This window comes from Streptosporangium sp. G11 (genome assembly GCF_051192615.1).
Taxonomy (GTDB): domain Bacteria; phylum Actinomycetota; class Actinomycetes; order Streptosporangiales; family Streptosporangiaceae; genus Streptosporangium.
On the sequence record NZ_JBPJUQ010000070.1, the window covers coordinates 1 to 41195 of the forward strand.

Here is a 41195-nt window from a genome sequence, read left to right on the forward strand (position 1 = left end):
GGGCATCCGCTGGGGCGGACGCCCTATCAAGGCCGCAGCCTGACAAACCCGGTGAACCTATGCGGTCACGGCACTAGGTGGCCCACTCGTCACGGTTCGCCCATCGGTGGGCGCCCTGGCGGACGGCGGTGTGGACGGCGCGGGCGATGCGGGCGCCCCAGGTGGAGCGGGGACCGCCGAAGAGCTCCTCGGGGCCGCCGGGGATACGGTCGGGGGCGGCCACGCAGACAGCGTCGGAGGCGGTGCCGGTGCAGGGGAAGCCGGCCTCCAGCAGCGCCTGGGTCTTGGCCTCGGTCACCGTCATGACCGCGTTGACCAGGGCGGCGTCGCTCATGGCGACCGGTACGGCGACGGCGATGTTGATCGTTCCCGGCAGGAACATGGGGGCCAGCTCGGGGTCGGCGGCGCCCTCGGGGGCGGCGGCCCAGGTGGGAACGCGCAGGCCGACGGTCGCCACGACCTCCGCTCCCCCGTCGCGGGCCCGGGTGAAGTGGTCGACCGACGCCGCGGTGAGCATGCCGACCCCGGGGCCGGCCGGGGCCAGCTCCAGCAAGTGGTCCACCGGGTCCATCCGCGAGTATCCGGCGACCACCTGCGCGTTGAGCATCCAGGCCGCCGGGCCGATGCCGCCGCCGACCATGGCCGAGGAGATCGCCCGCCACCCGGGCCCGAACTCCCACAGCAGCGAGGCCAGCCGGGCGCCGTCCTCGTCGCGGTGGCTCAGCCTCAGTGCGGCTCCGTGTGACCCTCGGATCCGCTCGGGGACGTCCGGCCGGACCTCGATTCCGCTCACGAACGCTCCAGACGAATCCAGGTCCCGCTCAGGGACGCTCCAGGTGGACCTCGGGCCTGCCGCCGGGACCGGTCGCGACGCGGACGCGGGCGTCGAAGTGCTCACCGATCAGCTCCCCGGTCAGCACCTCGCCCGGGGTGCCGGAGGCGGCCACCCGGCCGCCCGAGAGCAGCATCATCGAGTCAGCGTACTGACCCGCGAGGCTCAGGTCGTGGAGGGTCGTGACGACGGTCAGCCCGTCGGCCAGCCGGAGACGGTCCACGAGTTCCAGCACCTGCTGCTGGTGTCCCAGGTCGAGGGCCGTGGTGGGCTCGTCGAGCAGGAGCACCAGGGCCTGCTGGGCCAGCGCCCTGGCGAGCACGACGCGCTGGCGCTCGCCGCCGGACAGGTTGGCGAGCGGGCGGGCGGCGAGGGAGGACAGGTCCAGCCGTTCCAGCACCGACGCGGTCACCTCGCGGTCGTGGCGGCCCTCACGGCCCAGGTAGGGGATGTACGGGGTGCGGCCGAGCAGGGCGTAGTCGAACACGGTCATGTCGACCGGCAGCGCCGGGGACTGCGGGGCGTAGGCCAGCAGCCTGGCCCGTTCCCTGGGCCTGAGCCGCCTGAGCGGCGTGTCGTCGACGAGCACCTCGCCCCCGAAGGGCAGCACTCCCGCCAGTGCCCGTAGCAGCGTGGACTTGCCCGCGCCGTTGGCGCCGATGACGGCCAGCCAGTCGCCGTCCCGTACGTCGAGCCCGACGCCGGACAGCACCGCGCGCCGGTCCAGCACGACCGACAGGTCCCTCACCACGAGGTGGCTCACCGGTCTCCCCTCCGCTTCTCGCCTTCGCGCGACGCGCGGGTCACGGTCGCACGCCCACCGCATGCACGGATCACGGTCGCACGCCCACCGCCCGGGCGGGCCGTCACGTTCACCCCGCGGCTCGCGCGCGGCGTCATGTCTCCACCCGGCGGGTCACGCGCAGCACGGCCACGAAGAACGGCGCGCCGACGAAGGCGGTCACCACCCCGATGGGCAGCTCGGCGGGGGCGAGCACGGTCCTGGCGATCAGGTCGGCGAGGACCAGGAAGGCGGCCCCGCCGATCAGCGAGATCGGCAGCACGATCCGGTACGACGCCCCGGCCAGGCGTCGGACCACGTGCGGAACGACGATGCCGACGAAACCGATCAGCCCGCTGACCGCGACGGCCGCCGCGGTGGCCAGGGAGGCGGCGAGCAGCACGAGGAGACGGACACGGGCGGCGTTCAGGCCGAGGGTGACCGCCTCGTCGTCGCCGACCGAGAGCACGTCGAGGAGCCTGCCGTGGAGCAGCATGACCACCACCGAGACGGCGGCGTACGGGGCGACGAGCGTGACCTGGCCCCAGCCGCCGCCGACGTCGCCGAGGATCCAGGCGTAGATGCGCTGGAGCTCCTCCACCCTGAGCTGCTGCAGGAACGTCTGGACGGCGGTGAGGAAGGACGTGACCGCGACGCCCGCGAGGACCAGCGTGGCGGTGCCGCCGCCCCGGCCCGCCACGCTGCCCAGCGCGTACGCGAGCAGCACGCCGCCGACGGCCCCGGCGAAGGCCGCGGCGGGAATGCCTATCGCTTCGACGTCGCCGCCGGTGAAGACGATCGCCGCCGTGGTCGTCAGACCGGCGCCCGCGGCGGCTCCCAGCAGGTAGGGGTCCACGAGCGGGTTGCGGAAGACGCCCTGGTAACCGGCTCCGGCGACGGCCAGCAGGCCGCCGACGATGGCGGCGAGCAGGACCCGGGGCAACCGCAGCTCGGTCAGCAGGCCCAGCTCGACCGGGGCCAGCCCCGAGTCCACCGAGACGAACGGCAGCCAGTCGAGCAACTGGAGCATCACGCTGGTCGGCGCGACGTCCGCCGCGCCGACCAGCAGTCCGGCGAGCATGCTCGCCAGGAGCACGCCCACGGCCGAGAGCGTCACCGCAGGGCTCAGCCTGGCCGCCTGCCTGCTCTGGGCACCGGCCTCCCGGGCCGCACCGGTGCCCGTGTCCGCGTCCGTGTCCGTGTTCGTGCCGGTGCCGACACCGGTGCCGGGGGGTGAGGACCCCGAGGTCGCGTCACCCGGACTCCCCGGATGTCCAGGGCGGATGCCTCGTCCTTCAGGGCGGGTCGGAAGCATGTCTCGTTTCTTCCTGGCGCCGGTCAGCCTGCCGCCGCCTTCTGGACGGCGTCGCCGACCTGCTTGGCGAGGTCGACGACGCGCGGCCCCCAGCGAGAGGCGACGTCGTCGTCGAGGAGGACGACCCGGTCGTTCTTGACGGCCGAGAGCTTGGACCAGCCGGGACGCTTGGCCAGGGTGTCCCTGGACTGCGCGCAGCACTTGGTGTCGGCCAGGAAGACGAGGTCGGGGTCGGCCTGTGCGACGAACTCGGCGGAGAGCTTGGGGTAGCCACCGGCCGCGTCGGGAGCCTTGTCGGCGATGTTGGTCATGCCGAACAGCCCGTAGATCTGGCCGATGAAGGTGGTGGAGGTGGCCGAATAAGGGGTGATGTCCAGCTCGTGGTAGTAGGTGAGCTTCGCGTCCTTCGGCGCGGCGGCGGCGACCTCGTCGAGCTGCTTTCTCATCCCGGCGACGAGCTCGGTGGCCCTGTCGCCGTTACCGGTGGCGGCGCCGAGGTCGGTGATCTGGTCGTAGGCCTCCTCGAGCTTGGTCGCGGGGGGCTCCAGCAGCACGGGGACGCCGACCTTGCCCAGCGCGGCCACGACGCTGTCGGCGTCGTTGGCGACCACGACCAGGTCGGGTTTGTTGGCGATGATCGCTTCCACGTTCGGCTTGAAGCCGGACAGCTCGCTCTTCGGCGCCTCGGCGGGATGGGTGGACTGGTCGTCCACCGCCACGACCTGCGGCCCGGCGCCGATCGCGAACAGGCTCTCGGTGGCGGTGGGCGACAGTGAGACGATCCGCTCGGGCCTCTTGGCGACGGCGACGGGGCCGTTGCCCGCCTCGACGGTGACGGGGAATCCCGCCGCCGAGGGGGTGGCCGCGGCGCTCGCGGAGGTGGCGGGGGGTGAGGTGGGAGAGCTCTGGCCGCATCCGGCCAGGGTCAGCGCGGCGAGCAGGGCACCGGCGAGGGCGCTGTGTACGGGCCTCACATGAGGTCCTTTCAGTTGCCGGAACCGAGGGACCCAGGAGGGACGGGTCACCCTTTTCCACGAGGGTTGGCGTCGACGCGGCGGAGGCGACCTGGCTCGACCCCTTGGGGCCATGACAGTTGCGGGACAGCGCCGGGCTCACACCGGACTTCGCTCACGCTGCGCGTCAGAGGAACGGTATCAATCCCCCCTGACGTCCCCAAAGGGTCCCCGGTTCCAAGGCCCCCGGCCCGCGCCCTCCGGCGAACCGCCCCAGCCGGAGCCGCCGCCACGACGAGCCTCGCCCGGTACAAGTCGCACCCGGCACAAGTCGCACCCGGTACGAGTCGCCTCACCCGACCGAATCGCGCCATCGGGACGACCCGCGCCACCGGCGGGCGCTCCTCGACCGAGCCGCCCCTCAGCCGAACCACTCCCCGGCCGAGCCGCCCCTCGACCAAGGCGCTCCCCGGCCGAATCACCTCTCAGTCGAATTGCTCCTCGGCCGCGGCGATGATCTCCTGCAGGCGCAGGCCGTGCGCGGCGTCCAGGGGGTGGCCGCCGCCGCGCCGTACGGTCAGCGCGAACTCGTCGAGCATGAGGGAGAAGACGTCGGAGCCCAGCCGGGTGCCGTCGATGGACTCCCGGCCGAGGCGCCCGTAGATCTCGACCTCGGAGGGCGGGTTCTCACCCGGCACGCTCATGCACAGTGACGCCTCGCTGACCGCGCCGGTCTCGTGCTCGAGCAGCAGGCCGACCCAGCCCAGCGGGTTGCCGTGCGCCCGGACCCCGACGACCCTGCCGAGCGCCGCGTCCAGCATGTCGATCATGTGCGGGCCGACGTCGAGGATCGCGCCGCGCTCCAGCCGCCAGGAGGTGGCGAAGGCCCCGCCGAGCATCGCCCCGGATATGCTGGCCGCCCGGCCGCCGAACGGCTCGATGGCCGACACCCTGGCCAGGAAGGCACGGGTGGCGGGCGAGTAACGCCAGGTGAGGACCATCTGCGAGGCCACGCCCGCCTCGGCGACCGCCTCGGCCAGCCGCCGGGCCCCGTCCAGGTCCGCGGCGAGCGGTTTCTCCAGCAGCAGCGCCTTGCCCGCCCTGGCCGCGCGTACCCCCAGCTCGGCCTGCACGGCGGGCGGCACCGAGAACGCGACCGCCTCACAGTTGTCGAAGAGCTCCTCGATCCGCTCGAAGACCGGGGCACCGAACCTGGCCGCCGCTTCGGGACGGCGGGCCCACACGCCCGCCAGACGCGTGTTCGGACCGGCCGCCAGCATCGGCGCGTGCACCATCTCGGCCCACGGCCCGGCGCCCACCAGACCCACAGATAACGTCACCGATCCAGTTTCGCACGCTCTCCCCACTGTGATCGCGTGCCCTGGCGGGATGCCGAGGGGAGGGGCTCGCGGGGCTCCGACCCGCGGGAACGCCTCCGCGGGGCTCCCGGGGCCTCCTTCGAACGCTCCCCGAAACCCCCGAAAAACTCTCCGGGCACCCTCCGGAGGCGGGAGGGTGACGGGTGGCGGCGCCCTCCGTACCGGCATGATGGTGGTCACCATGAACCAGATGATTCTGCTGCGGCACGGCGAGACCGAGTGGAGCAGGGACGGCCGGCACACCGGGCTCACCGACCTGCCACTGACCGCCAAGGGCGAGGATCAGGCGCGGGCGCTGGCCCCGCTGATCGCGGGCCGGACGTTCGACCTGGTCCTGGTGAGTCCGGCCGGGCGCGCGAGAGACACCGCCAAGCTGGCCGGGATCAGGGACTACGAGATCGAGCCCGACCTGTGGGAATGGGACTACGGCGGCTACGAGGGCGTCACCACCGCCACGATCCGCGAGAGCCGTCCCGGCTGGTATCTGTGGCGCGACGGTGTCGTCCCCGGCGACGCCGGCCATCCCGGCGAGAGCGCGGAGCAGGTCGGCGCCCGCGCCGACCGGGTGATCGCCCGTGCCGGGAAGGTGGAGGGCGACGTGGTGGTGGTCGCCCACGGGCATTTCCTGCGGGTGCTGTGCGCCCGCTGGCTCAAGATGTCCCCGCGGGACGGGCGTCTCTTCCGTCTGGACACGGGGACCTACTCCCGGCTCGGCTTCGAGCACGGCGAGCCGGTGGTCCTCACCTGGAACGCCCCCGTCTGACCCCGGAAGGGCTCAGGCAGAGAAGAGGCGGGAGCCGGGGAGGGCCGCGAGGAACTCCCCGGCCCTCGCGCTCCGGCCGGGCGCGATCACGCCGTACGAGGTGGAGGTCTCGCTCAGGCGGCGGCCGCGGCGGGCTGGGGGCCCCGGCCGGTCAGCCATTCGAGGACCTTGCGATGACCGTGGCAGGCGTCCTCGAAGTGACCCCAGCGCCAGTAGCGCGGCTGGTCGCGCACTCCGGTGACCCATGTGCGGTAGGACACCGGAGTGGGCGCACCCTCCCCCGTCGCCGAGGCGACACCGTAAGTGCGGATCACGACGCGCCCGCCTGGTGCGAACAGCACGTCGTCGGCCACCGGATACAAGGTCATCTGGTCGAGCACGGTTTGAGCCCCCAATCACTGTGATCTCAAACTCTTCCGTGCTGATCCACTCCCCCGGTTACATCACGGGCGCACCACGGTTAACCTGGCGTCCCTGATGTAAAAACGGTGTTACACCGTTAAACCGTCGAACTCCCCATCCTTCACCCCGAGTACCAGGGCACGAATCTCATCCCGCGTGTAGATCAGGGCGGGCCCCTCGGGGAAACGCGAGTTGCGGACCGCGATGCTGCCATCCGACAGCTCGGCCAGTTCGACGCAGTTACCCGTCGAGTTGCTGTGGCGGCTCTTGCGCCAGCTGGCCCCGGCAAGGTCAGTGGCGGGCATGCCGTTGTAGGTCTGCTTCATTTACATCTCTCTGAGAAGGTCGCCGAGGATCTCGGCGGTGCCCCCGGGCGTGGTGCTTTCCACGCACAACTGCTCCATGGCCGTGAGGTATGGATCGATGTCCTCACGTTTGTCCAGGTAGAGGGCACCCCAGAGCTGCTCGACATAGACGACGTCCGACAGGTCGGACTCGGGAAACCGCAAGATGCTGAACGCACCACCCTCGGCCGCGTGCATACCGAATCGGAAGGGCATCACCTGAAGGGTGATGTTGGGAAGCGTGGACACTTCCAGCAGGTGCTGCAGCTGCTCACGCATGATCTCCTTGCCTCCGATGGGACGCCTCAGGGCCGCCTCGTCGATGACCGCCCACAACCGGGGGCCGTCCTTCTTCGTCAGGCGATCCTGCCGCTGCATGCGCATATGCACACGACGCTCGATCTCCGCCTCCGGCACGTCCGGGTAGCCCAACCGGATCACTGTGCGCGCGTAGGCGGACGTCTGCAGCAGGCCGGGAATGAACTGCACCTCGTAGGTGCGGATCATGTTCGTCGCCTCCTCCAGCCCCACGTAGGTGGTGAACCAGTGCGGCAACAGGTCGCCGTACTTGTGCCACCAGCCCGGGGTGTTCGCCTCGCGGACCATCTCCAGCAGGCCGCGCCGTTCTGCGTCGTCGAGCACGCCGTACAGGGTGAGCAGGTCTTCCACGTCACGCGTCTTGAAACCGACGCGGCCGAGTTCCATGCGGCTGATCTTGGACTCCGAGGCACGGATGTGAAATCCCGCGGCCTCACGGGCAAGCCCCTTCTCCTCACGCAGTCGGCGCAGGCTCGCGCCGAGCATGATTCGCCGAACGGTGGAACCGGTACCGGGCGGATCCATGGACACGTGGTGCTCCTCGCTCGCTTTCCTGATCGACAGTCTGTCACTTCATGGCCAAAGAATCCTTGGCCAAGACCAAGATCCCCTTTCGTCCAGAATCACCCAATCAGGGGTAACGGTAGCGGTTGCACAGACCTTATGCACGTGCATTCGCTCTTGCACCTGCACGGGAGTTTGCAGCATGATGACGGCTGTGCAGTCCGCCCAAACCGCGCCCCCCCGAGCGTCAACGTCATGGACGGCGCTCGACTGGTGGCCCCCCGCCGGCTGGTGGCCCGATTCCGCGCGCGATCTTCTCCCTGGATCCCCCGCAGCCATGGCCAGCGCCACCTTCGTCCTCCCACCACACGCCGAGTCCGTCCACTCCGCCCGCAGCTTCGCGACGGGCACCCTCACCGGCTGGAACCTCGGTGAGCTGAGCGAGAACATGGAGCTGGTGGTCTCCGAGCTGGCGACCAACGCCTTCAGGCACGGCCTGAGACTCGCCGAGTCACGGGCCAGGGAGCCGATCCGGCTCTCCCTGCTCCGGCGGGGCGGGCTCGTCGCCTGCACGCTCAACGATCCGGGGGCGGGTTTCCCCGCGCTCCGCGATCCCTCCCCCCTCGACATCGGCGGCCTCGGACTGCACATCGTCGAGTCGCTGAGTCTCCGCTGGGGCTGGGCGCCACTGGCCCCGTACGGCAAGATCGTGTGGGCCGTCCTCAGGACGGGCCTTCAGGAGGAGCCGGACCCCCTCGACCACCCGTAGCCCTCTTCCCTGGCGATCCCGACTTCCCGGGTGACCCCGCGGACGCCCTCGGGCGTACCCGTCCCCTCGGGCCCGAGGTTTTCCAAGGGCTCCAACGACCTTCTCCGCTCTCCAGGACCTCTACCGAACCCTCCCGGACGGCGCCGCCCCTTCCCCTTAGAGGCGCCGACCGGTCCCGGGGCCGCCACTCCTTCCGCCTCGCGGCCCCGGGACCGGTCAGAACCGGACGGTGAGCTCTATAACGCATCGCATTCTGCGCGGTAGATGCCGTCAGAGATGCCCTCTGCATTACCGTGGATGTTTATGGCTCACGGAGAGTCCCCGCGCGAGATTCCTGAGAGAGCTGCGAGATGGACGATCACCTGCTCGGCTGGTTGAAAACCCTCGACGAAGAACGGCTCGCCCGAGTTCTGGCCAACCGGCTGGACGCCATCGCCCCACCGTGGCCGCGCCGCCTCGACACCCTGGCGCAGCGGCTGGGCAACGGGTTCGCGGTGATGGAGGTCATGCGCGGCCTGCCGCTGCCCTCTTTGGAGGTCGCGCAGGCGTCACTGGCCCTCGGCGAGCAGGCCGGGCCGAAGACGGTGGCCCGGTTCATGGGCGTGCCCGAGGCCGAGGTGGCGCCCTGGCTCGACCTGCTGTTCGACCACGCGCTGGCGTGGCCCGACGGCGAGGGCCGCATCCGCGTGGCCGAGGGGGTCGCCCGGTGGTGGGCGGCGCCCTGCGGGCTCGGTGAGCCGCTCCCCCACTACCTGAACTCCTGGACGGTCAGCGCCGACGCGCTGCGCGGGCTGGCCAGGACCCTCGGCCTGCCGCACGGCCCCAAGCGGCGTACGGTCACCCGGGTCGCCGAGATCCTCGCCGACCCGGCGCGGGTGACCGCGCTGCTGGAGAAGGCCCCGGAGGGCGCGAGACGGCTGCTGGAGGAGTTCGCCTGGGACGGCCCGGTCCGCGACGTGGACGGCGGCAGGTTCGTGGTGCCCGGCGCCCCCGAGAAGTGGGCGGCCGACCACGGGCTGCTCTTCCGTCCCAGCTGGAACGTGGCCGAGATGCCCCGCGAGGTGGCGCTCGCGCTGCGCGGTCCCGACTACCACCCTCCCTTCACCCCCGTCCCGCCCGACCTCGCCACCATCCCCGTCGACCCCGAGGCCGTCGACCACCTGATGACGCTGGCCGCCCCGCACGTGGTGGAGCGCTGCGCCGCCATGCTGGAGAACACCGCGAAATTCCCGCTGCCGCTGCTCAAGGCGGGCGGGGTCGGGGTGCGCGAGGTCCGGCGGGTGGCCAAGGACACCGGTTGCGACGAGGACGAGACCCGGCTGCTGCTCGAAGTCTGCGCGGTGGCCCGGCTGCTGGCCTGGGACGAGTCGGCGGGCGGGCTGGTGCCCACCGAGAAGTTCGACCGCTGGCGGCTGGACGACGCCGCCGCCAGGCTCAGGGTGCTGCTGTCGGCGTGGTGGCGGATGGAACGCTCGTCGCTGCGGAAGGTCGACGGCAAGTACGGCACGGTGCTCGGAGACGACCCGGCGGGAGCCATGGTCGCCCGCGCCCGGCGGGCACTGCTCGGCGTGCTGGCCCGCCTGCCCGCCAGCACGGCGTGCACCGACCGGGCGGGGCTGGTCAGGTCCGCGCACTGGCACGCCCCGCTGCTGGACCAGTCGCTGCTGGCCGAGTGCGCCCCCGCCGTGCTGGAGGAGGCCCGCATGCTCGGGCTGGTCGCCCTCGACACGATCACCGACCTCGGCCGGGCGATGGCCGGGCTGGACGCCTCCCCCGGCGACGAGATCGACGACTCGACCCCCATCGTGGAGAACGACCCCGTGCTGGTCGAGTGCTCCACCAGGGCGCTGGCCAGCGTGCGGCGGAGCGCGCTCTTCGGCGCCGACCTCACCGCCGTGGTGACCGGCCCGCCCGCCGGCGAGCTCGCCGAACTGCTCGACCGGGCCGCCGAACGCGAGTCACGGGGCGCGGCCTCGGTGTGGCGCTTCACCCCGGCCAGCGTGCGCCGGGCCATGGACTCCGGCTACACCGCGGAGGGCCTGCTGGCGGACCTCGCCGAGGTGGGCACGGTGCCGCAGCCTCTCGACTACCTGATACACGACGTGGCCAGGCGGCACGGCGAGGTCACGGTGACCACGGTCGCCTGCATCGTGCAGGCCTCCGACCCGGTATTGCTGGCCGAGATCGCCGGCCACCGGCGGCTGGGCAGGCTGGGCCTGCGGCTGCTCGCCCCGACCGTGCTGGCCAGTTCGATGCCCGCCGACAAGACCCTGGCGGCGCTGAGGGAGAACGGCTACGCGCCGGTGCCGATCGAGGACACCGGCGAGATCACCATCCGCAGGGCCCGCGTCGAGGAGCCGCAGAACGGGCGGCTGATCCTGCTTCCCGGGGGCCGGGTGGCCGAGTTGGAGCAGCCTTCCTACCCGCTGGTGGAGCCGCCTCCCGACCCTCGCGAGCACGCCCAGCGCCTGCTCGTCGCCGAGGGCGAGGCCTCCCAGTCCGTCGGCAGGACGTGGGCGGTCATCGGCCGCATGGCCTCCCGCCTGCCGACCGCGCAGCAGTCGCTGCTCGGCTTCGTCGTCGACCGCGGCGTACGGGCGGCGATCACGCTGACCGACGGCCTGACCGCCACCATCAGCCACGGCGAGCTGCGCAGCGGTGTGCTCGACGCGTGGTGCGAGGAGGCGGGCGACTATCTGGAGTTTCCGCTGGCCGACATCGTCGAGGTCCGCGGCACCTACGCCTGAGCCTGGTCCCGACCCGTCCAACCGCCCGTACCCTGCGCTTGATCCCGACCTGTACGACCGCCCGCACCTGCGCCAGGTCCCGGCCCTACGACCGCCCGCGCCTACGCCTGGTCCCGGCCGTACGACCGCCCACTCTCCCGGAGCCCGATCCCGCTCTCCGTGGTGGCGACCCGGCTAGAGCTTCTTGGCCTTGGCGAGGTCGGTGTGGAGCTGCTCCAGCACGTCGGCGTAGCCCTGGTAGCTGTAGCGCTCCTCCGCGTGCCACTGGTAGACCTGTCCCGCCTTGACCGCGGGCAGCGCGGCGAACGTCGGCTTCTTCTTCATCTCCTCGGGCCGCATCGACTGCGTGCGGGCGTCCACCAGGATCACGTCCGCCTCGTAGGTGTCGGCGTTCTCCCAGCTCAGGGTCTGCCAGAAGCCGCCGTCGTCGACCTTCTCCGGCACCACGAGGTCCAGGCCGAGTTCCTTGAAGTAGCGCACGTCCGCGTGGTCGTCGGGGTTGGCCACCCACATCGCCTCCGGGCCGCCCGCCATGACCAGGACCTTCAGGCCCTTGGCCTCGGGGGTGGGGAGCGCCGCGGAGGCGGCGTCGAACCTGGCCTTGGCCCCGGCCACGTCGGGGGCGTTGAGGTCCGCGCCGAGGGCGGCGGCGACCTGCCCGTACCTCTCGATGAGCTTGGGCACCGACACCCCGACCAGGCTGACGCCGAGGGTGGGCGCGACCTGCTCGATGGTGGCGGTGGACTTCTGCGGCACGTACCAGAGGGCGTCCTTGGTGTACATGCCGCTGACCAACAGGTCCGGCTGGAGCGAGATGTACTTCTCGACGTTGAACTCGTCCCACACGTTGCCGATGGACTCGACCTTGGTGATGTCGACGTCGCCGACCTGGGGGTCCTTCGTGCCGTCCTTGAGCTTGTGCGGCCCGAAGACGGCGACGGGGCGGACGCCGAAGTCCCAGAGCGCGGCGGCGGCACCGACCTGGGCGACGACGCGGGCCGGGCGCTTGGGCACGTCGATCTTCTTGCCACGGTCGTCGGTGAAGGTCCACGGGCCCGCCGCAGGGGAGGCGGCGGCCGGAGAGCCGCCCGGCGCCGCGGTCGTCTCCGCTCCGCTCCCGCACGCGGCCAGGACGAACACGAGACCGAGGCCCGCGGCCAGGAATCCTCGCCGGGGCAGGATAGATAGGGACATTTACCCCTCCAAAGGATAGGTTTACCTAAATGACTCGTGCATTAGATTAGCCTTACCTAACCATTACCGACGAAGAGGGGTACCTGGTGAGCGGGGCCGGTGTGGCCACGGCCGCGTCCGATACATCCGGAAAACCGGATGAGACGCGTCCCGGGCGAGCGGGAGGGCCAGGGCGGCGCTCGGCGGTTCTGGCGGCCGGGCTGCTGGCCGGGCTGGCGGCCCTGGCGGCGCTGGCGATGGTCAGCGTCGCGGTGGGTTCGCGCTCGGTCCCGCTGTCCACGGTGCTGGACGCGCTGCTCGCGCCCGACGGGTCCGCGGACCACACGGTCATCAGGGACCTGCGCGTACCGAGGACCCTGATCGGCATCGGCGTGGGAGCCGCACTCGGCCTGGCCGGCGCGCTGATGCAGAGCCTCACCCGCAACCCGCTCGCCGACCCCGGGCTGCTGGGCGTCAACCAGGGCGCCGCGCTCGGCGTGACGGTCGCCATCGGGCTGCTCGGTGTGAGCGAGCCCTCCCTCTACGTCTGGTTCGCGTTCGCCGGCGCCGCCGCCGCCGCCGCGCTGGCCTACGCGCTCGGCTCCGCCGGGCGGTCGGGCGGCGGGCCGGTACGGCTCACGCTCGCCGGTGTCGCGCTGGGCATGGTCTTCAACGCCGCCGCCTCGGCGATCCTGCGTACCGACAACGCGACCTTCGACCGGATGCGGTTCTGGCTCACCGGCTCGCTGGCCGGGGTCAGCGGCGACGTCGCGGTACGGCTCGCCCCGTTCCTCGCGGCCGGGCTGGTGCTCGGGCTGCTACTCGCCAAGCCGCTCAACGCCCTCGCGCTCGGCGACGAGGCGGGACGCGCGCTCGGCGTGAGCGTGGCCCGCACGCGCGGGCTGACCGCGATCGCCGTCACCCTGCTGTGCGGGGCCGCCACCGCCGCCGCCGGGCCCCTGTGGTTCGTGGGCCTGGCCGTGCCGCACGCGGTACGCGCCCTCACGGGGCCCGACCAGCGATGGGTCCTGCCCTACACCGTCGTGTTCGCCCCCGTGGTGCTGCTCGGCTCGGACATCCTCGGCCGGGTGGTCGCCGCCCCCGCCGAGGTGCAGGTGGGCATCATGTGCGCGGTCGTCGGCGCCCCGGTGTTCATCCTGCTCGCCCGCCGCCGGAGGCTCGCCGCCCTATGAACGTCATCGCGAACGCCCGGCCCGGAGACACACCGCGGAACATCACCGCGAACCACCACCTCGGAGACACACCGCGCGGCCCCCTCACGAACATCTCAGGACGCCCGCCTCAGAGAGTCACCGCCCCATGAGCATCTCACCGCGGACATCCGCCTCGAACGCCCTGCCCACCGCCCTGCGCCTGGGTCCCTGGTCGCTGCGGCTCGCACCGCGCGGCCTCGCCGCCGGGGTCGCCGTCACCGTCCTGGGACTGGCCATCAGCCTGGTCGCGCTGTCCACCGGCGAGTTCACCGTTCCCATCCCCGACATCGTGGCCGCGCTGTTCGGCGAGGGACCTCCGGCCGCCGAGCTCATCGTGGGCCGCCTGCGGGCGCCGCGTGTCGTGACTGGCCTGCTGGTCGGTGCCGCGTTCGGGCTGAGCGGGGCGATCCTCCAGAGTCTCACCCGCAACCCGCTCGGCAGCCCCGACTTCATCGGCTTCACCGCCGGGGCCTCCACCGGGGGCATCGCCGCGGTCGTACTGGGCGGCACCGCCTGGCAGATCGCGGGAGCCTCGCTCGCCGGGTGCGTCGTCTCCGCGCTGGTGGTGTACGCCCTGGCCTTCCGGCGCGGGGTACAGGGCTACCGGCTGATCCTGGTCGGCATCGGGATCGGCGCGCTGCTGATCTCCGCCGACTGGTACATGCTGACCCGCGCCAACATCAACGACGCCGCCACCGCCGGGGCGTGGATCACCGGCAGCCTCAGCGGGCGCGGCTGGGAGCACGCGCTCCCCGTCGCGTACGCGCTGGCCGTACTCCTGCCGATCTGCGCCTGGCTGTCGCGCCCGCTGCGGATGATGGAGATGGGCGACGACGCGGCCAGGGCCGCGGGCATCCGCGTCGAGCCGGTGCGCGCGACGGCCATCGCCGTCGGCGTACTGCTGTGCGGGGTCGCCACCGCCGCCGCCGGACCCGTGATCTTCGTGGCGATGGCCGCGCCCCAGCTGGCCCGCCGGATCGCCCGCTCCCCCGGCGTCACCATGCTCACCTCGGCGCTGACGGGCGCCACACTGCTGGTCGGCGCCGACCTGGCCGCCCAGCGCGTCTTCGCACCGGTGCAGCTGCCGGTGGGAATCATGACCGCCGCGATCGGCGGGATATACCTGGTGTTTCTACTCCGGAGGGAACGACGTTGAGACTGCACGGCACCGGACTGACGCTCTCCTACGACAAGCGCGTGGTGGCCACCGACCTGGACGTCACGATCCCCGACGGATCGTTCACCGTGATCATCGGCCCCAACGCGTGCGGCAAGTCCACCATGCTGCGCGCCCTGGCCCGCATGCTCAAGCCCCGCGCGGGGACGGTACACCTGGACGGGGCCGTGATCACCTCGCTGCCGTCCAAGGAGGTCGCGCGCAGGCTGGGCCTGCTGCCGCAGAGCTCGATCGTGCCCGACGGCATCACGGTCGCCGACCTGGTGGGCCGGGGCCGCTACCCGCACCAGCGGCTGATGCGGCAGTGGTCCCGCGAGGACGAGGTCGCGGTGGCGGCGGCCATGGAGTCGACCGACGTGACCGAGCTGGCCGACCGCTGCGTGGACGAGCTCTCCGGCGGCCAGCGCCAGCGGGTCTGGCTGGCCATGGCTCTGGCCCAGGAGACCCCGATCCTGCTGCTCGACGAGCCGACGACCTTCCTGGACATCGCCCACCAGATCGAGGTGCTCGACCTCTGCGCCGACCTGCACGAGCAGGGCAGGACCCTGGTCGCCGTGCTGCACGACCTGAACCAGGCCTGCCGCTACGCCACCCACCTGATCGTGATGCGCGACGGCCGGATCGTCGCCGAGGGCGACCCCGCCTCGATCATCACGGCCGCGCTGGTGGAGGAGGTCTTCGAGCTGCGCTGCGAGATCATCGAGGACCCGCAGAGCGGCACCCCGCTGATCGTCCCCGAGACCCGCCGCCGCGCTCCCGCCCGCACGTAGCCACCACCCGCACGTGGCCACCGTCCGCACGTGGCCACCGTCCGCACGTGGCCACCGCCCGCACGTGGCCACCACCCGCGCGTGGCCACCGCCCGCACGTGGTCCTCACCCGTACGCGGGCGCGGCCGCTGGTCAGCCCTCCAGCGCGACCCGACGGGCCAGTCCCAGGGGGAGCCCGCCGGAACCGGCCAGCGTGTCGTGGAAGGCGCGCAGGTCGCCGTGGCCCGAGGCCAGGTAGTCGTCGCGGATGCGGTCGATCTCCAGGGCGCCGGTCAGGTAGGAGGGCGCCTGGGTGGGCCACGCGCAGTAGCGGTCGACCTCGCCCCTGGCCGTGCCGGGGGTGAGCGACGATTTCGTGGTCATGTACTCCTCGGCCTGCTCGATCGTCATGTCGCCGCAGTGCAGCGAGGTGTCGACGACGATGCGGGCCGCCCGGAAGAGCCTGAAGTCAAGGTGGGCGAGCTCCTGGGCGGGGGTGGTGAAATACCCCTGCTCGTGCATGAGCTTCTCGACGTACAGGCCCCAGCCCTCGGCGAAGTACGGGGTGCGAAACAGCCTGCGGGCCCGCCGGGGGTTGTCCGCCATCCACGACAGGTGCCAGTGGTGGCCGGGGTAGGCCTCGTGGACGGCGATGGACGGCATCTGCGCCCTGGCGTTGGTGCGCAGCCGCTGGCGGATCTGCTCCCCGGTGAACGAGGACGGGGTGAACGGGACGAAGAAGTGCCCGACCCTGGAGGTCGACAGGGGCGGGGGCGACATGTAGGAGGCGACGGCGACGATGGGCCGCTGGAACTCCGGCGAAGGGACCACCCTGCACTCCTCGCCCTCCGCGAAGGTCACCAAGCCGCGCTCGCGGACGAACTTCCTGGCCCGTTCCGTCTCGGCCTCGTACTCGGCCCGCATGTCCTCCAGCGTCGGCGCGTGGTCGTCCTGGAGCTCGGTGACGGCCGCGTGCCAGTCGCCGGAGCCGCCGTCCAGCCTGGCGGCGATCTCGCGCATCCGCGCGTCCAGCTCGTCGTAGGCGGCCTGGCCTCGCGTGAGCAGCTCGTCGGCGCCGTAGCCGAGCATCTCCCGCTCACGCAGCAGGGTGGAGTAGAGCTCCTCCCCCATCCGCCAGGTGCCGGTCGCCCGGAAACCCTCCAGGAATTCCACCAGCTCGTCGAAGGCCGCCGCCGCGGGCTCGGCCGCCGCGGCCAGCCGGACGCGCAGGGCCTCGTCGGCGACCTGGCCGGGAACCGTCTCGGTGAGGAAGCGCCGGGCGGTCCTCGACTGGCCCAGCCCTCGCTGGACCAGCAGCGGAGCCGCCAGGGCGGGGTCGAGGTTGGCCCGGCAGGCGGCGATGACGTCCGGCACCTCGGCCAGCCGCGCGACGGCCGCGTCCACCAGCTCGGCCTCGGTGGACAGCCGCTGCAGGAACGGCCCGAACATCGACGAGAAGATCGGTCCCACGTAGGCGGACGGGTCGCGCCGCCAGACGGGCCACGCCTCGTACGCGAGCCCGCCGCGCAGCGTGGACATGACCAGTTCCCGGTCGATCTCGTCCTCGAAGCTCTCGAAGTCCCCGGGAGCCCCCGGACCGCGGTCGTCCCCGAGGCTCCCGGGACTCGCGGGAGCCCCGACCTGTCGGAGCCGCTCCAGCCAGCGGCGCGCCTCCCGCTCCCTGGCGAGGATGCCGGACTCGGTGAAGTCACCGAGAGTCCTGTCGTACCCCTGCGCGCCCGCGAGGGCGGCGTAGGCGGGATTCGCCGCCAGATACCAGTCAAGGAAGCCGCTTACGAGCTCAGGAGACGTCATAACGCCGGATCCTACTCGGCGGATGATCTCGTCACCGGGGTCGTCGCGCGCCGATCTCCCGGTGGCCGGGACCGCCCGGACACCCCCTGACCCGTCCGAACACTCCCGAACGGACCCGCTGGGCGCACCCCGGGCGCACCCCGGACGAGCCCGCTGGGCGCACCCCGGCTGGAGCCGAGTCGGCGGACCAGCGGGCACGGCTCCGCGGTTCCCATAAACTCTTGGTGTGGGCGACCCGAAGTTCGAGATCCAGATGCTCCACGACCGCGTCATGGTCAAGATCGAGCAGGAGTCCGAGGAGCGGCGCAGCACCGCGGGCATCGTCATCCCGGCAACGGTGAAGATGGCCAACCGCCTCGTCTGGGGTGAGGTCTGCGGCGCGGGCCAGAACGCCCGCGCGGTCAAGGTCGGCGACAAGGTCCTGTTCAACCCCGAGGAGCAGTACGAGGTCGAGGTCCACGGCCAGCTCTATCTCGTCATGCGCGAGCGCGACCTGCACGCCATCGCCACCCCGCAGACCGACAACGGCACCGGCCTGTACCTGTGAGGCCCGCGGAGCTCGCGGAGCCCGCGAGTTCCGGGACGTCCGCGAGGCGTCGCCCACCCGCCCGGCACCCCGGACGCGCGGGTCACTTCCGGGTGTAGCCGAGATAGAGCTTGTTGGACCAGTCGGCGGCGGAGAAGGCGGCCAGGACCCGCGTGGTCTTGCCCTTCAGGGTGGACAGGACCACCTGATAGTGGCCGGAGGCGGGGATGACGGCGATGAAGTGCTTCTCGTCCCACCAGCCCCACAGCGCCTTCGGCCGGATGCCGGGCACCTTGGCCGCCAGCTTGCCCGAGGTGCGGTCCCAGACGCAGACGTGCTCGGTGTAGCTGGACGGGCACCAGGTCATCAGGCCCCGCCCCGAGGGGGTGAAGGCGTCCTCCCCACCGGCGGGCCTGCCGGTCTTGGCCAGGGTGCGGCGGATCGCGCCGTCCTGCCCGTAGAAGCGGCTGCCACCCGAGTGTTCGGCCACGACGTCGACGCCGTCGGAGCTCCAGCGGAACCTCGCGGCCTTGTCGACGTTGGCCACGGTCACCGTCTTGGCGCTCTTCGCGGCCACGTCGACGATCACGAACCCGGAGGTCACCCAGGCGGATCCGCTCTTCCGCTCGGTGGTCAGCACCGCCTTGCCGCCGTTGCGGTTCCAGTGAACGTAGTGCGCGACGAGCGGCTTTCTCACCGTACGGATCCTGGTGCTCTTGGAGGTCGCCAGGTCGAGCAGGACGACCGAGTCGTAGCCGCTCTGGTACGAGGTGGGCACCGCGAGGGCCTTGTTGCCCTTCGGCGCGACCGTGATCTCCTGGTAGGCGGCCTGCCGGGTGAATCCGGCGCCCCTGCGCAGGTAGGTCATCTTGCCGAAGGAGTAAGAGGTCACCCTGAGCGGGTCCTTGGAATCCTCCCTGACGGTGACCCGGGTGCCGGGCAGCACGATGTCGACGGGCGCGGCGGCGGATTCGGCGGCCGCCCGCTCCGCGGCGTGCGCGGCCGCCGGAACCGGCACGATCACCGAGGCCAGGACGACGAGGCAGCCGAGCAGCCGGTAAATCCCAGGAGTCACGGACACGGCGGAATACTAAGCCGGAAAGCCCTCAAGATCTTGATCTAGAACGAATCGGTTAGAAAAGGTGTGAGAGAGGCCGTCCGGGGTGAAGGGACACCGGAAGGCGGGCGCGACGGGAGCGCGGGAGCGCGGCGAGGCGGCGGCGCGGGGTTCCGGGGATCTCCCGGACGCGAGGTCCCGAGGATCTCCCGGACACGGGGTCCCGGGAATGTCCCGGACACGGGGTCCCGGGAATGTCCCGGACGCGAGGTCCCGGGGATCTCCCGGACGTCGAGTTCCGAGGACGAGCGAACGCGGGGGCGGTTCCCGGGGCGGCGCGACGGGCAGACCGAAAACGAACGGCGATTTTACGACGGCGACTTCCGTGCCGTCCCCCGCCGTTTTCGCGGAGAGCCCGTGACGCGCAACGCAAAGTCACCCGGGCCGGGTGGGGCGGATTCGGCTCTGCTGAGATCTGCGGACCCCTTAAGGCCTGTATCACCGATTAATGTCCTCCCATGAGGGATCGGTCATGTGTATCCCGTTCCTGGGTGTCCACCGCGGCCGGTTACGCGGCGATGGCGATCGGCGTCCTGGACATCGTCAGGGCCGTGCTGCCCGCGTTCAGGAGGAGCCGCGCGGGCGAGATCGCCGGGTTCCTGCCCGGGACGTTCACCTCGTTCGCCCAGGCGGTCTCGCTCGTCCTCGGCGTCCTGATCGTCATGCTCGCCCACGGTCTCCGGCGCAGGAAGACGCGGGCCTGGCGGGCGGTGATGGTGCTCCTGCCGTTGAGCGCCCTCGTGGAGCTCCTGCACTCGCACCACCCCTTCAGCGCCGCCCTCAGCCTGCTGGTCGTCACCCTGCTCGTGATCAACCGGCGTGAGTTCCACGCCCTCTCCGACCCCCGGACCCGCTGGCGGGCGCTGTGGAACTTTCTCGTCCTGGGCGTCCTGGACATCGCCATCGGCTGGGTCGTGGTCAACGCCCACCCCCGGAGCCTCGTCGACGATCCCAGTGCCGGAGAGCGGCTCCAGCACGTGCTGCTCGGTCTCATCGGGGTGGAGGGCCCGGTCAGGTACTCCTCGGAGCGGACCGCCGACCTGGTCTACTTCTCCCTCGTCGGTCTCGGCGCGCTCACCGCGGTGACGACCCTCTACCTCGTACTGCGGCCGGAGAGGCCCGTCGCCGAGCTGGGCCCCGAACAGGAGGAGACGGTTCGCGAGCTGCTCGCCCGGCACGGCGCCCGTGACTCGCTGGGCTACTTCGCGCTGCGCCGCGACAAGAGCGTCGTGTTCTCCCCGACGGGCAAGGCGGTGATCGCCTACCGCGTGGTCTCGGGGGTCATGCTGGCCAGCGGCGACCCCATAGGGGACGTCGAGGCGTGGCCGGGCGCGATCAGGCGGTTCATGGAGGAGGCACAGCGGCACGCCTGGGTACCCGCCGTGATCGGCTGCAGCGAGAAGGGCGGTGAGGTCTGGACCAGGGAGGGCCGCCTGTCCGCCCTGGAGATCGGCGACGAGGCCGTCATCGACGTCGCCGCCTTCACCCTCGAGGGCCGGACGATGCGCAACGTCCGGCAGATGGTGAACCGGGTGGAGCGCGCGGGCTACACCTGTCTCGTACGGCGGGTCGGGGACCTCACGGAGGCGGAGAAGGACCGGATCCGGCACGCCGCAGACTCCTGGCGCGGCACGGACACCGAGCGGGGCTTCTCCATGGCGCTCGGCCGTTTCGGCGACCCCGCCGACGCCGAATGCGTCGTCGTCACGGCGCACGGACCCGCCGACGGCGCCGGGAGCACCGCGAAGGCCGTGGAGGCCACGGGGACCACGAAGACCACGGGGACCGCTGACGGCCGGGGCGGCGCGGACGGCGAAAGCGGTGGGGACGGCGAGGGCGCGGCGGGCGGCGGGACCGGGCCGGGCGAGGACATCCGCGCCGTCCTGCACTTCGTCCCCTGGGGGGCGGACGGCATGTCCCTCGACCTGATGCGCCGCGACCACGACGCCGACCCGGGCCTCAACGACCTGCTGATCGTCAAGGCCCTGCAGGCGGCCCCGGCTCTCGGCGTGAGCATGGTCTCGCTCAATTTCGCCATGTTCCGCGCCGCGCTCGCCAGGGGCGAGCGGCTGGGTGCGGGCCCGATCCTCCGCGTCTGGTACGGCGTCCTGGTCTTCCTGTCCAGGTGGTTCCAGATCGAGTCGCTCTACAAATTCAACGCGAAGTTCCAGCCGCTGTGGAAACCCCGCTTCCTGGTCTATCCCGCGGCGCGGGACCTTCCGCGGATCGGCATGTCGGCGCTCCAGGCGGAGGCCTTCATCTCCCTCTGCCTTCCCTGCTTCGCCTCCCACCGCATCAGGATCCCCCGCCCGACATATCACCGCACCTGACGCACTCCATGACCATGGGGACACGGTGCCGCCGATGTTCGTAGAACCGGTGACCGAGCGCCGCCACGACGAGCACCCCGCCGAGCAGCAGAAGCATGAACGGCCCGTACTTCTCGTGTCCTATCAGGCCCATGACGAGATGGGCTATTCCAGCGGCGACGATGATCGCGCCGACATTGAGCAGTTCCCTGTTGAGCGTCCACCCCGAGGCGGATCGTTCCCGTTCCGTCTCACTCATGCGTCCAGGCTCACTACCGCCGGTTACAGGTCCCGGCGGATCCCGTCACCGCGATGTAAAACACGGAGCATCTTCCCGCGCCGGCGAACGTGTGAACCATGTGATCCGCCGGGAAACACGCCTTCGCGCGGGGACGGCGAGCGGCGGGGCCCGTCAGCCGCCGAGCCTGCGGAACGTACGCGTCGACAGGGGCAGGAAGACGGCGATCAGCAGCAGCGGCCAGACCACCGCCATGAGCGTGGCGTTCTGCGTGGCCCAGGACTCACCCGCTCCCCAGCCGGGGTTGTCGAAGAGTCCCCTGGCGGCCGTGGCGGTGGCCGAGAGCGGGTTCCACTCCGCGATCGCCCCGAGCCAGCCGGGCATGGTGGCGGGGTCGACGAACACGCTGGACAGGAAGCCGACGGGCCAGACCAGGATCTGCACGGACGTCACCACCTCCGGCCCTCCCGCGACGAGACCGATGTAGATCCCCACCCAGAGCAGGGCGAAGCGCAGCAGCAGGAGCAGGCCCACGGCGGCCAGCGCCGCGGGCAGGCCGCCACCGGCGCGCCAACCGAGCAGCAGCCCGGTCACGATCATGACGGCCAGCCCGACGACCGAGTTGAGCATGTCGGCGATCCCCCGGCCCATGACGACCGCGGAGGCGCTCATGGGCATCGACCTGAACCGGTCGGTCACCCCCTTGGCCGCGTCGGTGGTGACCGCCATCATCGTGCTCTCCAGGCCGAAGAGCATGGTCATGGCGAACATGCCGGGGATCAGGAAGTCGAAGTAACCTCCCCCGCCGGGGACGCCGATGGCGCCGCCGAACAGCCCGCCGAACATCAGCACCATCATGATCGGGAAGAACCAGCCGAGGACGACCGGGCCGGGCCGGCGGACCCAGTGGTTCAGGTCGCGCAGGGTGATGGTCCAGGAGTCGGCCAGCGCCCAGCCGAACCGGGACATCGGGGACTTGGCGGGCAGGGGCGAGGTCGTCGTACTCATGGGGACACCTCCGTACGGGTGGCCGGGGCGGCGGCCGGGAGCGGCCCGGCCCTTCCACACCGCCCGTCAGGTGCAGGAACACCTCGTCGAGCGTGGGGCGGCGCAGCGTGACGTCGAGCGGCTCGATCCCGGCGTCGCCGAGCGCGGTGGCCATCGTGACGAGCGCCCGGGTGCGCTCGGCGACCGGGACGCTCACCCGGCACGCCTCGGCGTCCACATGGATCTCGCCGGACGCGACCCGCGCCGCGAGGGCCTCCGCCTCGGCCGTGTCCGCCGGGCCGGCGAGGACGAGGTCGAGCCAGTCGCCGCCGATCGCGGACTTCAGCTCCTCGGGGGTGCCCTCGGTGACGACCCGGCCCGCCCCGAGCATCGTGACGCGGTCGGCCAGCCGGTCCGCCTCCTCCAGGTACTGGGTGGTGAGCAGCACGGTCGTGCCGGAGCCGACCAGGTCGCGGATGGCCGCCCACACCTCCTGGCGGGCGGCCGGGTCGAGACCGGTCGTGGGCTCGTCCACGAAGAGCACCGGGGGCGCCACGATGAGGCTCGCCGCCAGATCGAGGCGCCTGCGCATGCCTCCGGAGTATTCGCCGACCGGCCTGCCCCCGGTGCCGGCCAGCGAGAAGCGCTCCAGCAGCTCGTCGGCCCGCCTCCGCGCCCTCGCGGCGGAGAAGTGGTTCAGCCTGCCGAACATCACCAGGTTCTGCCGCCCGCTGAGGATCTCGTCGACCGCGGCGTACTGGCCGACCAGCCCGATCCGCTCGCGTACCTGCCGCGCCTGCGCCTGGACGTCGAACCCCGCGACGCTCGCCCGGCCCGCGTCGGGGCGCAGGAGCGTGGACAGGATTCGAATCGCCGTCGTCTTGCCCGCGCCGTTGGGCCCGAGCAGGCCGCAGACCGTTCCGGCCTCCACCCGCAGGTCGAACCCGTTGAGGCCCGTCCCCTCGGCGGCGCCCGCGTAGTTCTTGCGCAGGCCGTGCGCGGCGATCGCCACCGCGTCCCGCCCGGCCGCCTTCGCGTCCACCCGTTTCACCTTCTCCACCCGTCTTCCCGTCCGGCGCCCCGGACAATTCACCCGACATCGACACGCTTCAGAACGTAGCCCGTACCGTACATCGTACGACTCAGCTACGGTGGTCCCAACGCCGAGAATCTGGAGACTCTTCCCGTGAGTGCTAAGAAAGCTTCCGACGCCGACCCGGCACGCAGCCTGGCGCTCCTGTGGGGATCGCACAGCAAACCGGGGCGCTCCGGGCTGACGGTGCGCTCGATCGTCCTGGCGGCCATCGAACTGGCCAACGCCGAGGGGCTCGACGCGGTCTCCATGCGACACGTCGCCGAGCGGCTCGAGGTCGGGACCATGTCCCTCTACACCCACGTCCCCGGCAAGGGCGAGCTGGTCGACCTCATGATCGACACCGCGTACGGGGAGCTCTACGACGACGTGGACGCCCCGTCCCGGCGGCCCGGCGGGTGGCGGGGCGCGCTGGAGTTCATCGCCGCCCGCAACTGGGACCTCTACCAGCGCAATCCGTGGATGCTGCAGATCATCGACGTCCGCTCCACGCTGGGGCCGAACGCGTCACTCAAGTACGAGGCCGAGCTGCGCCCGCTGGACGGCACCGGCCTGTCGGACGTCGAGATGGACTCCGTACTGGCCCTGGTGCTCAGCCACGTGGAGAGCACCGCCAGGGCCAAGGCCAACAAGGCCCGGATCCAGGAGGAGAGCGGGATCACCGACGTCGAGTGGTGGCTGTCCAACGCCCCGCTCCTCGACAAGATCATGGATGCCACCCGGTTCCCCCTGGCCTCCCGTGTCGGCCAGGCGGCGGGAGAGGCCTACCAGTCCGTCTCCGACCCCGCCCACGCCCTCACCTTCGGCCTGGAACGCATCCTGGACGGGATCGCCGGCCTGATCGCGGGCCGGGACCGCCAGTAGCGGCGCGGACCGGGATGGCCCGTGGCATCGCGGGCGGGGCTCGTCCGCGGCGCGGAAAAGCCACCGGACCGGGTGACCGTGCGGACGGCCGCGCGACTCCTACCCGCCGTCACCACGGTGATCACGATCTCCGGACACCGCACCGCCGCCCGGCCGCGGAAACGGGCCGGGCGGCGGTGCGACGGCGGACACCCTGGGGCGGCCCTTGCGGCTCTTACGACACGGGCCGCCCCAGGGGCGGGCGCGGAACGGTCACGCAAACGGGGTCAGGAACTCGCGGGGCTTCAGCGCGCGGGACACGATGCGCACGTCGCCGATCCAGCCGTAGTAGCCCTGGCCGTACCGCTGGGCGAACTGCGTACCGCCGATCGCGAACGGCTTGCCCAGCGTCGAGATGCCCTTCGACGGCTGGGCCGGGTTGCGGGCGATCCTCGACCCGTCAATGTAGATCACCGTACGCCGTCCGTCGTTGACGACGGCCAGGTGCATCCAGCGCCCGACCGGCAGCGTGTGGCTCCACGACGTGGGGTCGGCGTCGCGGTCGGTGGGATAGACGACGTACTGCAGGAACCGCTCGGGGGAGAGGTTCAGACTGCAGGTCGGCTCATCCGGCGACCAGCCGCTCGACTTGCCCGCGTCGCCGCTGCGCCCCTCCCAGCTCATGAGACCCATCCAGGCGTGGTCGCCCTCGAACGGCTCGGGAAGCTTGATGAAGGCCTCGATCGTGTAGCCGGACTCGAACTTCATGCTGTTGAGCGGCGCGCCGGGCCCGGTCCTCATGACGGCGCCCCGGTCGGGATTCTTCCCGCCGTCGAAGCGCAGGCTCGCGTGGGCCGGCTGCCCCTCGTGGTGCTCGGCCGACCACTTCAGCACCTCCGCGGCGCTGGCGTGCAGCAGTTCGACGGTCAGGTCGTTGCCACCTCCGGTGAGGTCGCGCGCCACCGCGCCAGAGGCGATCACGCCGCCGTCCGTGCCCGCCCCCTGCAGGCCGGAGGCGTCGAAGCGCCAGTAGGCCACCGTCCCCCTGGGCATGACCGTGCTCGCGGGCCGCGGCGCGGGAAGTACGCGCGGCGCGAAGCCGGCGAACCGTTCGTCGAAGTCGATCTCAAGGCTGAAACGGTCGGCCGGACCGGTCAGTTCGAGGTGCTCCGCCTCCAGCGGCGTCCGGTCCTCCGGGTCCCGATCGAGGAGCCAGGGCGAGAGCGTCTCGATGTCGATCACGTTGCGTACGAGGTCGAACGAGTAGAGGCGGACCATCCCGGCCCCGCCGTAGTAGCGGTCCTGGTAGTTCGTGATGTGGACGTGCACGTCGTGGCCCGCGTCGTTCTTCAGAACGGTGCGTCCCGGCGGCCAGTAGTGGCCGTTGAGGGTGAGGAAGATCTGGTCGTTGCGCCGGATCAGCCGGTCCCAGAGCTGCTGGCCGTAACCAGACAGGTACGCCTTCCCCTCCCCGTCGGCCCAGGCGAGGTCGTGCGTGGTGAGGATGACGGGCAGCTTCGTGTTGGCGTCGATGACGCCCTGCGCCCACTGGTATCCCTTGTCGGAGATCCGCCAGTCGAGCGCCAGCACCAGCCAGTCACGATTCGCGGCGCGCAGCACGTGGTAGCTGTTGTAGCCGTCAGGGGAGGCTCCGCGGAAAGTGGGCATCCTGGCGAACCGGGCCGGGCCGAAGGTGCGCAGGTACGCGCTGTCGCCCCGCTGGTCGTCGGCGGACTGGATGTCGTGGTTGCCGGCGAGCACGCTGTAGGGCACCTTGCCGTCGATCGTGCGGAACGCGTCGCTCGCGAGTTTGATCTCGTCCTCGGTACCGTGCTCCGTGACGTCACCGAGGTGGGTCATGAAGGCGACGTTCCGGGCCTCGCGCTGCTCTCCCAGGTAACGGAAGGTCGCCCGCAGCGGAGTCGGGTCCGAGCTGTCCGCGTCGAAGAGATACTGCGTGTCCGGCAGCACACCGATCGTGAAACGGGGGTCCTCGTCATCGAAACGACCGGAGCCTCCGCCGATGGCGGCACTCGCGGGCGCCGCGCCCAACATGGTGGTCGAGGCGGCAGCGGCCACGGCGGGCGCGGTCAGCGCCGCCTGCAGCAGGGTTCGGCGCCCGACGCGAGGCTTGGGGGCGTCTTGCATGTGCTTCTCCAAAGGTTCGCGGCACCACGTGATTCGACAGATTCACGGCACCGCGTAGCACCGTGCTGGCCGCATATGGCGTCGCGGTGGCAGGCGCAGAAACACCCCCCGCCCACGGGGATAACCTTTGAAGATCGAGTGAATGTCGGGCCGGGGACGCTCGAGAAAACTTCCCTCAGCCCTCGCGGAAGTGCTCGATGTCGGCGAGCACCACCTGAATGATCGTCACGGCCGCCGTCGTGGCGGCGGCGCGACTGAGCATGCACAGATCGATGAGCAGCTGACGGACTCTACTGCGAAGAGCCTTCTGCAGAAACGCGTTCTGCGCGAAATGCGGAGGACGCACCTCGTCGCGGATGAGAAGGACGAGCTCCCTCGTCACGGTGACCGCGAGACCCGGTTCGCTCCCGCCTCGCACATCGTCCGCTGGTACCGCCAGGTGAGTGAGCCCTGGCTGCTCAGGCGCGTGGCGCCGTGGGCGGAGGTGCTGGGGGTCACGGTCGCCGGACTCCGGGTGCTCTCGCTCGGCTGCCGCTGGGGCTCCTGCTCCCCCACGGGCCACGTCGACATCCACCGGGCCACCATGCGGCTCCCCCCGGACCTGGTCGACTACGTACTGGTGCACGAGCTGGCCCACCTGAAGCGTCCGGACCACTCCGCCGAGTTCTGGCGGATCGTCGAGCGGGCACTGTCCGGCCACCTGGAGAGCCGGGAGCGCCTGAGGCGCCTCGGTCCCGACCTCTGGCTGCCTTGAGCATCCGTCCCGCGCGGAAACGATGCCGGAAACAGAAAAACCGGGGTGCGCGGGACGGGAACGCCCTCGGTAGCCGTTCCCGTCCCGCACACCCCGGCGGGCCGGTTTAGTAGTAACCGGTGCCCGTGATGGCCGCCGGCTGGTTGCCCATGTTCTTCACCCGGTAGCGGATGCACTGGGCGGGCGGGGTGGTGCTGGCGGCGACGTACGCGGCGTGGTCGTTGGCGGCGATCGGCACCGTCCCGATGTACCTGCCGCGGCAGTTACCGATCTTGACCTTGACGGGAACTCTGTTCTCGTCAAGCTTGACCAGCACGTTCCCGTTGTACTGGGTCCCGGGAACGAGCTCGGGCGTGAGGAACACCTCCTCGCCGGGCTGGATCCTCGCGGCCAGGTTGACGTCGTCGGCTTGGGCGGGGGTGCCCGTCAGGGCGACGGCTCCGGCGGCTGCCAGGACCAACATCGAGGACAGGGCGCGCATCGAACGTCACTCTCCTTATTCGTCTCTGCCGACCCGTCCCTGCGGGCCGGACGTGGAGACACTACGGAGAGTGACGCATGGGAGGGATAACGAGGCGGAAGGTTCTCGGTAAAACCCCGGGAGCGCCGGTTTCGGTTACCGGACACCCCGCGCCATCGGCGGCCAGAGTGCCGCCAATGCCGTCGCCGTGGGTGATCGCCGCGGATCGGGCACCGACGAGGGCCATCTGCGGAGGGCGCGCGGAGCCGGTGCCGTCGTCGCGCCGGGCGAAGCGGGGTCGGGGCCGGGCTCGGCTATCGGGTGAGGAGCTTCTGGGCCTCGACGATCAGGTCGATGTGGAGGCTGAGCTTGAGGCCGTAGTAGACGATGACGGTGGCGGTCATCGCGGCGGCGAGGACGACCAGGATCTTGACGGTCCAGCCCCGGCGGCCCAGCCAGGCCGTCCAGGCCGACAGGGTCCGCTTGCCGAACTCCAGCAGCCGGTGGGCCCAGTGGAACTCGGTGGCCAGCACCGCCAGCCCCGCGAAGACGACCAGCCAGCCGGGACCGGGGAAGGGCACCATGATCAGGCCGCCGATGACCAGCACGGCACCGATGACACCGATGACGATCTTCAAGGTGAGGCGGCCCGCGCGGGTGGACCTGACGCCGTCGAGCCAGCCGTGAACGCCGGACCGCTCGGCCGCCGCGTCCTTCAGCGCGTCGGCGTCGCCCGTCTCTCCCCACGTCTCACCCCGGACGCCGGCGTCGTCCTCGCCCCGCGCTCCGGAGGCGCCGGTCTCAGACGACCGTCCGGTCGCGCCGTGAGGCTCGCGCACCCCATCTGAGATCGTCATGTTCTCCCCAGGACAGTCGGTTTCTTCCACAATAGGCTCTGCCGGGCGCCCCGGCCCCGCCGAGGCGCCCAGATCATCCTCAAGGCGGAGGTCCGGGGGCCCCTGGGGGGATGTCACGAACTCACCGGGACGGTCCCGCCGCGCCCGTTCGGGGCGCGGCGGGACCGTGCGGGCCCGGGGTGTCCCGCGGTTCTCGCGGGACACCCCGGGCCGCCGGTGCGGCGGGCCGTCCGGCCCCCCGGCCTTGACGGCCTGCCGCACCGGCGGATTCCCTTCTTCGGCCCCCGCTCCGGCCCCAGGGCGGGGCCGGGAACGAGACAGCCGGGGCGAGGTGCCCGTCCGCCGTCAGGAGGTGGTGCAGGTGACGGTGGAGGGGACGCCGTTGGTGCCGGTCCAGGAGGCGCCGAAGCCGAACGCCGTGGAGGCCCCGGCGGCCAGGTTGCCGTTCCAGCCCGCGTTCCGCACGGTGACGTCGGCACCGCTCTGGGTGTGGGTGCCGCTCCAGAGCTGGGTGATCGTCTGGCCGTTCGGGAACGACCACCTGACCGTCCAGCCGGTGATCGCCGAGGTTCCGGCGTTCCGCACCGTCACCTCGCCCTGGAAGCCGCCCGGCCAGGAGTTGGACACCCGGTAGGCCGCGGTGCAGCCGCCGCCGACGGGACCGGTGAGGGTCCTGAAGGTCACCGGGCCGGAGGCGGTGGAGCTGTTCCCGGCGCCGTCGCGGGCGATCACGTAGAAGGTGTACGAGGTGTCGGGGGTCAGCCCGGTGAGCGCGAACGACGCCGAGGTGGGCGAGCCGACCTTGACGTCCGTCGTCCCCGCCTCGCGGTAGACGTCGTAGCCGCTGACCCCGACGGCGTCCGTCGAGGCCGTCCAGGCCAGCGTCGCCCCCGACGAGGTGATCGCCGAGGCGGCCGGGGTGCCCGGCGTGGTCGGCGGCACGGTGTCGGGGGGCGGGACGGTCCCGCCGTTGTCGGCGTACAGGATGCCGCGGCCGTTGGTGCCGAGGTAGACGCGGCCGTAGACGCGCGGGTCGCCGGTGACGGCCTCGCCCGCGTTGCCGTACCGGTGCTTGTCGTCATTGATCCTGACCCAGCTCGCGCCGGTGTCGTCGGAGCGGAAGACGCCGGTCACGCCGCCGATCGTGGCGACGGCGTACAGCGCCTGGTAGCCGCCGGTGGAGGCGGACTTGCCGAAGCCGATGTTGACGGCGCTCGTGACGCCGGACAGCTTGGTGAAGGAGGCGCCGCCGTTGGTGGAGCGCCAGAGGCCCGAGGCGGCGCCCGTGTCACTGGGGGGCCCGGCCAGCCAGATGTCGCCCTCGCGGCCGGGTACGGCCTTGAACTTGACGTTGCCCTCGGCGGGCAGCCCGGTCGCGGCGGTGGCCGTGAAGGAGGCGCCGCCGTTGGTGCTGGCGTAGAACCTCCCGGCGCTGAAGCCGTAGAACTTACTGGAGTTCACCCGGTCGGACTCGACCACGGCGCCCGTCGGGAGTCCGGTGGAGGCGGTCCAGGAGTTGCCGTAGCCGACCGAGTAGTGCACGCCCACGCCCTTGGGCGCCCAGACGAACCGGGAGCCGTCGGCCGCCGCGGCGATCGTGCCGCCCTCGTTGATCCCGCTGGGCTCGCCGCCCTGGAACCAGTTGGCGCCGCCGTCGGTGGAGAACGCGGCGTGGCTGTCGTTCGGCCGGTCGGCGTCGGTGAAGTTGCCCGCGCGGACCATGACGGCCGGGTTGGTCTCGGCGTAGTCGAGGCTGGTCGTCGAGGTGAAGGTCGGCGAGGTGAACATCATGGGCGGTACGGCGTCGAGGTTGGTGTGCCGGAAGCCGCCGATGTCGCCCAGGCCGCTGACCAGCGGGGCGCCGGACGGCGGGCTGATCAGGTCGAGGACGGCGGTCTCCTCGAGTCCCTTGACCATGGGCTTGATGGTGAGCTGGCCGCCGGTGTCCCACTTCTTGAGGTCCTCGGTGCCGTAGAGGGTGGCGCCGGTGCCGTACATCATGCGGTTGCCGTCGAACGGGTCGATCTCCAGCGACTCCGTCATCCAGCCGAGCTTGGGCGTCGTCTCGGGTGGCTGCGGGTTGGCCCCGAAGGTCAGCCACGGCGAGGAGGAGATGTCCATCGTGTAGCGGAAGCTGCGGTTCGGGTAGGAGGTGAAGTCCCAGATGCGGGTCCAGGTCGCGCCGGAGTCGGTGGACCTGAAGAAGATCACGTCCGGCCACCAGGAGATCTGGGTGGCGACCATGATCGTGCCGGGGTTCTGCCGGTCGATCGTGAGACCGCTGTAGCCGAAGTAGTCGTCGGCCGAGCTGGAGGGGACCGGGCTGATCTGGGTCCAGGCCCCGGTGGTGGTGTTGAGCTTCCACACGTCGCCCTTGGCGCCGTCGTACGGGCCGCCGGTGTCGCTGGTGGCGATGTAGAGCGTGCGGTTGACGTGGTCGAGCACGCCCTTGTGCGCGATGTAGCCGGTGGGCTGCCCTGCGACCCTGCTCCAGGTGGTCCCGCCGTCCGAGGAGCTGTAGACGGTGTTCTCCTTGTCCGCGACGCCCACGTAGATCTTCTGCGTCGTGTTCCCCGCGGTCGCCGAGGTCGGGTCGAAGGTCACCCAGACCACGCCGGGACGGTGGCTGAGGTAGCCGTTGGGGTCGGAGGGGTCCTGCGCGTAGTTGCCGGGGTTAGGGAAGCTCGCGACCTTGGCCCAGGTCACGCCCTTGTCGGTGCTGCGCCACAGGCCGTTGCCGTCGGGCGCGCCGAGGTAGACGACGCTGTTCCTGTTGGGGTCGACGGCCAGCCGCTCGCCCATCCCCCGGCCCGGCATGTTGCCGCCGAGTTTGAACGGCAGCGGCGTCGCCTGCCAGGTCGCCCCCTTGTCGGCGGAGCGCAGGATGGCCCCGTTGTTGGGGTCCCAGCTGTTGGTGTACATCCCGGCCGCGACGTAGACGCGGTTGGTCTCCACCGGGTCGGCGGCCAGGCTGACCACGCCGTTGTACCCCCACCTGTCCCAGCCCACCCAGTCGAGCAGCGGGGTCCAGCTCTTGCTCGCCTGCTCCCAGCGATAGGCGCCGCCGATGTCGGTGCGGGCGTAGATCAGGTTTCTCTCGGTCTGGTTGAAGACGATCCCCGGCACGAACCCGCCGCCGTCGATCCTGACGTTCTTCCACTCGTACGTTTCGGCGGCGGCCACGGAACCGGTCCCGGTCGCCGCGGTCCCCGCCCCGGTCGCGGTCGCGGTCGCGGTCCGGGACGCGGACGCGGACGCCTGGGCGCTCCCACCCCCGACGGCCGCGCCCGCCGACGCGCATGCCACCGCCACGGCGGTGAGCACGCTGAACAGCCTTCTTCGCATGTACGGCTTCCCTTCGCAACGCAACGGACAAACCGCCATGCACGATCAGGTGACGGGACCCTGACCTTCGACCGCCCATGATGCGCGTGCATGAACGCCCAGAGGTTCACATGCCGGACCCCGGGTCGTCAATAGTTTGAATAGACAACTAACAAACCTGTGGCGGATCACAGCGAGAACCCCGGGTGCCGCCGCGGATGGGCCCGCGTCCCGCCGCCGCCCCGTACCCACGACCCCGGGCCGGGACGTGGAGCGGCCTCGCCTACCCCACCTCGCAGGGAGCGCAGTTCTCCCGGGGAGGGAGCATCAGGCGCGAGCCGGGGCCCCTCGCGGCGGCCACGTCGTCGGGGTTGGCCAGCGCGCAGCGGTCCAGCGAGAGGCAGCCGCAGGCGATGCAGTCGGTCAGGCCGTGCCGGAGCCGCTCGAGCTGCTTGATGCGGTCGTCGAGCTCGTACTGCCACAGCGTCGAGAGCCTCGCCCAGTCCTCCCTGGTGGGGGTCCGCTCGTCGGGGAGGGCGGACAGCGCCTCCTGGATCGCCTTGAGCGGGATCCCGACACGCTGGGAGACCCTGATGAAGGCGATCCTGCGGAGCGTGTCGCGAGGGAAACGACGCTGGTTGCCCGCGGTGCGGCGGCTGCGGATCAGGCCCTTGGCCTCGTAGAAGTGCAGGGCGGAGACCGCGACCCCGCTGCGCGAGGAGAGCTGGCCGACGGTCATCTCCGGATTGTTGGGCATGCGCCAGTCTAACTTGACCTCAATCATTATTGAGGTTACAGAGTGGGGGTATGACATTCACGGAGGCGGAGCTCGCCTATCTCGAAGGACAGCGTCTGGGCCGCCTGGCCACGACGGGCCCCGGCGGCTCCCTGCAGAACAGCCCGACCGGTTTCCGCGTCGACACCGAGACCGGCGTCGTCGACATCTACGGCCGCGCGATGGGCACCACCAGGAAGTTCCACAACGTCCGGACGAACCCGCAGGTGGCCTTCGTGGTGGACGACGTCGCCTCCACCGACCCCTGGCGGGTCAGGGGCGTGGAGATCCGCGGCGAGGCCGAGGCCGTCGAGGACCACGAGCCGCCCTCCCCGTACTTCAGCCGGCAGATCATCCGCATCCATCCCCGGCGGATCATCTCCTGGGGCGTCGACCCCGCCCAGGAGGGCATGAAGGGCCGCGACGTCTGACCTCCCGCCTCCCAAGGGGGGCCTCCCTGCCGGGAGAACCGATCAGGTAAGAATGGCGCATGACGAGAACACTGGTGCTGGGTGGCGGAGGCGTGGCGGGCATCGCCTGGGAGGCGGGGATCATCACCGGTCTGCGCCGGGCGGGCATCGAGCTGGGAGAGGCGGAGCTGGTCATCGGCACCTCCGCCGGGTCGGTGGTCGGGACGCTCGTCGCCACCGAGGTCGACCTGGAGAGCTCGGTCGGTGTCCAGGCGGACACGGAGGTCGCGACCGTCTCCGCCGTCGACATGGAGCCGGTCATGGCCGCCTTCGCCCTGCTCTACGACCCCTCCCTCGACCCCCGGGAGGCCCGGCGCCGGGTCGGCGAGATGGCCCTGGCGGTGAAGGACACCGGCGCCAGGATCGAGACGATCGGCGACCGGCTGCCCATCAAGGAGTGGCCGGAGCGCCGCCTGCTGATCACCGCCGTCGACGCCGGGACCGGCGAGTTCGTGGTCTGGGAGCGCGGCTCGGGGGCGCCGCTGGTGTCGGCGGTCGCCTCCAGCTGCGCGGTCCCGTGCGTGTTCCCGCCGGTGGAGATCGGCGGGCGCCGCTACATGGACGGCGGCGTCCGCTCGCCGACGAACGCCGACCTGGCGGCGGGCAGCTCCGCCGTGGTTGTCCTGGAACCGCTGGCGCACGTCTCGCCGAGGGCCCGTTTCGAGGCCGAGATCGCCGAGCTGGGTGACGCCACGATCGCCCACATCGTCCCCGACGAGGCGTCGGTCGCCGTGTTCGGCGCCAACGTCCTCGACCCGGCCCTGTGGCGCCCCGCCTTCCAGGCCGGTCTCGCCCAGGCGCCCGCCGTCGAGGAGATCGCGGCCAAGGCCTGGAAGGACTGAGACCGGCATGGGCGAAAGGCGGGCCCGCGACGGGGGCCCCGGCGAGGTTCCCGGCGAGGCCCGCGACGGGGTCCGCGACGGGACCCACGGCGATGTCCCCGGTGAGACCTCCGGTGGAGGGGGCTCCGGCGGGGTGGCGCCGCTGTGGGTGGTGAGCGGGCCGCCGGGAGCGGGGAAGTCGACCGTGGCGGCGGCGCTGCTGGCGCTGCTCGACCCGGTGCCCGCGCTCCTCGACAAGGACACCGTCTACGGCGGCTTCGTCGCGGCCACCCTCCGCGCCCACGGCCGCGACGCCGGGGAGCGTGAGGGCCCCTGGTACGACGAGAACATCAAGCGCCACGAATACCACGGGCTGACCGAGATCGCCCGGCAGGTTCGCTCCCACGGCTGCCCGGTGATGCTGGAAGGCCCCTTCACCACCCAGGTGCACGACGCGGCGGTGTGGGAGCGCTGGGTCGGGGACCTGGGCGGGCCGCCCGTACACCTGCTCTGGGTCCGCTCGGACGGCCCGGCGCTGCGATCCCGGCTGGAGGCCAGGGGGCTCGCGAGGGACGCGGGCAAGCTCGGCCGCTTCGAGGACTACCTGCGGGCCATCAGGGTGGACGAACCGCCCGTCGTGCCCCACGACGAGATCGACAACCGCCCCGGCGCCCCCTCGCTCACGTCACAGCTGGGAAGGCTCGTCACCTCCCGGGGCACCACCCGCGCCTAGCGTCTCCGCGCACGACTCCACGCGTGGCTCCATGCGCGACTCCGCGTACGACCCCACGCGTGGCTCCGCGAACGCCCCGCGAGCGGCGGGGGCGTCGCCTCAGGGGACCTGGAAGCGGTCGTCCCTGGCGTCGGTGATCGCCATGTGGCCGGGGAGGTGGCCGATGGCGAAGGACACCCCGCTCGCCATGACGGCCGCCTGCGGCGTCACCCCGCAGGCCCAGAAGACCGGGACCTCTCCCGCCCGTATCTCGACGGAGGCGCCGAAGTCGGGCACGCCCAGGTCGGCGATCCCGATCTCGCCGGGATCGCCGACGTGGATCGGCGCGCCGTGCACGGCCGGGTATCTCGCGCTCACCCGTACGGCGGTCGAGACCAGCGAGGCCGGGACCGGGCGCATCGAGACGACCAGCGGGCCGCTCAGCGATCCCGCGGGACGGCAGGCGATCGAGGTGAGGTACATCGGCACGTTCGTCCCCGTCTCGATGTGCCGCACCGGGACACCGGCCCTCAGCAGCGCGTCCTCGAAGGTGAAGCTGCACCCCAGCAGGAAGGCGACCAGGTCGTCGCGCCAGACGTCGCGGGCGTCGCCGACGTCGGCCACTGCCCTGCCGTCCTCGTAGACGCGGTAGGCGGGCAGGTCGGTGCGGAGGTCGCCGCCGAACAGGACCGTGCTCACCGCGCCGGGGTCGCCGACGTCCAGGACGGGGCAGGCGACGGGGTTGCGCTGGGAGAACAGGAGCAGATCGTAGGCGAGCGCGCGGGGCACCGCCAGCAGGTTGGCCTGGGTCCAGCCCCTGCACCACCCGGCGGTGGGCGTCCGCAGCCCTTCCCTGAAGTGGCTCCGGGCCAGCGCGGGGGTGAGCGCCGCTACGTCCATCGGCGGATCATAACCCCGCTCCCGTCTCCCGCCCAGTGTCCCCCGCCCGCACGGGGAATAGCGGGCGCTGGATATCGGTGGTCCCGGCGACCGAAACATCGGCGAAACCCGACTCCCAGGGAGTCTCGGATGTCGGACACCGCTGCCGGGCCACGGCCGGGGAGGGGGAGGGCTCTCTAGATGAGACAGCCGGCAAAGCACTATCGGCTGCCCGTAAATGCCCTAAATATGGACCCTCAATTCTTTTTGGAACGATTCGACAAAATTGAGTCATATTTCATGACATGTTTGCATTGCGGGTATAACGTCCCGGCCTTACGTTCCCGGTATGGATCTCGAGCTCCGACACCTCAAGATCGTGCGCGCGGTGGCACAGGCCGGCAGCGTCACCAAGGCCGCCACCCACCTCGGATTGGCCCAACCCGCGCTGACGGCGCAGCTCAAACGGATAGAGCGGGTTCTCGGGGGAGCTCTTTTCGAACGCGACCACAACGGTGCCAGGCCCACGCCCCTGGGGCAGCTGGTCCTGTCACGTGCGATGGTGCTGCTGCCCGCGGCCCGTGAACTCCAGGAGGAGGCACTTCGATTCGCGAACGCGAACGCCGACATCCCCAGCTACCGGCTGGGCGCCACCAACGGGCCGATACTCGGCGGCCTGATGGACCGTCTCGCCACCGCCTGGCCGTCCACCCCGGTGAGCACCCACACCTCCTGGTCCGCGAGGGAGCTCACCACCATGGTGATGCTGGGCCGGATCGACTTCGCGTTCATCGGTGCCTGCGGGGAGAGCCCGCCACCGGTGGAGGGGCCCGTGGTGTGGGCGACCGTGGGGACCGACCCGGTCTTCGTGCTGCTCAACGAGGACCATCCGCTGGTGGACAGGAAGGAGGTGGAGCTCGCGGAGCTGGCCGACGAGCAGTGGACGGTCACCCCTGGCGACAGCTGCTTCGGCGACTGCTTCGCCACGGCCTGCGCCCGCGCCGGTTTCACCCCCAAGACCATCTACGAGACCGACGTGGCCACCTGCATGCATCTGGCCAAGGTCGGCCGCGCCGCCGCGCTGTGCCAGGCGACCTTCCAGCCCGCCGAGGGGCTGAAACTGGTGCCGCTCGCGGGAGCTCCGCTGCGCTGGCGGCAGCTGCTCGGCTGGCATCCCGAGGCGTCCAGCGCCGCGGTCGCGACGTCGATCTTCGAGCACGCGAAGGCCGCGCATTCCGACGCGGTCGGGCGGAGCAGACGGTACGCCGCGTGGCTGGCCGAGAATCCCGGGCTGGGCACCTCTCCATAACGTGACGGTAGGGGACATTCGGTAGAGGCGCGCCTCATGTGCACACCGTTACCTTGACGGCACCCCCCACATGAGGAGAGAACCCATGCTCCGCAGAAGTGCCGTGACAGCGGGTTTCGCGCTCGCTGTCGCGATGGTGGCCACCCCTGCCACCGCCGCTCACCAGGGACCCGGCGAACCCGCCGCCCCTTACACCCTCGCCGAGGCCCGGACACTGGTGGAGGCCACCGCCAAGCCGTCTCCGGGCCTGGTCGACGCCATCCGGCGCGACCTCGGCGGCACCGGCGAGCAGGCCTCGGCCCGGCTGGTCAACGAGGCCGCCGCCGCCAAGGTCGAACCCGCCCTCCGGGGGCAGCTCGGCACCTCCTTCGCCGGATCCTGGGTGACCGGCCCCACCTCCAACCTCGTGATCGCCACCAGCGACTCCACCAAGGTCGCCTCGCTCGCGAAGTCGGGCGCGGAGGTCAAACTCGTCAAGAACTCCCTGGTCACGCTCGACACGGCCAAGGAGCGGCTCGACCGGCTCGTGGCCTCCGCGCCGAAGTCGATCCCGTCCTGGTACGTCGACGTGCGGAGCAACAGCGTCGTCGTGCTGGCCGGTGACGTCGCCGAGGCTCAGGCGTTCGTGGACGGCAGCGGCGTGGACAGGGCGCTGGTCCGCGTCGAGGCCTCGCAGGAGAAGCCCCAGCCCCTCTACGACGTCCGCGGCGGCGACGCCTTCTACATGGGCGGCCGATGCTCGGTCGGCTTCTCGGTCACCCGCGGCAGCCAGGGCGGCTTCGCCACCGCCGGCCACTGCGGCACGCCGGGCACCGCCACCCAGGGCTACAACCAGGTCGCCCAGGGCACCTTCCAGGGGTCGTCCTTCCCCGGCAACGACTACGCGTGGGTCGCGGTCAACGCCAACTGGACCCCGACCGGCGTGGTGAACGGCTACAGCGCGGGCATCCTTCCGGTGACCGGCTCCACCCAGCAGGTCGTGGGCAGCTCCATCTGCCGCTCCGGCTCCACCACCCAGTACCGCTGCGGCACCATCAGCCAGCACAACACGAGCGTCACCTACCCCGAGGGCACCATCACCGGCCTGACCCGCACCACCGTGTGCGCCGAGCCCGGCGACTCCGGCGGCTCCTACATCTCCGGCAGCCAGGCCCAGGGCGTCACCTCCGGCGGCTCGGGCAACTGCAGCGTCGGCGGCACCACCTACCACCAGCCGATCAACGAGATCCTCTCGGTGTACGGGCTCACCCTGGTGACCAACGGGACCCCGCCGCCCACCGGCTGCAGCGGTTACCAGAACTCCTACACCGGCTCGCTGACGTCCAACGCCAACGCCTACCAGCCCGGCACCTCCGGCTACAGCGCCGCCGCGGGTGTCCACCGCGTCTGCCTGGACGGCCCCAACGGCACCGACTACGACGCCTACCTGCAGAAGCTGAGCGGCTCCACCTGGACGACCGTGGCCAGCGGGACCACCCCCAACCCCGACGAGGCCTTCACCTACACCGGCACCGCGGGCACCTACCGCGTGCGGGTGCACGCCTACAGCGGCTCCGGCTCCTACACCCTCGGCCTGACCAGGCCGTAGGAGTCTCCCGGCCGGACTCGGGCGAGTCCGGCCGGGAACGCGCCGGGCACCGGGCGGTCACGTGCTCCGGGCCGGCCGCGTGAAGGCGCCCCGAGACCAGGCCGGTCCGCCGCCCCCGCGGACCGGCCACCCCCGCCGCCCTCCCCCACGAGCTTGTGCGAGCTCATGGAGGGAGGGCGGCGTCGCCATGCCCGGACGTCGAGAAGAATGGGGGGATGAGCGACCTTCTGACGCTGAGCGAGGGCGCGGTGCTGACGCATCTCGCCACCCGGGCCGAGCTGGCGAGCGAGGTGCTGCCCGCCTCCGACGACCTGCGGCTGTGGGCACGGCTGGCCGACGGCGAGGGGGTGCCGCTGGCGGGCGGCGGCCGGGTACGGACCTCACTCGACACCGGCGAGCCCGTCCTGACCGGGCCGGACGGCTGGCTCGCCGGGGTGGAGCCCGAGCAGGTGGTCGCGCTGCGCCTGCGCGGCGGCACCCTGGAGCTGTCGGTCACCGACCTGGACGACGTCCCGGCCGAGCGGGTGATGCGGGTCGTCCAGGAGTTCGGGGAGCAGTCGCTCGACGCGCTGCGCGCCTTCGCCGAGGGGCTGGAGCCCTCTCCCGGCGTGCCGGTCGACGTCGTGGTCCTGGAGGTGCTGATGAAGGCCCCCGAGACCTTCGCCGACCCGCTGCCCCCGCTGTCCCTTCTGCTGCGCAACGCCTCGCTGGAGCTGCGCGACGGCCGGGTGGGCATCGTGGGCGCGCCGTGGGACACGGCGTCGGTCGCCGACCTGGCGCCGCTGGACATCATCAGGCTGGCCCTGGTGCGCAGCGCGCTGCGGACGTACGGCGAGGGCGCCGACCTCTCCAAGGCCGTCACCTACCTGTCGCGGTCGGAGGCGGTGCTCGCCAGGATCGCCGACGAGGTGGAGCGCGAGCCGCTCGGCCCGGCGCTGGTCGAGGCCCTGCCCCGCACCGAGCCGGCCGCGCTGCTGCTGATCGCGAGGTCGGCCGAGGGCGAGGGCCGCTCGTTCGAGGCGGCCGGGCTGATCTCCGAGGTGCTCTTCCTCTCCCCCGATCTGGCACCGGCCGTGCGCGACGCGGCCGAGTACGCCGCGTGCCGCACCGACCCCGGCGCCCCGCTGCCCGAGCGGGCCGCGCACCTGTTCCGGCAGCTGCTCGCGTACGCCTACCGCCCGGCCCGCCGGCGGCTGATCGAGGACCTGATCGCGCTGAGCGTCCGGGTGGCCGAGCCCGCGCTGGCGGATCTGGCGCTGTTCGAGAACGACATCGTCGGCGAGTTCCTGGACGCGCGGGCCGAGTGGCTGCGCGACGACGAGGTGGAGCTGCTGGGGTCGTGGCGGCGGACACCGCTGCGGCTCTGGGAGGTCCTCGGCGTCTCGGGGAACGAGATCACCGTGGCCGCCGCCGGAGACGAGGGAGAGGGCGGGGCCGCTGAGCGGGTGACGCTGGCCGACGAGTTGCTCTCGGAGCAGGCGCTGCCCGGCGACCTGATGCTGACCAGGGTGCTGAGCGACGGGGCGGGGCCGCACGTGTTCGGCCACCCGTTCAAGGTCGATCCCGCGCGGAGGGAGGAGATGCTCGCCCTGCTCACCGACCCCGTCGACCCCTACGCGGTGGCCGCCTTCTTCAGGCGCCCCCGCCGGGCACCCGGTCTGCTCGGCGCGACCGACGAGGACGCCGGTCGCTGAACGGCTCCGGCGAGGGTGGGGCCCGAGCCCGTCAGAGGGTGCGCAGGAAGGCCAGGCCCGCGGTGGCGAGGGCGTCCTGGGTCTCGGCGAGGGGACGCCAGATCGAGGCGGCCGTGGCGATCGTCCGGTTGTGCGCGGTGAACGACTCGATGCAGAGCGGGCCTCGATAGTCCACGGCGCGCAGGGCGTCGGCGAGGGCGGGCCAGTCCATGTGGTCGGCCCCCGGCGCGCCCCGGTCGTTCGCGCAGACCTGCACGTGCGCGACCAGGTCCCCGGCCCGCCGTACGGCCGCCGCGGGGTCCCGCTCCTCGATGTTCATGTGGTAGACGTCCAGCGCGAGGCCGACCCCCGGGATCCCGCCGACCGCCTCCACGGCCTGCTCGACGGTGTTGATCAGGCTGGTCTCGTAGCGGTTGAGCGGTTCGACGGCGACCGTCACCCCGCGCTCGGCCGCGTACTCGCCGACCGGGGTCAGGTTCTCCCTCAGCTCGGCGTAGCGGGCCTTGCGCTCCTCGTCCGGCATCCGCCAGGTCCGCCCCACCGAGGCGTAGGCGGGTCCGCCGATCACCGGGCTGCCCACCGCCACGGCGGCGTCCACGCACCGCCGCAGGTAGTCCTGGGTGGCGGCGACCGTCCCCGCGTCGGCGCCGACCAGCTCCCTGCCCGGCGGCATGACGAGGACCACCGAGGCCCCCAGCCCGAGGCTCCCCAGCAGTTCGGCCGCCCACGCGGGATCCCAGTCACCGGCCTGCTCCACGGGCAGCTCGATCGTGTCGAACCCCCAGGCGGCCACCTTCGGCGCCAGCCGGGCGAGATCCTCGTCCGTCAGCGGCGAGACCCACACCCACGTGTTGACCCCGATGGGGAACATCGGCAACCCCTTCCCTGAGTTCGGCGCGGGCTCGTCGTGAACCCGTGAACGTACCGGTGGGCTCCGGGCACCACCCGGTGGTGCCCGGAGCCCGGCGGACCGGCCTTACTTGCCGCCCCAGTTGGCGGGGAAGTCCGGCAGCTTCTCGCAGCCGCAGAGCGCGTAGTGCAGCGGCGGCATGTTGG

Annotated in this window: 37 protein-coding genes and 1 pseudogene; 16 read left to right on the forward strand and 22 right to left on the reverse strand. The window is 71.6% G+C overall.

The annotated features are described in order from the left end of the window. Window positions 1–73 precede the first annotated feature (73 nt). The 5 genes from ACSDR0_RS39550 to ACSDR0_RS39570 all read right to left on the reverse strand — a co-directional run bounded on the left by ACSDR0_RS39550 (window position 74) and on the right by ACSDR0_RS39570 (window position 5221). Window positions 74–784: an adenosylcobinamide amidohydrolase gene (locus ACSDR0_RS39550; RefSeq protein WP_435294118.1), complete on the reverse strand. Its 711-nt coding sequence runs from the start codon at window positions 782–784 to the stop codon at window positions 74–76. Between the two features lie 37 nt (window positions 785–821). Beyond that, window positions 822–1595: an ABC transporter ATP-binding protein gene (locus ACSDR0_RS39555; RefSeq protein ID WP_435294087.1), complete on the reverse strand. Its 774-nt coding sequence runs from the start codon at window positions 1593–1595 to the stop codon at window positions 822–824. A gap of 133 nt (window positions 1596–1728) precedes the next feature. Next, window positions 1729–2694 (reverse strand): FecCD family ABC transporter permease, encoded by a 966-nt coding sequence (locus ACSDR0_RS39560; protein WP_435294119.1) that lies wholly within the window; start codon window positions 2692–2694, stop codon window positions 1729–1731. 257 nt (window positions 2695–2951) lie between these two features. Continuing rightward, the gene (locus ACSDR0_RS39565; RefSeq protein WP_435294088.1) at window positions 2952–3902 is read right to left on the reverse strand and encodes an ABC transporter substrate-binding protein; all 951 of its coding nucleotides are present in this window, start codon (window positions 3900–3902) and stop codon (window positions 2952–2954) included. A gap of 464 nt (window positions 3903–4366) precedes the next feature. Continuing rightward, a complete protein-coding gene (locus ACSDR0_RS39570; protein ID WP_435294089.1) occupies window positions 4367–5221 on the reverse strand; it encodes a Gfo/Idh/MocA family protein in 855 nt (284 codons plus the stop codon). Between the two features lie 220 nt (window positions 5222–5441). Between ACSDR0_RS39570 and ACSDR0_RS39575 the strand changes: the two genes are divergently transcribed. Next, window positions 5442–6023, forward strand: a complete 582-nt coding sequence (locus tag ACSDR0_RS39575; RefSeq protein ID WP_435294090.1) for a histidine phosphatase family protein — start codon at window positions 5442–5444, stop codon at window positions 6021–6023. Between the two features lie 113 nt (window positions 6024–6136). Here ACSDR0_RS39575 and ACSDR0_RS39580 read toward each other — a convergent pair whose 3' ends face one another. From ACSDR0_RS39580 to ACSDR0_RS39590, 3 genes are all read right to left on the reverse strand, one after another. Beyond that, complete coding sequence (locus ACSDR0_RS39580) at window positions 6137–6391, reverse strand: hypothetical protein (RefSeq protein ID WP_435294091.1); 255 nt, start codon at window positions 6389–6391, stop codon at window positions 6137–6139. A gap of 123 nt (window positions 6392–6514) precedes the next feature. Next, entirely contained in the window at window positions 6515–6751 is a 237-nt protein-coding gene (locus tag ACSDR0_RS39585; protein ID WP_329092568.1) for a DUF397 domain-containing protein, read from the reverse strand. Then, the gene (locus ACSDR0_RS39590; protein WP_435294120.1) at window positions 6752–7612 is read right to left on the reverse strand and encodes a helix-turn-helix domain-containing protein; all 861 of its coding nucleotides are present in this window, start codon (window positions 7610–7612) and stop codon (window positions 6752–6754) included. A gap of 316 nt (window positions 7613–7928) precedes the next feature. Here ACSDR0_RS39590 and ACSDR0_RS39595 point away from each other — a divergent pair, with 316 nt between their 5' ends. Next, window positions 7929–8360 carry an ATP-binding protein gene (locus ACSDR0_RS39595; protein ID WP_435294092.1) on the forward strand — a complete coding sequence of 144 codons (432 nt, stop codon included), beginning with the start codon at window positions 7929–7931 and terminating at the stop codon, window positions 8358–8360. A 350-nt stretch (window positions 8361–8710) separates the two neighbouring features. Next, a complete protein-coding gene (locus ACSDR0_RS39600; protein WP_435294093.1) occupies window positions 8711–11107 on the forward strand; it encodes a helicase-associated domain-containing protein in 2397 nt (798 codons plus the stop codon). 174 nt (window positions 11108–11281) lie between these two features. Here ACSDR0_RS39600 and ACSDR0_RS39605 read toward each other — a convergent pair whose 3' ends face one another. Then, the gene (locus ACSDR0_RS39605) at window positions 11282–12301 is read right to left on the reverse strand and encodes an ABC transporter substrate-binding protein (protein WP_435294094.1); all 1020 of its coding nucleotides are present in this window, start codon (window positions 12299–12301) and stop codon (window positions 11282–11284) included. 86 nt (window positions 12302–12387) lie between these two features. Between ACSDR0_RS39605 and ACSDR0_RS39610 the strand changes: the two genes are divergently transcribed. From ACSDR0_RS39610 to ACSDR0_RS39620, 3 genes are all read left to right on the forward strand, one after another. After that, window positions 12388–13473 carry a FecCD family ABC transporter permease gene (locus ACSDR0_RS39610; protein ID WP_435294095.1) on the forward strand — a complete coding sequence of 362 codons (1086 nt, stop codon included), beginning with the start codon at window positions 12388–12390 and terminating at the stop codon, window positions 13471–13473. 127 nt (window positions 13474–13600) lie between these two features. Further along, on the forward strand, window positions 13601–14650 hold the full coding sequence (locus ACSDR0_RS39615) for a FecCD family ABC transporter permease (protein WP_435294096.1): 1050 nt from the start codon (window positions 13601–13603) through the stop codon (window positions 14648–14650). Continuing rightward, a complete protein-coding gene (locus tag ACSDR0_RS39620; RefSeq protein WP_435294097.1) occupies window positions 14647–15441 on the forward strand; it encodes an ABC transporter ATP-binding protein in 795 nt (264 codons plus the stop codon). Before ACSDR0_RS39615 ends, ACSDR0_RS39620 begins: the two co-directional genes overlap by 4 nt. Window positions 15442–15573: 132 nt before the next feature. Here ACSDR0_RS39620 and ACSDR0_RS39625 read toward each other — a convergent pair whose 3' ends face one another. After that, window positions 15574–17235, reverse strand: a complete 1662-nt coding sequence (locus ACSDR0_RS39625; protein ID WP_435294098.1) for a DUF885 domain-containing protein — start codon at window positions 17233–17235, stop codon at window positions 15574–15576. Window positions 17236–17461: 226 nt separating this feature from the next. Between ACSDR0_RS39625 and ACSDR0_RS39630 the strand changes: the two genes are divergently transcribed. Beyond that, window positions 17462–17782 (forward strand): GroES family chaperonin, encoded by a 321-nt coding sequence (locus tag ACSDR0_RS39630; RefSeq protein WP_329092552.1) that lies wholly within the window; start codon window positions 17462–17464, stop codon window positions 17780–17782. Window positions 17783–17864: 82 nt separating this feature from the next. Here the strand turns inward: ACSDR0_RS39630 and ACSDR0_RS39635 are convergent, their stop codons facing one another. Then, complete coding sequence (locus tag ACSDR0_RS39635) at window positions 17865–18842, reverse strand: hypothetical protein (RefSeq protein ID WP_435294099.1); 978 nt, start codon at window positions 18840–18842, stop codon at window positions 17865–17867. A gap of 527 nt (window positions 18843–19369) precedes the next feature. On the opposite strand from ACSDR0_RS39635, the gene ACSDR0_RS39640 reads away from it, so the two are divergent. Continuing rightward, complete coding sequence (locus ACSDR0_RS39640) at window positions 19370–21208, forward strand: phosphatidylglycerol lysyltransferase domain-containing protein (RefSeq protein ID WP_435294100.1); 1839 nt, start codon at window positions 19370–19372, stop codon at window positions 21206–21208. On the opposite strand, the gene ACSDR0_RS39645 is transcribed toward ACSDR0_RS39640, so the two are convergent. From ACSDR0_RS39645 to ACSDR0_RS39655, 3 genes and pseudogenes are all read right to left on the reverse strand, one after another. Next, a complete protein-coding gene (locus tag ACSDR0_RS39645; RefSeq protein ID WP_435294101.1) occupies window positions 21174–21446 on the reverse strand; it encodes a hypothetical protein in 273 nt (90 codons plus the stop codon). The two genes, ACSDR0_RS39640 and ACSDR0_RS39645, sit on opposite strands and share 35 nt — an antisense overlap. Window positions 21447–21599: 153 nt before the next feature. Beyond that, the gene (locus tag ACSDR0_RS39650) at window positions 21600–22433 is read right to left on the reverse strand and encodes an ABC transporter permease (protein WP_435294102.1); all 834 of its coding nucleotides are present in this window, start codon (window positions 22431–22433) and stop codon (window positions 21600–21602) included. Window positions 22434–22554: 121 nt separating this feature from the next. Next, window positions 22555–23664, reverse strand: a pseudogene (locus tag ACSDR0_RS39655) (ATP-binding cassette domain-containing protein); the annotation flags it as partial. Between ACSDR0_RS39655 and ACSDR0_RS39660 the strand changes: the two are divergent. After that, entirely contained in the window at window positions 23599–24369 is a 771-nt protein-coding gene (locus ACSDR0_RS39660; protein WP_435294103.1) for a TetR/AcrR family transcriptional regulator, read from the forward strand. The pseudogene ACSDR0_RS39655 and the gene ACSDR0_RS39660 overlap by 66 nt on opposite strands. 252 nt (window positions 24370–24621) lie before the next feature. Here ACSDR0_RS39660 and ACSDR0_RS39665 read toward each other — a convergent pair whose 3' ends face one another. After that, window positions 24622–26496 carry a LamG-like jellyroll fold domain-containing protein gene (locus tag ACSDR0_RS39665; protein WP_435294104.1) on the reverse strand — a complete coding sequence of 625 codons (1875 nt, stop codon included), beginning with the start codon at window positions 26494–26496 and terminating at the stop codon, window positions 24622–24624. A 175-nt stretch (window positions 26497–26671) separates the two neighbouring features. Next, a complete protein-coding gene (locus tag ACSDR0_RS39670; protein WP_435294121.1) occupies window positions 26672–26878 on the reverse strand; it encodes a hypothetical protein in 207 nt (68 codons plus the stop codon). On the opposite strand from ACSDR0_RS39670, the gene ACSDR0_RS39675 reads away from it, so the two are divergent. After that, complete coding sequence (locus ACSDR0_RS39675) at window positions 26828–27250, forward strand: M48 family metallopeptidase (RefSeq protein WP_435294105.1); 423 nt, start codon at window positions 26828–26830, stop codon at window positions 27248–27250. The genes ACSDR0_RS39670 and ACSDR0_RS39675 overlap by 51 nt on opposite strands. 106 nt (window positions 27251–27356) lie before the next feature. Here ACSDR0_RS39675 and ACSDR0_RS39680 read toward each other — a convergent pair whose 3' ends face one another. The 4 genes from ACSDR0_RS39680 to soxR form a co-directional block, all read right to left on the reverse strand. Next, entirely contained in the window at window positions 27357–27731 is a 375-nt protein-coding gene (locus ACSDR0_RS39680; RefSeq protein ID WP_435294106.1) for a hypothetical protein, read from the reverse strand. Between the two features lie 293 nt (window positions 27732–28024). Next, entirely contained in the window at window positions 28025–28567 is a 543-nt protein-coding gene (locus ACSDR0_RS39685; RefSeq protein ID WP_435294107.1) for a TIGR02611 family protein, read from the reverse strand. Between the two features lie 345 nt (window positions 28568–28912). Then, window positions 28913–31912, reverse strand: coding sequence for a cellulose binding domain-containing protein (locus ACSDR0_RS39690; RefSeq protein WP_435294108.1), 3000 nt, complete (start codon window positions 31910–31912; stop codon window positions 28913–28915). A gap of 262 nt (window positions 31913–32174) precedes the next feature. Beyond that, window positions 32175–32648 carry a redox-sensitive transcriptional activator SoxR gene (soxR, locus tag ACSDR0_RS39695; protein WP_435294109.1) on the reverse strand — a complete coding sequence of 158 codons (474 nt, stop codon included), beginning with the start codon at window positions 32646–32648 and terminating at the stop codon, window positions 32175–32177. A 50-nt stretch (window positions 32649–32698) separates the two neighbouring features. Between soxR and ACSDR0_RS39700 the strand changes: the two genes are divergently transcribed. The 3 genes from ACSDR0_RS39700 to ACSDR0_RS39710 are packed head-to-tail and all read left to right on the forward strand — an operon-like array spanning window position 32699 to window position 34690. Beyond that, complete coding sequence (locus ACSDR0_RS39700; RefSeq protein WP_435294110.1) at window positions 32699–33097, forward strand: PPOX class F420-dependent oxidoreductase; 399 nt, start codon at window positions 32699–32701, stop codon at window positions 33095–33097. 59 nt (window positions 33098–33156) lie between these two features. Then, the gene (locus ACSDR0_RS39705) at window positions 33157–33978 is read left to right on the forward strand and encodes a patatin-like phospholipase family protein (RefSeq protein WP_435294111.1); all 822 of its coding nucleotides are present in this window, start codon (window positions 33157–33159) and stop codon (window positions 33976–33978) included. 7 nt (window positions 33979–33985) lie between these two features. After that, window positions 33986–34690 carry an AAA family ATPase gene (locus ACSDR0_RS39710; protein WP_435294112.1) on the forward strand — a complete coding sequence of 235 codons (705 nt, stop codon included), beginning with the start codon at window positions 33986–33988 and terminating at the stop codon, window positions 34688–34690. Window positions 34691–34789: 99 nt separating this feature from the next. On the opposite strand, the gene ACSDR0_RS39715 is transcribed toward ACSDR0_RS39710, so the two are convergent. Next, window positions 34790–35569 (reverse strand): putative hydro-lyase, encoded by a 780-nt coding sequence (locus ACSDR0_RS39715; RefSeq protein WP_435294113.1) that lies wholly within the window; start codon window positions 35567–35569, stop codon window positions 34790–34792. Between the two features lie 328 nt (window positions 35570–35897). On the opposite strand from ACSDR0_RS39715, the gene ACSDR0_RS39720 reads away from it, so the two are divergent. The 3 genes from ACSDR0_RS39720 to ACSDR0_RS39730 all read left to right on the forward strand — a co-directional run bounded on the left by ACSDR0_RS39720 (window position 35898) and on the right by ACSDR0_RS39730 (window position 40139). Beyond that, a complete protein-coding gene (locus ACSDR0_RS39720) occupies window positions 35898–36857 on the forward strand; it encodes a LysR substrate-binding domain-containing protein (RefSeq protein WP_435294114.1) in 960 nt (319 codons plus the stop codon). An 85-nt stretch (window positions 36858–36942) separates the two neighbouring features. Further along, entirely contained in the window at window positions 36943–38445 is a 1503-nt protein-coding gene (locus ACSDR0_RS39725) for a S1 family peptidase (RefSeq protein ID WP_435294115.1), read from the forward strand. A gap of 215 nt (window positions 38446–38660) precedes the next feature. Further along, window positions 38661–40139 (forward strand): hypothetical protein, encoded by a 1479-nt coding sequence (locus ACSDR0_RS39730; RefSeq protein WP_435294116.1) that lies wholly within the window; start codon window positions 38661–38663, stop codon window positions 40137–40139. A 31-nt stretch (window positions 40140–40170) separates the two neighbouring features. Here ACSDR0_RS39730 and ACSDR0_RS39735 read toward each other — a convergent pair whose 3' ends face one another. Next, window positions 40171–41010, reverse strand: coding sequence for a sugar phosphate isomerase/epimerase family protein (locus tag ACSDR0_RS39735; protein WP_435294117.1), 840 nt, complete (start codon window positions 41008–41010; stop codon window positions 40171–40173). Window positions 41011–41195 lie beyond the last annotated feature (185 nt).

Bases quoted from the DNA above. Each gene is read 5' to 3' on its own strand.
- ACSDR0_RS39690 (WP_435294108.1), bottom strand. From the start codon at position 31,912: ATGCGAAGAAGGCTGTTCAGCGTGCTCACCGCCGTGGCGGTGGCATGC.
- ACSDR0_RS39605 (WP_435294094.1), bottom strand. From the start codon at position 12,301: ATGTCCCTATCTATCCTGCCCCGGCGAGGATTCCTGGCCGCGGGCCTC.
- ACSDR0_RS39585 (WP_329092568.1), bottom strand. From the start codon at position 6,751: ATGAAGCAGACCTACAACGGCATGCCCGCCACTGACCTTGCCGGGGCC.
- ACSDR0_RS39700 (WP_435294110.1), top strand. From the start codon at position 32,699: ATGACATTCACGGAGGCGGAGCTCGCCTATCTCGAAGGACAGCGTCTG.
- ACSDR0_RS39580 (WP_435294091.1), bottom strand. From the start codon at position 6,391: ATGACCTTGTATCCGGTGGCCGACGACGTGCTGTTCGCACCAGGCGGG.
- soxR (WP_435294109.1), bottom strand. From the start codon at position 32,648: ATGCCCAACAATCCGGAGATGACCGTCGGCCAGCTCTCCTCGCGCAGC.
- ACSDR0_RS39735 (WP_435294117.1), bottom strand. From the start codon at position 41,010: ATGTTCCCCATCGGGGTCAACACGTGGGTGTGGGTCTCGCCGCTGACG.
- ACSDR0_RS39575 (WP_435294090.1), top strand. From the start codon at position 5,442: ATGAACCAGATGATTCTGCTGCGGCACGGCGAGACCGAGTGGAGCAGG.
- ACSDR0_RS39720 (WP_435294114.1), top strand. From the start codon at position 35,898: ATGGATCTCGAGCTCCGACACCTCAAGATCGTGCGCGCGGTGGCACAG.
- ACSDR0_RS39730 (WP_435294116.1), top strand. From the start codon at position 38,661: ATGAGCGACCTTCTGACGCTGAGCGAGGGCGCGGTGCTGACGCATCTC.
- ACSDR0_RS39725 (WP_435294115.1), top strand. From the start codon at position 36,943: ATGCTCCGCAGAAGTGCCGTGACAGCGGGTTTCGCGCTCGCTGTCGCG.
- ACSDR0_RS39600 (WP_435294093.1), top strand. From the start codon at position 8,711: ATGGACGATCACCTGCTCGGCTGGTTGAAAACCCTCGACGAAGAACGG.
- ACSDR0_RS39625 (WP_435294098.1), bottom strand. From the start codon at position 17,235: ATGACGTCTCCTGAGCTCGTAAGCGGCTTCCTTGACTGGTATCTGGCG.
- ACSDR0_RS39710 (WP_435294112.1), top strand. From the start codon at position 33,986: ATGGGCGAAAGGCGGGCCCGCGACGGGGGCCCCGGCGAGGTTCCCGGC.
- ACSDR0_RS39665 (WP_435294104.1), bottom strand. From the start codon at position 26,496: ATGCAAGACGCCCCCAAGCCTCGCGTCGGGCGCCGAACCCTGCTGCAG.
- ACSDR0_RS39560 (WP_435294119.1), bottom strand. From the start codon at position 2,694: ATGCTCGCCGGACTGCTGGTCGGCGCGGCGGACGTCGCGCCGACCAGC.
- ACSDR0_RS39680 (WP_435294106.1), bottom strand. From the start codon at position 27,731: ATGCGCGCCCTGTCCTCGATGTTGGTCCTGGCAGCCGCCGGAGCCGTC.
- ACSDR0_RS39675 (WP_435294105.1), top strand. From the start codon at position 26,828: ATGCGGAGGACGCACCTCGTCGCGGATGAGAAGGACGAGCTCCCTCGT.
- ACSDR0_RS39615 (WP_435294096.1), top strand. From the start codon at position 13,601: ATGAGCATCTCACCGCGGACATCCGCCTCGAACGCCCTGCCCACCGCC.
- ACSDR0_RS39705 (WP_435294111.1), top strand. From the start codon at position 33,157: ATGACGAGAACACTGGTGCTGGGTGGCGGAGGCGTGGCGGGCATCGCC.
- ACSDR0_RS39590 (WP_435294120.1), bottom strand. From the start codon at position 7,612: ATGGATCCGCCCGGTACCGGTTCCACCGTTCGGCGAATCATGCTCGGC.
- ACSDR0_RS39650 (WP_435294102.1), bottom strand. From the start codon at position 22,433: ATGAGTACGACGACCTCGCCCCTGCCCGCCAAGTCCCCGATGTCCCGG.
- ACSDR0_RS39715 (WP_435294113.1), bottom strand. From the start codon at position 35,569: ATGGACGTAGCGGCGCTCACCCCCGCGCTGGCCCGGAGCCACTTCAGG.
- ACSDR0_RS39595 (WP_435294092.1), top strand. From the start codon at position 7,929: ATGGCCAGCGCCACCTTCGTCCTCCCACCACACGCCGAGTCCGTCCAC.
- ACSDR0_RS39685 (WP_435294107.1), bottom strand. From the start codon at position 28,567: ATGACGATCTCAGATGGGGTGCGCGAGCCTCACGGCGCGACCGGACGG.
- ACSDR0_RS39645 (WP_435294101.1), bottom strand. From the start codon at position 21,446: ATGAGTGAGACGGAACGGGAACGATCCGCCTCGGGGTGGACGCTCAAC.